Below are 45,731 nucleotides of genomic sequence, written 5' to 3'. Positions count from 1 at the left end.
CTACTGGATGCCTGTTGTATTCGGATTATAAAACATAAAAACGAGACCCGAGCGGGTCTCGTTTTTGTTGTATGAGGGGATTTTTGCGGATTTACATGTAAATCTGGCATGAAACCCTCATAAAAGACTTTACGTGGGGTTTCATGCCTTTCATGTGGGGATTTTCATGTTAATCATTCATTTTTAATATCTAAATCCCCACATAGGACTCTCTACGGGGGACAGCTTGAACATGAAGGTCTCACGATGCAAACGTAAGGTGCGCCAAAGGTTCGTTTGGTTTCTTTGCACAAACCTAATTGGAATATATGAGGGGTCGGCGATATGGATCTCACCTTCGCCAAAAATTCAGCGACCCCACGGCTCTGTACAAGACCTGCTATTCAATCATTTGTACCCGCTCATTGAAAAGTGTCGGGTAGGAGAAGTAGCCGAGCATGATGCTCGTAATGACCGCTGTTGTGAGGAGTAAGAAGAGCACAAGAAGTTGGAATAAAACGGCTTGTACAGGGTCGGCGCCGGCAATGATTTGACCGCTCATCATGCCTGGTAATTGCACGAGACCGATCGTTTTCTGTGTTTCAATTGTTGGAATGACACTCGCTTTAATTGACGTCATTAATGGCCGGTGCACCGCCTGCTTGGCTGAACCGCCTAATGAGAGAATCAATTCTGTTTCATCGCGCCTAGACGACATTTCTGCAGTAAAGCGATTTAGAAATAAAATACTAAGCACCATCGAGTTTCCGATTACCATGCCACTAATGGGAATAATGTATTGGGCGGTCGGTGGAATAATTCCGAGACCGAGTAAGATGCCTTGTGTTAACACTTCGACAAAAACAAATGTCACGACCAATTTCCACGTAATGCCCGGTATGTTCTTTCCTTTTTTTCGCGCATTTTCCGTAGCTGCCGCGATCATGAGAATAATCATGAGCACCATATAAACAACATTTTCTGCATCAAACACGAACTGCAAAACAAAGCCAACAAGTAATAATTGAATGATTGAGCGCACCGTCGCAATAATTGTGTCTCGTTCTAACCCAAGTTTTAACGTTTTGGAAAGCACGAGAGGAATGGCAACGAAGATGAGTGCAATTGCTAATGCAGTATAACTCATTCCACTTCTCCTTTAATGAATTGCCGTACACGCTCATCGGTTGGATTTTTTAATACTTCGGTCGTTCCAGACTCAATTAACGTTCCATCCATCATGACCCAAGCGTGTGTGCCTATACGCATCGCTTGTTCTAAATGATGGGTAATCCAAATGACGGTCGTTTCGTACTTGCGATTAATATGTACAATTAATTCCTCGATCTCTTGTGTGGAGATGCGGTCTAAAGATGACGTTATTTCATCAAGCAACAAGATTTTCGGTCGATTGACGAGCGTTCGCGCGATCGATAACTTCTGTTTTTGCCCACCGGACAAGTCTTTACTGTCACGATCCAAATATTCTTTCCCCAACCCAACAACGTCAATATACTCTTCCGCCTCTTCTTGAGTTAGGTGCATATTTCGTAATGTTCGAGGTAATTCAAGGTTCTCCCGTACAGAACCTGTAATCATCGTTGCCTGCTGCAACGCAATTCCTACGATCCTTCTTAATTCAATCGGCGCGTAGTCACGGATGTGCATACCTTCAATAGTAATGTCTCCAGATGTTGCAGAACGAAGCCCGTTGCAAAGACGAAATGCCGTTGATTTCCCTGCACCTGACGGACCGACTACCGTCGTAATTCCACCTTTATGAAACGTCCCCGTCACGTCTTCAATAATATTACGTCCATCGACTTCATAGTTCACATTGCGAAAGGCAATCGCTCCATCCATTTGAATCACAATTTCACGTCCTTCTATTCTAACGAGCATTGTACGTTACCTATTTATTTTCATCCGTTATACGCTGGTTTATCCAGTGAAGATGTCCATTTTACCATGTTTTCACAGAGCCACACACACACAAGCAAAAAAAGCTGACACCCGAAAGTGCCAACTTCTCCGTTCGTTATGCTGTTTTTGATACGTTCACAGTAACATCGGTTAACGTCGCGTCGTTCGTATTGTTAAGCACAACGACTGATGGAACCGTCGTCACTGTAACGGTTGCAGAACCTGTTAATGTTGCTGGACTGGTTCCTGTTGTCGCGCTTCCAGGAATTAAGGTGGCATCTTGTAAAATTTGTAAACCAACCGCGTCACCAACAGTAAGGCCTGTTGCAACTGCAGTATACGTGATCGAGTACGTGCCAGGCTCGTTAAGCACGATCTCCGCGTCTCCAGGCGCATGGCTAATTGCTGTTCCTATTAGTGTTGTATTCGTATCGAGTGGTACATTAGCTCCTGCCGCTACCGTTGCTGTTACGGTGTTAAAAATACCAAAGCTAAGATCTCCTGGTGGTGTCGTCGGTACAGTAGGCGTCGTTGGAATCGTACCTGTGCCGACCACCCCTGGTCCATTAATGAGGTTGTTATTAATTTCGATGCCATCTTCACAATGTCTAAAATGACGAGAATTAAAATAGTTTCCCATCTCATTCACCTCCTGCGTGTTCTGTATATCTTACTCAGAACGCCAGCAGGTGACTTTACCAATGACCCGGTGTAAACGTGGAATTCTACACACATATTCTCAACTCTCACGGTCCATCATATCACCCTCATAAACATTATGATGTTTTGATTACATCAACAGTGACATCGGTCAATCTGGCGGCACTTGTCGTGTTCAGTACTATGATCGAAGGTGGTTCTGTCACGGTTACATTGGCTGTGGCTGTTAACGTTGCTGGCTAATGCCTGACGCAACGCTACCAGGAACGGTTACTCCGTCTTGAAGAATTTGCAATTGAACAGGATTGGTTGAAAGGGTACTCGACCCTGATGCTGTATACGTCACCGAATACGTGCCTGCTTCATTAAGCGTAACCTCTTCATCCCCAGGTGTATGGCTAATCGCTGTGCCGACGAGTGTTGCATTTGTGTCCAGAGGAACATTCAGACCTGTAGCAACAAAAGCTAAAGCGGTTGTAAAAGAGCCAAAGTTCAACTCCCCTGGCGGTGTCGTCGGTACAGTTGGTGTGGTTGGAACTGTGGGCGTGGTGGGTGTTGGCGGAATGGAACCTGTTCCAACAATTCCTGGCCCATTAATCAAGTTGTTATTCATTTCGATTCCATCCTCACAATCATTCCAAAAGCGAGCATGACAATCGTCTCCCATATGATTCACCTCCTGTTTGCTCTATATGAGGTACGCAAACAATACGATTATGAATTTACCAATCACCTAGTATTAATGCGGGTTAAAATTTTTCTGAATATTATTGACTTCCGAAAATATACTAGATATACTTTCGATATTAAATCGTTCTCTTGGAGGGATATGAATGTTTACTTCTGGCTTTACAATTTGGTATAACGTCACAAATGTGGAACAAACACTCAAGTTTTATACAGAAAGTCTAGGTTTTGAATTAGATTTTCATGATGCTGACAACGGTATGGCGAGTGTTCATACGAATACACCCGACTGCTTTATTGGCTTTTCAGAAGCCACCGACGTGATTCCGTCAAAAGCTTCTGCGGTTTTTGAAGTAACGAACATTGAAGAAACAGTCCTCAAGCTCAAAGAGACCGGCATTTCTTTCACGAGTGACGTGACAACAATCCCGGGGCTAGTTAAACTTGCTACGTTTAAAGATCCTGACGGTCATGACCTTGAATTGTCACAAACATTAAACGGAGCCGAATGAAACCCGAAGTCCGCATCGTCACAATTTCCAAACAACTTTCCGGTCGTTGGACGCTCCCGGTTCTCCTGCACATTCGTACCGAAGGCGATCGCTTTTCACCTTTACAAAAACGATTGCAAATCTCGCCATCTCGGTTAAGTAGCAATTTGCAGTCACTGATTAATGAGGGCGTTTTGCATCATATCCGAGCCGAAGACCGCCATCACCCGTTGTTCCCAGAATACACGTTGACGGATAAAGGGCGATTTTTGAAAGAAGCCGCACACATCCTCTCAGCCTCAGAGCAACAGCTTAACGTTGGCTCACTGTCACAAAAAGCATGGAATTGGCCCATTCTTATGGCCATCCATCATCATCGCTCTCGCTTTAACGAAATTCGCGGACTGCTCCATCCGGCAACACCGCGAATTCTTTCCACTCGCCTCCAAGAATTGAAACAAATGAACATCGTCTCTAAAACCGTCGTTCTCCACCCCACACCCGTATCTAGCTATACATTAAGTCAAGAAGCTGCGCCAATACTTCGCACCGCGAACGAAGACTTGTTATCGATTATTGATTAACCTACTTGCCTCCCTTTGCCCGTCCTCCGTCGATTTGGTACGATACAAGAAAAACGACGACGGGGGACGTGGAAATGTATTCCATTTACATAATTGAAGATGATGCGAAGATTGCTGGAATTTTGCATGACCATTTGAGCCGCTATGGGTACACGGTGTACCAGGCAACAGAGCTGGACAACATCAAGCAAGAGTTCGGGCAATTGGACCCTGACCTCGTGCTTTTGGATATTAATTTGCCGTATTTTGATGGGTTTCATTGGTGTAGGCAAATTCGCACGCAATCAAACGTACCTGTAATTTTCATTTCCGCACGTACCGATGAAATGAACCAAGTGATGGCCATTGAAAACGGTGGTGATGATTATATTGCGAAACCCTTTTCTTTGGATGTAGTGACAGCGAAGATTAAAAGCGCTTTGCGGCGCGCCTACGGAGAATATGCGACCCACCCTCAAGATGGGCACAAGAAAGAACTTCAAGGTCTAACGATTTTCATGGAGAAGAATGAAGTGAGTTTCCATGGGCAATGGATTGAATTGTCAAAAAAAGAATTCTATCTTTTATCACGGTTAGTTGAACAACATGACCGGATTGTGAGCCGAGATGATTTGCTTGAAGCACTTTGGGATGAGGTTGATTTTGTGGACGACAACACACTGTCAGTCAATGTGAATCGTGTCCGTCGTCGGCTGCAAGAGATCGGTATTACTGATGCCATTCAAACGGTACGCGGCCAAGGCTACCGGTTGAATGTAAACTGGTAACGGGGGCGTGCGATGATACGAGATTATTTATATGACCGAATCCCTTTGATCCTGCTCTTTTACGGCAACAGCTTTCTTATTATTCTCGTCGCTGTTCTCACCATTTACTTTGCCGATACTGACAGTGTTGCAACGAATATGATTTACTTGCTCGTCCTCACGACATTTTTCTTGCTTATTGGATTGGTCATCGATTTTATGAGAAGAAGGGCACTGCTAAAAAGAATCGCGAAGATGAAAAACCAACCGTACATTTCAGATGAAGCGAGAAAGCTTTCTGTCACGCCAGCGCCTAATAATGAAACGGCCCACCTTCTCACGTTGATACAGCGTGCCGAGGATCACTTCGAGCAGCAGATTGAGACGTATGACGCCGAACGTCGGCAGCATGACGTCTTTATAAATCAGTGGGTACACCATATGAAAACACCGATGAGCGTCATTTCATTGCTCACACAAGAAGGAAAAAATCAGTTTAACGATGCTAGCGTGAAAGAATTATTAAATGACATCCACGATGAGAACGACCGGTTCCGGCACGGACTGGAACTGATGCTCCACCTCGCTCGCCTTGATCACTTTTCCCTCGACCTGCATGCGGAGCAAGTTGATTTGCACCTTATTGTGCGTGATGTGATCAACGAAGAGAAACGGCAATTTATTCGTAAAAAACTCTATCCTGAAGTCACGATCGTCGCTGATGAACCGACGGTGTACAGCGATTCAAAGTGGCTGCGCGTCATCTTACATCAGCTACTGCTCAACGCACTTCGGTACTCTCATGCAAACGAAGGAAACAAAATTCATTTTCACGTATCCAGAGCGGGCGAGAATACGACGCTGTTCGTTCAAGATCACGGGATTGGCATTCCCGCCCATGACACGCCTCGAATATTTGAACCTTTTTATACGGGAGACAACGGTCGAAAGAATCGGAGTCGACAGGTATGGGGCTCTATTTGGCACGGACGATCGCCTCCAAACTCGGGCACTCACTTACTGCCGAATCGACGGAAGGGGAAGGGACGACGATGCGTCTTGAGTTCCAAACAAAAACATTGTGACAAGTTTGTAAGATACGTTGCAAGAAGAATCGATGGGAGGCGGTGTGCTCCTCTCCTATACTACACATATGATCCCAGCTAAAGGAGAGGCTAGCATGCAGATTTTACAAGTGCAAGGACTCGGAAAGACGTATTATCCGAAAAAGGAAGGGTTATCGTATCGAGCGCTTAGCCATTTTGACCTGACGGTGAACAAGAGTGAATTCGTTGGTGTGATGGGCCCTTCAGGTAGCGGAAAAACGACGCTTTTGAACTTACTTGCCACCATCGATCAACCAACCGCCGGAACGATGTTGATTAGCGGTACAGACCCAACAAACTTAAGTGATAACAAACTGGCGATTTTTCGGAGAAAGCAACTTGGATTTGTGTTCCAAGACTTTAACCTTTTGGATACACTTACCGTTCGCGAGAACATACTGTTGCCCCTCGCACTTGATCGTGTTTCCAAACGTACGATGACCGAACGGTTGGAGAATGTCGCTTCACAACTTGGCATTACCGATATTCTCGATAAACGTGTGACTGAGATTTCAGGAGGACAACAGCAACGAACGGCTTGCGCTCGTGCGGTTATTCATGAGCCAACGCTCGTGCTTGCTGATGAACCGACGGGAAATCTCGACTCTAAAGCGGCAAGAAACGTGATGGATACACTATCCACGATGAATCAAAAACAAGAGGCGACAATCTTAATGGTGACCCACGATGCAACGGCTGCGAGCTATTGTGACCGCATCGTATTTATTAAGGATGGGCATTTCTTCACAGAAATTCGCAAAGGCGAACGTCAACAAACGTTCTATCAAAAAATCTTGGATACGCTCTCCGTACTTGGAGGTGACTTCCATGACCCTTCGCCTTCTCGCTCGTAGGAACATTACTGGTAATGCCCAACGGTACGCGGCGTATTTCCTCAGTTGTGTGTTCGCCGTATCGATCTTCTTTATATATGCACAATTCATCTTTCATCCGGATGTGATGAGTGGCGACATTCGTAGCGCTGACGCCGTTCGGACCGGGATGATAATGGCACAAGTCATTATCGTGTTGTTTTCCATCTTTTTTATCGCCTACTCGAATCGGGCGTTTTTACAAACCCGTTCTAAAGAGTTTGGCCTGTTATCATTATTTGGTACGAGCAAATCTCAGCTTAGAAAGCTCATTTATATTGAGCAAACGATCACGTCTGTGTTAGCCATCGGGGCAGGGCTTGCTCTTGGAACGTTATTTTCGTATCTATTCCTATTGCTCATGTCTTCGATGATGAACATGGATGTACCGATTGAGTTTCAACTCGTCCCATCGGCGTATGTTTTGACAGCCGTAGGCTTCTTCATTCTGTTCCAGACCCTTACACTTCTTTCTTTTCATAGAATTCGGAAGTTGTCTGTTCAAGACTTGTTACGAGATGCTCAAAAGCCGAAGGTGATGCCAAAATCTTCGATCGTTCTCTCGATTCTCGGGGTGTTGTCGCTCGTAGCAGGGTACGTGATCGCGGCGACGGCGACGATGATGACGGCTGTGTTTTTGATACCGATCATTTTGTTTTTTGTCGTTTTTGGTTCGTATTTGTTGTTCCGACAAGGAACTGTGGCAGTGTATAAACGGTTATACAAACGTCCTTCGCTATACCACGGCACAAACCTTGTGACGCGAACGAATATTTTATTTCGTCTGAAGGATTATGCGAACATGTTGTTTTTGACGTCAACGATTATCGCTGTCGTGTTAACGGCATCGGGAACGGTCTATTTAACGTATGATTTCTTTAATCGAATTGCTGTTGGCCAACTATCTACGTCCGTAGCATGGCTGGAATTCGACGATGATACTGAACCGATTCTTGACCAAGAGCGAGCAGAGCAGATTATTTCTGATTACGAAACCCCCGTCGTATATACGGTTGATATGGAACTGCTCACTGCACAATTTGCGGTAGACGATACAGAAACGTCATCAGTGATTCTCAAGGAAAGTGATTACAATTCGGTCGCAGAACATCGGGGTGAGGATGTTGTTTCACTCGCGGAAGACGAAGTGTTTATCATTTCACCGTTAATTGAAAATATGCCGGGGAACCCGTTAGGAACGGTCGAGGAGATTCAGCTGTTCGGAGAATCTTTTGACGTGACCGAGCGAGGGGCACAGCCGATCGTTGCTACTGTAGACGCTGGTTTCGTGCAAACGGTCGTATCAGACGCAGTGTATGAGCGTTTGTACGAAGCAGATGGGGTTGAGCGCGCGCACGCTTACGGTTATGAATTCGAAGATTGGCGAGATCAAGTTGACGTGAGCAACGCCCTTCGTGACGCCGGGAGCACGAATGTGAATCACTATTTCATCCAAGCGGCTGCCCCGGACTATCAAGGGACGCAACAAGCATTTTCCTTAACACTATTTATCGGCTTATTCGTCAGCTTGCTCTTCTTTATCGTGCAAGGCAGTATGCTTTACTTGAAACTATTTACCGAACTCGGCGAAACGAAGAAACAATTGCATTCTTTACATCGAATGGGCATAACTCGTAAAGAAGCCGGCAAGATACTTGGTTCCAAAATCCGTTTCTTGTTCTTTGTGCCCTACGCCGTCGGAACGCTGCACGCCTCGTTTGCGTTTCTCATGTTAAACAGCATCTTAGAAGGCATGGGTGGAACCGCATTGCTTTGGAACAGCTTGCTCGTCATCACACTAGGAGCCGCACTCCAATACGGCTATTACATCATAACGAAGCTGTATTATTTACGCGCAGCATTTCGAAGCGAATAAACCGGGACCTCAATTCCTTTGGAATTGAGGTCTTTTTCCATTAAACCCTCTTCTATTTTTTCATTTCTTTGATATATATGTACAAGAGGTGAGGCAGATGATTTCCTGGGTCGATCGTTTCGCACGGTTTGGTTACATGTGTCAAGGAACGGTGTTCATCCTTATTGGCATTCTTGCCTTCATGGCAGCAGCCGGCGTCGGCGGTGACACCGAAAACACAACGGGCGCCTTACATTCATTAGCAAAATTTCCATTTGGTCAATTTCTACTCTTCGCCATCGGCACTGGCCTAATTGGGTTCATCATGTTCATGTGTTTAAAAACGTTTAAAGATATCGACCGTAACGGCACCGCTGTAGGTGGGTTAGTACAGCGCGGGAGTCACCTATTAAGCGCAGGCATTTACACATTTGTCTCTGTGCAAGCTTTCCGCATCGCGATGAGCCAAAACACAAATAGCGAATATAGCGAGTCCACCGTGTCATCATACTTGCTCGCTCAGCCGTTTGGCGCTATCTTCGTCGTCATTATTGGCCTCATCATTATTGCCACGGGTCTATTTCAAGTCTATTCCGGGCTCAAAGAACGTCATATGGACGGCTTTAAAGTATACGAAATGACCCCAAAAGAACAACATTTCGCAGCCATCACAGGTAAAATCGGCTTCAGTGCTCGCGGCATCATTTTCGTCATTATCGGCTACTTCTTCACCATCACCGCCATCCGTTCTAACCCCGATGAAGCCCAAGGTTTCGATGACGCCCTCGCCACCTTACAAGACCAGCCCTTCGGCGGTCTCTGGCTCGGCATCGTCGCCGTCGGTGTCATCGCCTTTGGAATCTATGCGTTCGTACGCGCGCATTATGAGCATATTCGTCTGTAATAGGCGGGGGAGGGGGTATCGCTGAGGACAGGGCGGGGCGCGTCCCAAAGTACCCGCATCCTGTCGGCGCGAGTCGCGCCGAACCGAGACCGGTTCCGTTTCTGTCCCCGGCGGCGGGCGTATCATCATTTATGTGACCATCCATGCCAAAACTCCGGCTCGTATCGACCAGATTGTCACTGAAACGACTTTTTGTGACCAGTTGGATCCTTTATGTGACATTTGCCACTCTCAGCCGCCGGTATTTCTTCCTGAAATGTCACTTATCTCAGGATTTGTGACAGTTTGCGCCCCAAGCGCTGCGCTCTCATACAACTTCACTCCGGCTGTAGCGGGACGGGCGCTCCTCCCGCCCCAAAGTACGCGCATCCTGTCGGCGCGGGCCGCGCCGAACCGAGGCCGGTTTTGCTTCGGTCCCCGACGGGGACCGACAAGTCGCTGGATTTTAGGCTTGGATAAACCTGCGCTCAAGTTTCTCAAATTTAGCGGTAAAGTCACTTGAGCGCAGATTGGCAGACCAAAGCGCCCCACCACCGCAATTCTCCCATTTGCACTTCCTCACCCACCTGTTCTCCCCACCCATCGCGCATACGTCACCGCTTCTTTGGGCATAATTTGGAGAAATCACCAAAGGGAAGTGGAACGAATGACCGAGCACACGATGATTTGTGTGAAGCACGGGCAAAATGGCCTTGGCTTTATACAGGAGGCGCTTACTCATATTGAGGATGAGCACCGACTAACAATCTATTTGTTTGACAATATGGCATGTGAAGAGGACCATGAGCATCGAATAGTCGGTATGTCGCTATTTCAAAAATTGGCGGAGAAGCATTCTGCTGACCTCCTTATTAGCGATGGGCGGGCGCTGACGACAGCGAAACGCCTCGCAGAAACGGCAAAGGAAATCGGAGCCACGCACATTATTATTGGTGAGTATAGCGAAGGGTTGTGGCGGAAGTTTCTAGGCCGGTCCACTGCCGACCATTTAACCGATCACTTGCCATCAACCCAAGTGAAGATTATCCCGCCCGATCACGCCCACGAAGATGCCGAATGGACGTTTGAAAAAGGGATGGACGCATACCTATACCCGAACAATGACGGTACGTATTTGCTCGACTTCCATCACGACACCGACGCCTCGCATGAAGGGGTATTCTTTAAACATCGGCATACCGATTTCAACAACGGGCGTTTTGCATTTTACGACGAAAACGACATCTGCGAAGCGAATGTGAAGAAAGGAATTGTTCATGAACTTACCGACCATTTTGAGCACTTTGCCTAGAAAAGGAGTCATCGCTAATGGCTGAACGAATTCTCGTTTGCGTGAACTACGGACATCATGGCACACGCCTCATCGAGCGCGGCGCCGAACTGGCTCGGACGAGCGACGCCCGCCTCTATATTTTAATCTTTGACTCGCTACCTGAAGACGACTACAAAAACGACAAGCTCGTAGACATGAGTATCTTCCAAGAGCTTGCCGAACAGTGTGAAGCACAATTAATTATAGAGAACAGTCAAGCCCATAACATCACACGTGTGATTAAGAAGACAGCGGAGGACGTTGAAGCCACACAAGTCGTCATCGGTCAGCAAGTGGAGAATCTCTGGACGACGCTACTTGGTGGGTCGATCATTGACGTTCTTTTGCACGAGTTGCCGTCGGCTGACCTGCACGTCGTGCCGAAACCTCGCGCCGATGCAGAAGCCGACTGGAACTTCGAGCGTGGGGTGAACGCTACCTCATCAAGCAATCCGACGATTCTTACGTACTGAGCTTTAATCACGAGAAGAACACGGATTTTGAAGGCATCTTCTTCAAATACTTAGGCACTGACTTCAACAACGGCTTGTTCGCGTTTCATGAGGACAACCGTGTGTATGAAGTGCGTGTGCGTGATAGCGTCGTTCACTCGCTAGATGACGTTATATAACGTCGCGTTTTTTGAATACGATGTGCGCAACGGCTAAGAAGACGGCGATGTGCAATCCGAGAAAGCCAATCGAAGCCACATACTCTCAAACGGTGGCTCAAAGAAGCTCGCCGGGTGGTAATTCGTAAACACATCAATATGTCGGAATACGACCCACTGTGTCCACTCGTACTGATTGGCAATCATTAAAAAGATATCAGCAAAGAAATACGGCAAAATCGTAATGACGACCGTAACGGCTGTATTTCTTGTGATTACACCAACGAGCGTTGCGAATGATACGTAAAACACGAACGTAGGAGTGGCGTACAGCACGAACAACCCTGCATCAATGAGCGTATCGACGAGGGACTGCTGATGCGGAAAGAACAGGCCAAACAAAAAGATGACGAGCATCATCAAGGCGTACAACCCAATGCTTAATAATAAGCTTGCTACCCACTTCGACAACAAGATGCGGTGTCTAGATACGGGTCGAATCAATAATTGTTTGATCGTGCCCGAGGCAAATTCACCAGAGATGGCACCGGTGATGAGCACAAAACTGTACAGTATGACGAAGAAGCTCATCGCCGAGCCGACGGTAATGAAATCTTCGGTTGTAATCATCAAGTCGAAATTCATGTTCATTAAAAGCGCGACAAAAAATGTGAACGTTACCGCCACACCCATCACGATCATAAAAATCCATACTTTTCTTCCGTACCAAGCCTTCATCCACTCGTTAATTAGAAGATTCATCATCGTGGCTCACGACCTTTCGTTTCCGTTAGCGAGAAGTATCGTTCTTCTAAACGTTGCTGATACTTCACAGCAAACACTTCTACATCAGCAGCGGTGAGCGCGCGAACGATTGCAGGAATATCCTCATACTTGCACTCGGCTAAGTCGAGTGCTGTTGCCGTTTCTTGAGCACTACCAAATTCGCTTAACACCTGGATGGCTCGGTCTTTTGGTTGCACTTCAAAAGAGACGGTATACTCCGTACCCGAATGTCGATCTTGCATATTCAATTCATCGACAACTTTCCCGTCGTTAATCACAATCGCACGATCACATAGAACCTCAACTTCGTTTAACTGATGACTCGAGACGAAAACCGTTACATTGTCTTCTTCTGCAAGCTTACGCAAATAATGGCGAAGTTGGCGGATGCCTTTCGGATCGAGTCCATTCGTCGGTTCATCCAAAATGAGGATGGTCGGGGAGTGTAGAATGGAAACGGCAATGCCAATGCGTTGCTTCATCCCGAGCGAATATTTTTTGACGCGATCATCAATGCGGTTCTCTAACTCGACGAGGCGAATGACTTCTTCGATTCTCTCGTCCGAAATTGTCTCAGGGTACATGCTTGCAAAGTGTTGCAAGTTCTGGCGACCGGTTAAGTATCCGTACAAGTCCGGGTCCTCGACGATGGCCCCAATATGCCGAAGTGCCTGTTCTCTCTCCGTTCGTATACTCTTTCCTTCAATGTGAACATCCCCTGAATCCATGGAGATGAGGACGCAATCATGCGAATCGTCATCGTCTTCCCAGACCCGTTCGGGCCAAGAAATCCATACACTAACCCACGATCGAGTGAAAAGCTTAAGTCTTGAATAACTTCATGCTTTTTAAATCGTTTATTCAAGCGGCTAACGACTAATGGTTGCACCGGATCATTCCTTTCGTTTCTTAGATTAGCCGATGATGAGATGAGCGCTAATCATCGAGCCTGCAACAACGACCCCGATTGCAAATGAACCAATCACGAGCCATTGTGGCGGTTGTCTTTTCTTTTTCATCGTAAAATGTTCGACAAAACCGACGGTAAGGAAAATGCCCACACTTGGCAAAAGAAGGGTATCCAAAGTAATCGGACCATCGACGAAAATCATTCCTGATACAACGAGCATTCCATATACGATGACGCTCATGAACGCATGACTCATTCTTTCACCTCCGATGTTTTGTTCGCAATATGAACGACGGGAAGCGCCAATGCTAACAACACAAGAATAAAAATAACGACGCCGATCCATGCAAAGGACGTCCAAAAGAAGCCACCAATCGCTCCTGCGATGCTTGACCCTGCATAATACGCAAACAAGTATAGCGCCGACGCTTGAGAGCGCTGTTCCCCTGATCTTTGACTCACCCATGCGCTCGCCGTTGAGTGTGCACCAAAGAAACCGAACGTAAACACGATAATGCCAATAATTTTCACAGCTACGTAAGGAATTAATGTGACAAGAGCACCAACCGCCATTAACCCGACACCGACAAGAATGATGGCCGGTTTCCCGTAACGATCCGCTTTCCTGCCCATATAAACGGAGCTAAACGTGCCCGCAAGATACACAATATAAATGGCTCCGATAACGGTTTGACTTAGATTAAAAGGGGGCTCCATTAATAGGTAAGCAAAATAATTAAATAACGCAATGAACGCACCCATGAGAATAAACCCTAGAGAGATCATAGCAACAAGCCGTCCACTGCGGAGTACCGCGCCGTATTTGGCTAACGCCTCTTTTACGGACGACTTTTTGGGCACATAATTGCTTGATGCCGGTAAAAAGAAAGCAAAACAGATGCTCAAAATGAGACTCAATACACCGAGCACACCGAGGGCGGTTTGCCAGCTCCAAATGTCGGTGAGCACCCCTGACATTAACCGACCGCTCATTCCCCCAATACTCGACCCTGCAATGTACAAACCCATAATCCGCCCAAGACCGCGGGGGTCAAACTCTTCGACGATATACGTCATCGCGATTGCAGGCACGCCTGCAACGGTAATGCCAAGTAACGTTCGCAAGATGAGCATCGCACTAAACGTCGGGCTAAACGCAGTAAGCAGGCCCATAAAAGCGGTCAAAAACATCGACCAAACCATAATATTTTTTCTGCCAAACCGATCAGCCATCGGAGCGGCGACGAGGAGAATTAAAGCGAGCATCCCAGTTGTGACCGAAACTGTTAGACTTGCCGTTTGCGCAGGGACCCCGAATTCCGATGAAAAAATGGGAAGCATCGGCTGCGTTGCATAGATCGTCGCAAATGTAACAAAACCCGCCATAAATAAGGCGATTGAAGCATAATAATACGTTCTCGTTCCACTCTCGATATGTGTCACGTCTATTCCTTCTTTCCTACTTGTAAGTCTAATACTCATCGCTCTCATCGTCTACCTGGAAATGTTTGAAGATGGTGAATGAAAGGAATAGACTAGGAATTGAAGGAGGGATTTTTTGAGAAACGTGTTCCGTATTTTATATTCGGTCTTGTTATTTGCTGCAGGCACGTTGCATTTTACGAATGAACGTGTGTTCCGAAGCATCGTACCGAGATCACTACCTTTTCGTAAAGGGATTGTTCTAGTTTCTGGTGCGTTTGAGCTCTTTTTTTCATTCGCCATATGGGCGAAGAAGGGGCGAGCGGTCATCGGCAAACTACTCGCGGTGTTCATGGTTCTCGTATTTCCAGCGAACATATACATGGCGATGAGAAACAAAACATACATTAAAGGGAAGAAAATGCATCCTGCGCTGTTGTGGTTGCGTCTTCCACTGCAAATTCCCCTCTTCTTAGGTGCATTGTACGTAACGAAAGAAGACAAGCCCGAGGCTAGGAAGCTGCAAGCTGAAGACGTCTAGAAAATCAGCTGAGCCACACAGAACCGGATGCTCCGTAAAGAACATCCGGTTTTTATATGACAACTTAGCAACCGCCGGGCACTGTCGGCGGGGGCGCAATCTGTGCGCAAGTTGGAACCATCTGCGCTCTAGTTTTATGCATATGGCCGGTAATACAGGGAAATCCGCAAACTTGCGCGCTAATGTCGCCCGCACATACATAAAGAAAGGTGCGCATCGCGCACCTTTCTCCTTCGAACAACGATCAATTAACCTTTCGTCCCACCTTGGGCAAGTCCTGCGATTAAGTAACGTTGCAAGAACAAGTAGATGGCGGCGATCGGTACGGCAATGAGGATGGCACCGGCGGCAAAGGTTGTGAAGTTGTTGGCAAACTGATTGTTTACCATGTTAAACAGCCCGAGGCTAATGTGTAGTTCTCTGCGCTCCGCAAAACGATTCTCGGGAGCAAGAAGTCCATAAATGGCGCCATGAATTCGAACAGGGCCACGACGGCGAGAATTGGTTTGGCTAGTGGCAACATGATCGTAAAGAAGACGCGCAAGTGACCTGCGCCATCGATGCGGGCAGCATCATCCAAATCTTTAGAAATTGTATCAAAATACCCTTTGACGAGCCACGCTTGGAACGGGATGCTGCCGCCAATATAAATGAGCGTCAACCCGACAAGCGAATCGAGCATGTTGATGAAGTTAAGCAGGATGAAGAGTGCCACCATCCCCATGAGCACGGGAAACATTTGCAAGATGAGCAACACGTACAATCCGTTTTTCCGGCCGACAAAGCGGTACCTTGAGAAGGCGTACGCGACAAGCGCCGCGGTAAGTACCGAGAAAAATGAGTTTGCTACGGCGACCATAAGGCTGTTTTTGTACCACGTCACGTAGTTGCTTGCGGGATCAAAGAAGAGCCACTCGTAATGGGTGAAACTCCAATTGTCTGGAATCATCGTCGCCGAGTACATACTCGAGCCTGGATTTAATGACATGCCGAACGTCCAGAGTAAGGGATAGATAATGATGGTGAACATAACGAGAATGATGATGTATATGGTTGAGACTTCGATTCGATCCTTCCACCGTTTCAAAATACTTTCCCCTCCTCTTTATAAGACCTCGTTTGTCTAAACTGCCAAAACGCAACCGAACAGACAATTAAACCAATGATCAAGGAGATGACCGCAGCCATATTGTAGTTCTGGTTTTGGAACGTTAAGCTGTACACCCACGAGATGAGGATATCTGAACCACCGGCATTTTGCCCACGAATTGCAGGGCCCCCTTCATTAAATAAGTAGATGATATTAAAGTTGTTAAAGTTCATGGCGTATTGCATGATGAGCAGCGGTGCTGTTGCGTATAAAATGTGGGGCAACGTGATTTTCGTAAACTTCGAAAATCGCGAAGCGCCATCGACGTCTGCAGCCTCGTACCAATCTTTTGATACGCTTTGCAACACCCCTGTAAACAGCGCAAACACAAACGGGAACCCTAACCATGTTTGAATCATAATGAGCGCTGTGCGTGTCCAAAATGGATCCGACTGCCAAGGAATTTCCAACCCGAACAGTGGGATTAATAAATCGCGATTGATGCACCAAAGCCATCATTAAACATCGCAGAAAAGATAAGAATCGTCACAAACGCCGGCACGGCCCACGGCAGAATGAGCACGGTGCGAATCAGGCGCTTATACTTCACCCGTTTGTCGTTAACGAGTACGGCTAAAAATAAACCTAAACTCACTTGCAACGTCGTCGCTACAAGCGTCCACACGACCGTCCATGACAACACACTGAAAAATGTATTCTGCCAAATATCGACGGTAAATAACGCAATAAAGTTATCAAACCCAACCCAGTTTAATAGATTCGCTGGCGGCGCATTGTATAAGTGATAATCCGTAAACGCCAACAACACCATAAATATGAGCGGCAATATAACGATAAAGGACATGAGTACCATCGGAATGGATAACAACAAATACGGAAAACTTTTATCATATGTACTTCTGAAAGATTCTCTAATTGTAAATGAGCGATGACCATCTTGAATCCGAATGGCTTCTTTGTACGCATCGATAATGTTCACAACGTAGAAGACGAGAAAAGCAACGAGAATAAAAATGGAAATGAGCCCTTGGATAAGCAGCATGATGGAATGGTCGACACCTTCGAGTGTACCAAGCGTCGTAATGCCCCATAATCCAAGACCGATAAAATCGGCAAATACGATGATAAACGCCGTCATAAACAGAATCAGGGTCAACCCTTTGCCCCATCTGCGGTTATACAATTGACCAAGACCGGCGTATAGAATGGAAAGGACAAGTGCCAGTGCAGGCTTGTGTCGCGTATGCTTTGGCTTTGTTTCTGGCATCATAGACAAGCGTTCCACCCCCTTGAATGATAAGAAGAGGAGCATTTTGCCCCTCTCTCTTCTATTTAGTTACCCATCGTTGCAATGTTTTCATGGATCAAATCGACGGCTTCTTCTAACACTTCTTCAGGATCTTCCCCTTGTGCTGAGAATTGTAGCGCATCACCAATTGGCTCCCACACTTGATTCATTTCCGGAACGTTCGGCATCGGTGAACCGTTAAGAATTTGCTCAGCAAACCCTTGCATCAATTCATCATCCGCAATTTCTGGGTCCTCCAACAAGTGCGTTACCGCAGGCATCTCACCGGCGACACGGTAATACTCCATGTTGTTCTCATCTTCAGTCATAAAGATCATCAAATCTTGCGCCCAATATTTCTCTTCAGAAAATGGCGAAAGAATCCACGACTTGAACCCAATCAATGACGGCGCAACTTCACCGTTTGGTAATTCAGGTAACGGTGCAGACCTTAAGTTCTCTTCACCAATCGCACTTGAATACGACGGGATGTTCCACGGTCCGGTTAACGATACCCCAACATTTCCATCTGTAAAGAGACCATCTTGAATTTCTGGGTCGATCGATGGTGGAATCCAACCGTTCTCACTCCACGTTTGCATCCGCTCGACACCTTCAATCGCTCCTTCATTTGCGAGACCAATGTCAGACGTATCATAACCTCCGTCCGTTTCAGCGAAGATATAGCCGCCAAACCCAGTCAGGAATGGGTAAGCAAAATACATGTTGTTATGTTCCATCAAAAAGCCAAACTCATCTTGCGATGTATCGGTTAACTCTTCAGCAATCGCCTCAAGCTCATCAATCGTTGTTGGGGCTTCAGGAACGAGCTCCGTGTTGTACAGCAAACCGTACGTTTCAGATACGAGCGGTACACCGTAAACTTCGCCATCATACGTCATCCCTTGGATGCTTTCCTCAGTAAATCGATCTTCGTATTCCCCTAATTCTAGAGGTTCAGCCAAGTTTTGAACCGCTAAGTTCCCTGTATGATCATGTGGCGCAAAGTAGATGTCTGGTCCAGATCCTGCCGGTCCATCAAGCGCAATGTTCTCCACTTGATCGAACATATCCATAGACGTTAATTGCACTTCAATGCCTGTTTCTTCTTCATATCTTTCTACGATCGTTTGAACGGCTGCGATCTGATCGTCTTCTTCATTTACCCATACATGAAGGGAATCTGGCTTATCTGGCTCTTCCCCTTCTGATACTTCTCCACCTGCTTCGGTTTCTTCGTCTCTGTCTGGTGCACATGCTGCCAAGGTAGTCATGAGCACTGCACTCATAAATAAAAACCCGTACTTTTTAGACATTCAGTCATTCCCCCTAAAGTCATTTCTAAGCAAACGTTTGCACAAAATGAATGAGTAACCGCTTTCACAGTTATTTAATCATACATACGCCCGTTTGCCTAGTGTTTTTTTAAAAGATTCTTAAATTACATAAAAATTACTATTGAACCGTAATATAAAAAGGCATACAATGACGGTATGGTAGCGACTGTCAATTACGTAAGCGGTTTCATTATTTGGTGAAATGATGATGGTATCGATTGCACAAAAAATGAGGAGGGTGTGTATGCAACTCGCTGCAGTCTTGCACGAACCGAAGTCCCATATGGCCTACGCCATTGATGAAAGTACCGTTCATTTACGTGTACGAACGGCCAACAATGCACTAACTGCCATTCACGTCATTTACGGTGATAAATATGCGTGGGATGAAACCCGGACCGAGGAGAAGCTTGTGTGTCGTTCTTCAGATGAATGGCATGACCATTACGAAATTAAAATTCAGCCTCCGAACAAAAGGCTCACATACTGCTTTCGATTATCTGATGCGAATGAAGACGTTCTTTTTCACGAGAATGGTTTCACAAAGGGTTCTAAAGAAAACCTTGATGATTGCTTTCATTATCCTTTTTTAAATCAAATCGACATCATTCGACCACCTGAATGGGTGAAAGATGCGATCTTTTATCAAATCTTTCCGGAGCGATTTGCAAATGGCGATGACTCGTTAAGCCTACCAATAAAGAACGTTGGGGAGAGGTTGAGCCCCAGCCCGACAACTTTTTCGGCGGTGATTTGCAAGGTGTAATTGACCACCTTGATCATTTGGAAACGCTCGGCATTACTGCCATCTACTTCACACCTGTATTTAAAGCCACAACGAATCATAAATACGACACGATCGACTATATGAACGTTGACCCACATTTCGGCGATAACGCATTGCTGAAAAAGCTTGTTGATCGTTGTCACGAGCGCGGCATCCGTGTACTGCTTGATGCGGTATTCAATCATAGCGGTTACTACTTCCCACCGTTTCAAGACGTACTGGAAAGGCAGGAAAACTCAAAATATAAAGACTGGTTCCACCTCCCTCAGTTTCCTGTAACGAGTGATCCGCAGCCGAACTACCGGACATTTGCTTTTGAACCGAAAATGCCGAAGATCAATACTGAAAATCCTGAAGTGAGAGCATATTTCCTAGAAGTTGCCCGCTATTGGATTGAAGATATTGGCGTAGATGGATGGCGTCTTGATGTTGCCAATGAAGTGGACCATGCTTTCTGGCGTGAATTCAGACACGTTGTGAAAGATGTCAATCCGGACGCTTACATACTCGGCGAAGTGTGGCACGAATCAGGTCCTTGGCTTCAAGGCGATCAGTTTGATGCTGTCATGAACTATCCATTCACGAATGCGGTGTTGGATTACTTCTGCAAACAACGCATTGACCGAACCACATTCCAACAACGCATTGAGCGTTTGCTCGTCACCTACCCCGAGCAAACGACCAATGCTGCGTTTAACTTACTCGATTCACACGATACGGCCCGCCTCTTAACGCTGTGTGAGAACGATAAAGAGAAAATGAAGCAAGCTGTCTTATTTCAATTCACGTTCCCGGGCACGCCGTGCGTGTATTACGGCGATGAAGTTGGCTTAGACGGTGGTCACGACCCGGCTGCCGGAAAACGATGGAATGGGACGAGGAAAAACAAGACCACGACCTATTCGCGTTCTACAAGGCGATGACCGGGTTGCGACGTGAACACGCTGCGCTTCGCGACGGATCGTTTCAGTTCATTGACACCACTGACGGTGTCGCCTATGAACGTAGAAATGAGAAGGAAACACTCATCATACACATCGGTTCAACAACTGAAGAACTTACAGACTATAAAACGTTGCACGAAGGCAACGGATGGACGGTAAGACAAAAATAAAACTAGCAGGAGGCATTTATGACGACGTTTAAAGTAGGCATTGTCGGTTGCGGCAGCATTGCTGTTCATCGACATTTACCAGAGTATCACGCAAATAAGCACGCAGAAATCGCTGGGATTTTTGATCCAAATAAAGACCGGGCACAAGCAATGGCCGATCAATACGGGGCACGTGCGTACACGACCGTAGAAGAACTGCTCGAGAGTGATGTGGATATCATTAGCGTTTGTGCACCAAACGTACACCATGCGAGCATTTCCATTGCCGCATTGGATGCTGGCAAACATGTTCTTTGCGAAAAGCCGATGGCCGCTTCTGTCGAAGAAGCTGAGGCGATGATTGACGCGGAGAAGCGCTCCGGCAAAACGTTAATGATTGCCCATAACCAGCGATTTGTTCCTTCTCATGTGAAAGCACGCGAACTAATCAAAAACGGTGAAATTGGCGCAGTTTACAGCGTGCGCACAACGTTCGGTCATGGCGGTCCTGAAGGCTGGAGTGCCGACGGCAAAGACAGTTGGTTTTTTGATCAATCGAAAGCCATTGTTGGCGCACTCGGTGATCTCGGCGTACACAAAGCTGACCTCGTTCGCTTCCTTCTCGGAGAAGAGATTGCTGAAGTGTCTGCGTTTACGAGCAACCTATCGAAACCTCATGGCAACGTCGAAGACAACGCCTTGTGCATTTTACAATCAGAAACTGGCAAACTGATCTCACTTTCGGCCAGCTGGTCGTATCGTGCTGCAGAAGATAATTCGACGATCATTTACGGCGAAAAAGGCATGATCCGCTGCGAAGACGATCCCGAACACTCGCTCATTATTGATCGTGTAGAGGGTGAAACAGAAGCGCTTCAGCTCGGTGAAATTCAAACGAACGAATCTCAAGGAAACTCTGGTGTGATTGATGCGTTCATTCACAGCCTTGCCAATGGAGACGCACCACCTGTTACGGGCACCGATGGCCTCAGGTCGCTAGAAATCATCTTGGCGGCGTTGGAATCTTCCAATGAAAAACGTACAATCTCGATCACGAAAGAAAGGGTATGATCTACGATGAAACTAGGTGTATTTACTGTTTTATTCGCACAACAATCTTTTGAAACGATGCTTGATACTGTAAAAAGTGCCGGTCTTGAAACCGTTGAAATCGGCGCAGGCGGAAACCCAGGCAACGATCATTGCCCAACAGAAACATTGCTAGAAGATGCCGATGCAAGAAAAAGATACCTTCAAGAAGTGGAGAAACGCGAGCTGGAAATTAGCGCGCTCAGCTGCCACAACAACCCACTCAGCCCAGATAAAAACGAAGCGGAAACGGCACATCAGGAGCTTATGAATACGATCAAACTCGCGAGCCAACTTGACGTTCCCGTCGTCAACACATTTTCCGGTACGCCAGGTAGTGGGGAGAACAGTTCGGTCACCCATTGGCCTGTCGCTCCGTGGCCGACCCAATACTCCGACATTTATGACTGGCAATGGGAACAAAAAATCATCCTTATTGGAAGATGTTGCGAAAGTGGCTGAAGACCACGGCGTAAAAATCGGCATTGAGATGCACGGAGGATTTTCTGTCCACTCTCCACATACCATGCTAAAATTATCTCAAGAAACAGGGAATGTGATCGGAACGAACTTTGACCCTAGCCATATGTGGTGGCAAGGCATTGACCCGGTCGCAGCTATCCGAATCCTAGGCGAAGCTGGACTCATTCATCATTTTCATGCGAAAGATACGTACATGAACAAAGAAAATATGAACCGCCACGGCGTCCTTGACATGCAGCCTTATTCCGATGTCCCGAACCGCGCCTGGTCATTTAGATCTGTGGGATACGGACACCCGGTTTACGACTGGGCCGACATGATTAGCGCCCTACGTACGTACGGATATGACCATGCCATTAGCATTGAGCACGAAGATCCGATTATGTCCATAGAAGAAGGCTTTGCAGCAGCTGTAAGAAACTTACAGTCTGTCATCATAAAAGAACCAGCATCTGACATGTGGTGGGCGTAACGACCGAGGAGGAACCATGAACATGAGCGTAACGATCAAAGATGTTGCATCTGAAGCAAAAGTAGCCACATCAACCGTTTCTAGAGTGTTGGCAAACAGCCCGAAGATCAGTGCTGAAACGGCGAAACGTGTACGAAAAGCCATTGCCGACTTAAACTATCACCCAAACCATACCGCTCGCAGCCTTGCTAGCCAGTTAACGAAGACGATCGGACTTGTGATGCCAAGCTCCGCTCATGTTTCTTTTCAAAATCCGTTCTTCCCAGAAGTCATTCGCGGCATTAGCACCGAAGCGCACAAAAAGAACTACGGACTGTACTTGACGACAAGTCAGACGGACGAAGAAGTGTTCGAGGAAGTGCAGCGCATGGTTCAAGAGAAACGTGTCGATGCCATTATCCTGCTCTTCTCTTTGGAAAACGACCGTCTCGTACACTACTTGCTCGAACAAGACTTTCCGTTTGTTTTGCTCGGCAGACCCGCTGTCACGAACCCAAAAGACGTCTGGTATGTAAATAACGACAACGTGCGCACCGGGCGACTTGCCACCGAATATTTGACACTATTAAAACACGAACGCATTGGCCTCATCTTAAACCGCTCCGATGCCGTCGTATCTCAAGACCGGACATACGGCTACAAAGAAGCGCTCGCGCAAATGAACTTGCCCGTCCGCGACGACTATCTTGCCTATTATACAGACCAACATACTGGTAGCCAGGACGCCTTTATTAGTGTCATGAGCGTCCCTGAGCCACCGACGGCAATCATTGCCGAAGACATGGTCATTTTCGGCATTTTGCGGACTGTCCAAGAGCTAGCTAGGGCTACGTGTGCCCGACGACTTGTCACTCGTCGCGTTCAACAACTATATGATTTCCGAACTCGCCTCACCACCGGTCACAAGCATCGACATTCAAATCTTCGAGCTCGGTACACAAGCAATGAAACTGCTATTTAAGCAACTCGAAGACAGCACCTCTTCACCCGAGCAAGTGATTGTGCCCCACCAACTCATTCGCCGACAATCGTGCTCGAGATGGCAAAAATAAACGAAAGCGGTGATCCACACCGCTTTCGTTTATTTTCGTTTATCGACCATTTCTTCAACGAGCTTTCTTCGCAACACTTTGCGACAGTTGTTTTTGGCAATTCGCTACGAAATTCAATGATCTCTGGCACTTTGTACGCAGCCAAATGTTCAATGCACCATTTGATTAATTGTTCGGCTGTCGTGTCAGCCCCTTCGGTAAGGACGACCGATGCGGCAAGCGTTTCTCCGCGGTACGGGTCAGGAACGCCGTATACACTCACTTCAAGCACGTGTTCATGTGCATAGAGCAAGTCTTCCACTTCGTTAGGGTAAATGTTGTAGCCACTGCCAATGACCATTTCTTTTTTGCGACCGACGATATAAAAATAACCATCGGCATCGACAGTGGCGATGTCACCGGTCCGAAGCCAGCCGTCCTTGAGCTGTTGCTCCGTTGCTTCAGGCTCACCCCAATACCCTTTCATCACTTGCGGTCCTTTAATGAGCAACTCCCCTGCTTCACCGATGTGGGCATCCTTCCCTGTGTCAATGTCCACGATGCGGCACTCCGTACTCGGAAGCGGTACACCAATACTCCCTACTTTGCGCAAGCCGTGATACGGATTGCGATGAGTCGTTGGTGAAGCTTCAGACAAGCCGTACCCTTCCGATATCACCGCACCTGTGAGTTGTTCGACACCACGGATCACTTCAACAGGCATCGGTGCTCCCCCACCGGTCATCACTTTGAAATTGCCAAACGATACCGGATGTTTCTTCGCATAGTTCAACAAGCCAATGTACATCGTCGGGACAGCGGGAAAGTACGTCGGTTGGTGCTCGTTAATGAGCCGCACACCGTCTTGCACACGCCAACGCCTCATCGTCACGATTGTGGCTGCGGCATAAATTCCCTGATTCATGACGCTCGACATCCCAAGAACGTGAAAAAATGGAGATACCCCTAAAAATACTTCACCGGGCCGAACGAGCGTGCCTTTGGCAAATGCGAACGTTTGAATGACGTTCGCAACAAGATTGGCATGCGTCAGCATGGCGCCTTTCGGAACGCCTGTCGTTCCTCCTGTAAATTGAATGACTGCTACATCTTCGGCGGGTGTAATCTCGGTCGTTACGTTTCGATGGATGTCGGCGTTATGAATGATGGTCGCAAGGTCGTCGGTTTCTCCATCGATGTAGATGGATGGGAGGTTGTATTTTGATAGTTTTGTGCGCTGCTTGGTTTCGCCAATGAATAAGCGAGGATGCACGATGCTGATCATATGAGCGAGTTCTTGGGATTGATACATCGGATTGACTTGTACGACGATCGCCCCCATTCTGAGTATCGCATAGTACGATAGGATATACTCATGGCTGTTTGGCAACATGAGCAAAACCGGATCGCCTTTTTTTAAGCCACGTGCGTGCAGAGCGGCGGCGAATTGGTCGACTTGTTGATCTAGCTCGGCGTACGTCATCTTTCGCCCGTCATCGATGATGGCTGTATGTTCACCGAATTGGGTTGCCGATTGTTTTAACAATGCATCCACGGAAATGTCGGGAACGTCAACTCGTTCTGGGACACCGTCAGGGTAATGGGTGAGCCACGCTTTTGTAAGCATTTAGCTCATGACCTTTGCCTGCTGTTTGAGCATTTGTTTGGAGATGATGACGCGTTGAATTTCATTGGTCCCTTCATAGATTTTCGTAATGCGGGCATCCCGGTAATAGCGTTCCGCAGGGTATTCGGCCATGTAGCCCATCCCCCGTGAATTTGTACAGCCTTGTCAGCGACACGATTGTACACGTCGGTGGCATACAGCTTTGCCATCGCGCATTCTTGAATGGCTTTCTCTCCTTGGTCGAGCATCCACGCGCCCCGGTATGTGAGCGCTCTTGCTGCTTCTGTTTCGGTTTTCATATCAGCAAGCATAAATTGAACGGCTTGTTGATCTCCAATCGGTTTGCCGAACTGCTTTCGCTCTAATGCATACTCGGTTGACAGTTCAATCAGTTTGTCACACGAACCGATCGAGCGAGCACCGAGGCACACACGTCCTTCTCCTAATATCGTAAGGGCACTCACATACCCCATCCCAACTTCGCCAATGACGTTCTCAGCTGGCACTTCACAATTCTCAAACACGACTTGGGCGGTTTTCGATCCGCGCAGTCCCATTTTTTTATCCGGCTTCCCTACATGAATGCCGGGGAAGTTACGCTCAACGAGGAATGCGGTAATGCCGCCCTTTGCGCCTTTTTCACGATCGGTGAGGGCAAAAACGGTAAACACGTCAGCAAACGGAGCGTTCGTAATAAAATGCTTCGTCCCGTTTAATACCCAATGATCGCCACGTTTTTCTGCTGTTGTGGATAGGTTGGTTGCGTCTGACCCTGCACCTGGTTCAGATAAGGCAAAACAAGCGATTTTCTCACCAGACGCAATGTCAGGCAAGTACTTTTGTTTCAAATGCTCATCCGCGAGACGAACGAGTCCCATGCTGCCAATTCCCGTATGCGCCCCGATCATCGATACGTATGCATTGTGTGTGCGGCCGAGTTGTTCTAATACGTTGCATTTTCCGACCGTATCCAGGCCGATGCTCCGTACTCCTCAGGAATGCTCAATCCGAACAATCCCAACTCCTTCGCTTTATCAATGAGGTGTTTTGGAATCTCTTCTGTTTCTTCGATTTCATTTGCGTACAAATCGACCTCTTTATCTACGAAATTCCTTACCATCGTTTTCATTTGCTCATTTTCTTCACTTAATTTAAAATTCATGCTCGTTCCTCCTAAATGTCTTGTTCTCCCTACAAGTAATTGCAAAGTTCATGCCAGTGCGTATCGGCGAGTTTATTGCGGTCCAGCACGGTTATTGATTCAATTTTGTATCAGTCGATTCATTTTTGTATGAATTAGGTTTTCTCCATTGATATAGGAAAATAGCAACGATCATGGCGATGCCTAAAAGATCGGTATACAGTTCTTGGTACACGAGTAGGACGGCGGCGATTAGGAGGGCAGCGCGCTCCATGACGTTTGTTTTCTTCAACATACACCCTTCAACAAAGGCGGCAAAAGCAATCAATCCAAGCAGTGCGGTAACAAGCCCGAATATGACGCTGCCAACATTTCCTTCAAGCGAGAGAGCAGAATTGTAGACGAGCATATACGGCAGAATAAACCCAGCCATGCCTATGCGTAGCGAGTAGACCGACGTTCGGAGCGGATTGCTTCCAGCAATGCCCGCAGTAATAAATGACGTAATCGCCACTGGCGGCGTGATGCCTGAGAAAATACCAAAGTAGAAAACAAAAAAGTGGGCGACGATGACTGGAACGTCTAATTGTACGAGCGCACCGGCTGCCACTGTCGCGAGAATAACGTACGCTGATACTGTCGGCATGCCCATCCCGAGAATGATACACGCGACCATGATCATGAGTAGCATCGGGAGAAGCTGTCCCCCTGAAAGTTCAATCGCAAATCGGGAGAAACTCATCCCTAACCCGGTCATAATGACCGACCCAGCAATAATCCCTGCACCTGCACACGCCATCACCGTTGGGATGGCATTTTTAATGCCAGCTTCTAATGCCGACAGCACCCCAATTACGTTCAAACGACTTTCTTTACGCAGTAGACTAAGCACGAGTACAGCTCCAAGTGCGAAAAGCCCCGCTCTCATCGGACTTGTCCCTTGCACCATCAACACGATAATGATGACAAGCGGCAAGATGAGGTACCCTTTTTTCAAAATAATTTCTTTCAAGCTCGGCAACTGTCTTCTCGGAATTCCTTCTAAACCAAGCTTTCTTGCTTGAAAGTAAATGACAGCTCCGACGACGATGAAAAACAGTAGCGCAGGAATGAGCGCATACGCGGCAATTTCGATGTACGGAATGCCTGTAAACTCTGCCATAACAAATGCTGCGGCGCCCATAATGGGTGGCATAATTTGCCCACCTTGAGATGAAACAGCTTCCACTCCTCCGGCGAACGTTTTGCTATAGCCAACTCTCTTCATGAGAGGAATCGTAAACGGCCCTGTCATGGACGCGTTTGCCGCGCCGTTCCCGGTAATCGTAGCGAGTAAGCCACTCGACAACACGGACGCCAGTGCAGGGCCTCCACGAATCCTGCCCGTTAACGCAAACGCAAATTCAATAAAGAACTGCCCGACACCGGTGCGCATCATAAAAGCGGCAAAAATGAGAAAGATGATGAGCACTGTCGATGCCACATAAATCGGGTCGCTGAAAATACCATTGGTCGTAATGAACAACGCATCCGTCATTCGTCCATAACTAAAGCCTTGGTGACCGAGAATGCCAGGAAACATCGGCCCGATAAAAATATACAGCCAGAAGAACAGCGCCAAGATGGCCATCGCATGACCGATCGTTCGCCTTACCCCTTCAATAATAAGAAAGATCATTACCGTCGCGACAACCTGATCAAACACACTCGAAGCGCCTTGCCGTAAAGCGATCTCTGGGTAAGCGAAAAACCCATGAAGCAAAAGCCCAATAGAAAGGACGAGTGGCAACACATCAAAAATCGGGTGTCCTTGCTGCTTCCCTTTTTTATATGGGAAACAACTAAAACACAATACGAGCCCAATTGACGTAAACATCATTCGATGTTGCCACGCCGGAAACCCTCCGAATGCCGCATAGTACAGGACATAAACGGCAAGACCAATCGCAATACAAGCAATAACAAGCATTCGTAAGCGCTTCCAAAAATGTTCTTGTTTCGGATTGTAATACGCCCGTTCAATATCTGTATTCATCTTCTCTTCAGCAATCGTCAAATCAATTTTTCCGTCAGCTTTTACGTTTAATCCCGAAGTCATTCCCCTCCACCCCCATCATACGCCCCAATCTCCTCATAGTAGCGAAGCGCACCAGGGTGAATGTTCTCTTCTGGATTTTCGATCACATCAAATGTATGCTCGGGGTCAAACCATGCCCCTCGGCTCGGTTGTTCTTCTTGGACACGATCGACACTCTCCCAGATTTGTTTCGTCATCTCGTACACAAGGTGGTCATTCACAGCTTCGTTCATGATCATCATCGCCCAGCTTGCGAGCGCGTCAACGTCTTCTGTCTGATTGGAATATGTGCCTGCAGGAATCGTCATTCCCGTTGAATAGCCGTAACCTGCTTCATCCATTTCGTTCATGACATCTTCAGGTACTTCAAGCAATCGGAGCGTCCGTGTTGAATCGACCTCAGTTAGCGCCGGTACACCCGGCCCACCGCCTTGCACAGTAATATCAATGATCCCGTCCCGCAACTGATTGGCCGCATCACCATATCCGCCGAAATTGAGCGAAACATCTGCTTCTTCTAACCCTTTCTCATCGTAGCCCATCGTTTCAAAAATCTCCGAAAGGTCGCCTCACTCGCATCTCCAGGGTTCCCATTGATCGCATCTGCACCGTGCAGAACGACGTCCTCCAGCGTTTCATATGGACTATCCTCCAACACAGCAATGTTCCACATCGTCGGGTAAAACGCAGCAATCGCCTTCACATTTTCCTGCGGTTCGCCCGCAAATGCGCCTGCACCTTGGATGCTGTCCATGAAATCCGAAGCAAACACAAGTCCTGATTGCACATCCCTCGCCGTATTCACCTCACGAATGTTGCCGATTGCACCGCCTTCCACCACCGTCACATCAAGCTCTTCAATCTCATCTAGCCAAATGTCTGAAAGTAATGTAGACAACGGATACCACCCCGAGCCTGTCGGGCCTGAAATGTGCGCGTGCTGATTGTCCCCGCGATCCTCACCTATAGTACATGCACTCACTCCGAGTAAACACGCCACCGCACTAACGCCGATCCATCTTCTTCTCATGCGTACCCTCCTCTTGCACTTTGAACTTGCCTTACGTTATGCAAGATCCATACCATAATGTAAGCGCTTTAAAACAGAAGATGTCACCTTGATTCAATTCAAAATTGAGTTAAAAATACATAATTGTATTAAAAAGGGAACTGTAGGACGTATCGGAAAGGTGCCGACGGTCGCCGGGTCGTCGTCCCTTCTGCCTGGCGTGCGATCTGCGCTCTAGTTCTTCAATTCTGCGATCCAGTTGACGATTTCTACTCCCTTTTCCTGCATATCCACCAAATTTGCGCGCAGTTGGCTCTAACTTGAGCGCAGATTTCTCGATCACCGGCCGGTCACCTCGCTCATTGCGTCTCGCTTCGGCACCAGCGGTGTCGAAGGTCGCCAGCTTTCCCGCATTCCGCCATCACCCGCCCCACTCTCTACGGGATTCCCCCACCCTAAACAAAAAACGCCGCCTTTCGGCGACGTTTTTTTTATGAGAAGATTTTATCAATGGCTGTGATTTCTTCTTGGGTGAGGCTGATCTCTGCGGCACGAATGCTGCTTTTCACTTGATCTGCCCGCTTTGCTCCGGGAATGATCACGTCGACAGAGGGCCGGGTCAAGTACCACGCTAATACGATGTGCGCGACCTCTTCGCCCTTTGCATCAGCGATTTCTCGCACACGCTCAACCTTGGCCAAGTTCGCTTTAAATGCTTCGCCTTGGAACGATGGCTTCTTCGCTCGCAAGTCGTTGAACGTCGTGGATTCGTCGTATTTACCGGCGAGTAGCCCCGACTCGAGCGGAAAGTACGGGATGAACGTGATGTTCTCTTTTTCCGTATATGGGAAAAACTCCGTCTCAGCACCGCGGTTTAACAAATTATATTCCGCTTGCAACACATCAACGTAGCCGTCTGCGTTCGCCTCTTTTAACTGGGCGGGTGAGAAGTTCGACACCCCAATTGAACGGATCTTGCCCGCGTCCTTGAGCTCCTTCAACGCCCCGACCGCTTCAGCCTTCGGCGTGTCCTCATCCGGAAAATGAATGTAAAACAAATCAATATAATCTGTCTGCATCCGCTTTAAACTGTCATCCACTGCTTTTTTTAAGAAGGCAGGGGAGTTATCGAACACCATGTTCTCTCCTTGAAAACGGTGTGCCGCCTTCGACGCAATGATCACTTTCTCGCGGTCATACTCCTTCACGACCTCTCCAACGAGTTCTTCTGACCGTTCCGGCCCGTAAATGTATGCTGTGTCGAGCATCGTAATGCCATTGTCAATGGCCGTTCGCACGACATTGCGTCCTTCTTCTTCATCAAGCATATCAGGATAAATGTTATGCCCGCCAACAGCATTCGTGCCGAGCCCAACCGGATGCGCCTTTACGTTAGACTTACCAAGTTGCACGTGGTTTGCCATGCTTATCACTCCTTGTCTATTCTTTATTACACGAAATGAGAGGTATTAAACCATTTCACGCAAATAGACTTTTTGAATCTTTCCACTTGCCGTTTTCGGCAATTCATCTAAAAAAGTGACGTGACGTGGGCATTTGAAATGCGCGAGGTGCTCTCTCACAAAGCCGATCATCTCCTCCTCCGTTGCCTCATGTCCTTCGCGCAACACAAGAATCGCATGTGGCGTCTCTCCCCACTTCTCATCGGGCTTCGCCACGATTGCTGCTTCTTTTACTGCTGGATGACGATAGAAAACATCCTCCACTTCGAGAGACGAGATGTTCTCTCCGCCGCTAATAATAATATCTTTCTTCCGGTCAACGATTTGAACACGATTTCTTTCGTCAATCGTCGCCATATCGCCGGTGTGTAGCCAGCCATCGCGAATCGTGGTCTTCGTCTCCTCATCGTTCTTCCAATATCCCTTCATCACGCCGTGACCCCGAACGACAAGCTCGCCAACAGTTTCTCCGTCTGCCGGAACGTCTTCTCCGTGCTCGTCGAACACGCGTACTTTCGTGCCAATCATCTCGTAGCCTTGCTTGGCTTTCGCAGCATAGTAGGCATCTCCGATTTGGTCCCCGTCTTCAGATGACATGTATGAGGCGAGTGTGAGCGGTGTTGACTCGGTCATGCCGTACACTTGATAGAAATGCCAGCCCACATCTTCTTCTAGTGTTTTGACGAATGCTTGTGGAGGCGCTGCCCCGGCAATGACGACGCGCACGTCTTGGTTCATGTTCAGCTCTTTTTCAAGGTACGTATCCATCAAACTTCCGAGCACGGTCGGTGCCATGTGCATGACGGAGACATTATACTTCTCCATTCTTTCGAGAATTTGTGCAGGGTCAATTTTCTTTTGCATCACTTGCGTTGCCCCGTTCGCTGTATAGTAAAATGGCGAGCCCCAACCATTCACATGGAACATTGGCAAAATATGAATCAACGTATCTTCGTCGTTCACACGTAGATGGTGCATAGACGAAAGTGCGTGCAAGTAGTTGTTCCGGTGAGTGAGCATGACCTTTTGGTTTGCCTGTTGTTCCGCTCGTATACAGAAGCGAACACATGTCATTTTCGCTCACTTCTGCCCGTTGGAATGGCTCTTTCGGTTGTGTTGCCAACCAGTCGTCGTAACTGTAATATGCCCCAGACGAACGCTCAGCACCATGAACGACAATCGTTTGCACATGTTCCAATTTCGGAATAATCGGTTCGACGAGCGAGTATAACTCGTGGTCAACAAACAACACCCGGCTCTCGCTATGATTGAGAATGTATAAATAATCATCAGATTTCAATCTCGTATTTAAAGAAACCATGACCGCACCTAACTGAAAAATACCATAAAAACCTTCATACATTTCCAGCGTATTTGGTGCAAGGTACGCGACCCGATCTCCCTTTTGTACACCAAACGAGTGCAGACCGTGAGATAATTGATTGACGCGGTCGTTCACGTCTTTATATGTGTAAACGTTATCATTTTGATCAATAATTGCTCGCTTGTCACCGTAAATTTGTACCGCTCGATCCAAAAAATCCGTCAATACCATCTCCGTCATCGAAACCCCTCCGCTATGTTGTCTAAATAGTTACACTTTTCACGTTACAGGAAAACCATCCAATCGACAAGGTCTAGCATTTACGGCTCCAGTTTATAGTTTCTATATATAATAAAATTCTCCCATACTCATGTATGGGAGAAGCAAAAATGGCTACCAACCAATTATATCTTAGCATAAATCATTATTTGAATAAAATAATCCATTCGTTGGAAATTAGTCTGTATATTTTGGACTAGAAGAATAGAATTGAGGTAAATATGCCTATGCGCCTCAAGCATCTCATCAACAATTTGCTTGGCAACCGTATCAGATGGCGTGAGCGGGTTGATCGCCAAAGCGAGTACAGCTTTCTCATAATCCCCGTTCACCGCGGCCTCGACTGTTAATCGTTCAAACGATTTGATCTGCTGGACGAGCCCATTAACAGCAACTGGCAACTCCCCAATCGTGAGCGGAACCGGGCCGTCTTTCGTAATGATGCAACTCACTTCTACTGCTGATTCATACGGAATGCCGTGTATTGCGCCCCGGTTCATCGTGTTCACCGCTTGGATGTCTCTTTTATCATTGTAGATCGATGTCATCAAACGAATCGCTGCATCTGAATAATACGCACCGCCCCGCTCCTCCAATTCCGGTGGCTTCACAGATAAATCTGGGTCTTTGTAGCGTTGGAACAGCTCCTCCTCCAAACGCTGCACCACTTCCGCCCGCGTCTCACTCTCCATCGCCTTCTTTACCATCTCTTTTGATTTGTAATAGTACAAATGATACGAACACGGCAGCACGCCGAGCGCTCGGATGAAATCCGGTTCCCAGTCTTGACCTTTAATGTTCTTCACTGTACTGCTCTCGCCCAAACGGCGGATCGCTTCTTCTTTAATACTTACCCCATCCACAAACACATCCAGTCCATAGACGAGGTGGTTTAAGCCGGCAAACTGAATTCGAACACGCTCATGGTCCACATCAAACCGCTTCGCCACATTCATCTCCATCCCAATTGGCACGTTGCATAGCCCAACCACTTTTTCAATATTCGAATATCTGAGCACCGCCTCAGTCACCATGCCCGCTGGATTCGTAAAGTTAATGAGCCACGCATCTGGACAGAGTGTTTCCATCTGTTCGCATATTTGTAAAATGACGGGGATTGTGCGCAACGCTTTAAACAACCCGCCTGGACCGTTCGTCTCCTGGCCGAGCACCTCGTACTTCAACGGAATACGCTCATCCTTCGCTCTTGCCTCGAGCAAACCAACCCGAAATTGTGTGGTCACAAAATCCGCCCCACGTAGCGCCTCCTCCCGGTTCAACGTCAAAAACACTCGGATTGGCACTCCCGCCCGCTCAATCATCCGCTTCGCAAGATTGCCGACAATGTTCAACTTCTCTTCCCCCTCATCAATATCGACAAGCCACAGCTCCTCAACGGGGAATTCCTCATACCGATCAATTAACCCCTCGACCAATTCCGGCGTATAGCTTGAACCACCACCAATCGTCGCTACCTTCACACCATCAGCCTTTGCCTGTTTACGCTCATTATAGCAGGACGGGCAGACGAGCGTGTGTCGAATCATACTAGAAAACGGTGGATGTTAGCGGAGGAATTAGGTAATATATTACGGTGCGTGAAATTACGGGATTATCTTACCCTATTAAAGAAAGACTCAAAGGATACATCCCTCAATAACACTTCTATCCGTATTCCTCTCAAAAAAAGTGACCGTACCCTTTTTTTACAAAGGTACGGTCACTGCTGTATCTATAGTTAATACGCCGAGACGCTTCCGTCGGTTCGCGATTCTGAACCCCCAATTAACGTTCCAGTCTTAGAATCTCTCCAAATGATTTGCCCTCGTCCAAAATCACCGATGGAGTTCGCAGAAATCTCAATATTATGTCCTCGCTTTTGCAATGCGTGAACAAGATGTGTGGGAAACGTCTTTTCCACAGAGATTGTGTTCCCGTCTCTCCATCTCCACCTCGGCGCATCCAACGCTGCTTGTGGATTTAAGTTGAAATCAACCGTGTTCATGATCATTTGCACGTGGCCTTGTGGCTGCATCATCCCCCCCATAACACCGAAGGGACCTACAGCTGTGCCATCCTTCGTCAAAAATCCTGGGATGATTGTATGATACGTTTTCTTGCCGGGCTGCAAAGCATTGTCATGGCTTTTATCCATTGAGAAATCATACCCACGGTTGTGAAGGCTAATCCCTGTTCCCGGTACGACAAGACCTGATCCAAATCCCATATAATTACTTTGAATAAAAGAAACCATATTGCCCTCATTGTCCGCAGTTGCAAGATACACCGTTCCGCCCATCTTAGGGTTGCCCGCTTCTCGCTCAAGCGCCGTTTCCCCAATTAGACCGCGGCGGCTTTCCAAATACTCATCAGACAATAATTGCTCAACCGATACGTCCATATACCTCTGATCCGTCACATATTTCATGGCATCAGCAAAGCTTAACTTAATCGCTTCCATTTGCTTATGGTGTGTATCCACTGTGTCTCGCTCAGCAAATTCAAACCCATCCAGCATGCGGAGTGCTTGCAGTCCGACAATTCCATGACCGTTAGGCGGGATTTGCCACACCTTATGACCCCGATAGTCCACAGAGATCGGCTCAACCCACTCCGGACGATAAGAAGCCAAATCATCAGCGGTCAAATAGGCATCGTATCGCTGGGCAAAACGCTCAATTTCTTCTGCAAGTTCTCCGCGATAAAATGATTCTGCGTTCGTACTCGCAATCTCGCGTAGCGTTCTCGCCTGTTCCGGCAAACGAAATGTTTCTCCTGCTCGAGGTGCTCGTCCACAAGGAGCAAATGCGTCGAACCAGCTTCTGAATTCCGTCCCTTCCAATTCAGAAAAAGTGTCATAAGCCTCACCCCATAAACGTGCAACGACTGGGGAAACCGGGAAACCTTTTTCCGCATAGTCAATAGCTGGCTTGAGCACTTCTGTTAACGGAAGCTTGCCGAACTGCTTACTCAGTTCCGCCCATCCTGCCGGCGCCCCAGGCACAGTCACTGGAATCCACCCTCGTTCAGGAATTTCTTCATATCCAGCGCTTTGTAGCGCATCAATGGATAGTGACCTGGGTGCAGGACCGCTAGCATTTAAACCATGTAGTTTATCTTTCGTCCATACTAGCGCAAAAGCATCACCACCAACCCCATTTCCTGTCGGTTCTACGACAGTCAAACATGCAGCAGTCGCGATGGCTGCATCAATGGCATTACCACCTTTTTTCAAAATATCCAAACCAGCTTGCGAAGCCAATGGTTGGGAAGTTGCTACCATTCCTTTTTCAGCATACACAGACTTTCGAGACAATGGATACGGCTCGTATAGAGGGTCCAACAAAATCACTCCTTCCACATTCTAGTTGTATGGAACCGCCTTTGCGATCCTCTAATACGTAAAGAGAAGATGGAGCGATCATTACAACACGGATTTCAAAAAAGTTTTTGAATGGCTATACATTATCGTCATCCGAAAGGATCGAAGGAGAAATTTAAATATGGCTGATGATGTTATCGAGTCAGATACATACCGTAACCTCTTCCCATAATTTCACCGATGAAAATATAAAGATTCCCATCCTCGCTAGTTAAACGCGCTTATCAACTATTGACTCGTCGTAGCCGTGTTATCCAATACTCTTTTACTTGCGACACTTTACCATCAATCCCCAAAGTACGCGCGCACCCAGCGAATCCATTCCTCAGCAGCAGGGGATTGGTAGCTGTTTTTTCGGCGAATAAGAGCGAGGTTCCAATGGATCGACGGGTGGTGAACGTCAATCGTTTTGATTCCGCTCGTCGCGGCATCTGCAAGAACGGTTTCCGGCAGAAAAGTGATGCCCATGTTTTCCCGCGCGAGTTTAAGCAAGAAGTCCCATTGGGTGCTTTCGTTAACAATCTTCGGTTCAAAACCGGCATCAATGCATGCTTCACGCACGCGGTCGTACAAAGAGAACCCACGCATGAATAGCAAGAAATTTTCGTCGCGAAGCGCTGTGAGCGGAACGTGCTCACGTTCGGCGAGTGGGTGGCTTTCCGAGACGACGAGCAGCAGTTTTCGCTCGACGAGAGGCACGACGTCGAAGGCCGCTTCATTAATGGGCAAAATGCCGACGCCAACGTCGATGCTGCCTTCGAGTAAGGAACGTTCCATATCTTTTGCGCCTTCTTCAACGATGCGCAAGTCGGCGTCAGGATAGGCGCCTTTAAAGGTGGAGATGATGTGCGGAAAGAAGCTCGAGCCGATGACAGGCGGCAGACCAAAGGTGAAGCGCCCTTTTCGGTGCAGACGAATATCGTCGGCGGCTCGTTTCATGTCTTCAGCTTCGCGCATCACTTTTTGGGCATACGTATACATCGTTTCTCCCTCATGAGTAACACGAAGTTGTCGGGAGGAGCGATCAAACAATTGCACGTGCAACTCGTCTTCGAGTTGAGCGATGATTTTGCTGAGCGCGGGTTGGGAGATGCCTAGCTCTCACTCGCTCGGGAAAAACTCATTTGTTGGTACACTTCTATAAAGTATCGAAGTTGTTTCATTCTCATTGGCTTCCACTCATTCCTTTTTGGAATACTAAAATGTTATTTATTTATTTTACTTATGTAAGCGCTTATAGTAAAGTGGGGGTAACACACTTTTTTCATAGAAAGGGAGAGTTGAGATGTCGAAAGTATCTTCTTCTTTTTCGGAAAGCATTAAAAAAATCAAAGACGGTGACACCGTAATCGTTGGCGGGTTCGGTCTTTGTGGAATTCCTGAAAACGCAATTGTAGAGCTCGCGAATCAAGGTACGAAAAACCTCACCATCGTAAGCAACAATTGCGGGGTGGACGATTGGGGACTCGGTCTTCTTCTCCAAAACAAGCAAATTGATAAAATGATGGCGTCTTACGTTGGGGAGAATAAAGTGTTCGAACAGCAATTTCTAAGTGGCGAGCTCGAAGTGGAGCTCGTTCCTCAAGGAACACTCGCTGAACGCATTCGTGCAGGCGGTGCAGGCATTGGCGGTTTCTACACCCCTGCAGGCGTCGGCACACCGATTGCAGAAGGGAAAGAACACAAAGAAATTGACGGGAAAATGTACATTCTTGAAACCGGCATTCGCGGAGATGCCGCCCTCGTTAAAGCTTGGAAAGGTGACCCATACGGGAACTTGATTTACCGGAAAACGTCTCGAAACTTCAACCCGCTCGCTGCAGCAGCCGGCACGTTTACGATTGCCGAAGTGGAAGAACTTGTTGACGTGGGCGACTTGGACCCGGATTACATCCACACTCCGAGCATTTACGTTCAAGATCTATTGCTCGGACAAAACTATGAAAAAAGAATTGAAAAGCGGACCGTCCGTAAAGCCCACGCATAAGAAGAGGAGGAACGTACGATGAGCGATACACGTGAAATTATTATCAATCGAGCGGTAAAAGAAATCGAAGAAGGAATGATCGTCAACTTAGGCATTGGAATGCCAACGATGATCGCCGACAAAATTCCTGCTGACAAAAACATCTTCTTACATTCTGAAAATGGGATGTTAGGCATTGGCAACTACCCGATTGAAGGCGAAGAGGATCCTGATTTGATTAACGCGGGCAAGGAGACGGTGACGGCCAAGGCTGGGGCTGCGTTTTTTGATAATGCGGAGTCGTTTGCGATGATTCGTGGCGGCCATGTTGACTTGACGATTCTCGGGGGCATGGAAGTGTCGGAGTCTGGCGATCTGGCGAACTGGATGATTCCTGGCAAGATGGTGAAAGGCATGGGCGGAGCGATGGACATCGTCCAAGGGGCCCGCAAAGTGGTCATCATTATGAGTCATACGAACAAACACGGCGAAGCCAAAATTAAAAAGCAGTGCGACCTGCCGCTCACTGGGCAAGGTGTCGTGAATCGCGTGATTACCGATATGGCGGTTTTCGATTTCACCGATGAGGTATGTCCTACGTGAAGTGTTGAACGGACATGACATCCAAGCGGTTCGAGCGAGCACCGAAGCGTCGTTCACACTCGATGAATCTCTAAAAGAGGGGAGCTCTTCATAAATGAGTGATAACGTAGTGATCGTAAGCGCCGTGCGCACGGCCATCGGCGGCTTTCAAGGCAGCCTGAAAGATGTATCCGCACCCGACCTCGGCAAAACCGTCATTGAAGATGTGTTAAAGAGAGCAGGTGTGTCTGGCGACCAAGTCGATGAGGTGATCATGGGCAACGTCTTGCAAGCAGGCATTGGTCAAAACCCAGCAAGAATTGCAGCCATCCGTGCTGGATTACCAGAATCTGTGCCGAGCATGACGATCAACAAAGTGTGCGGTTCTGGGCTGAAATCAGTCCATTTGGCCGTGCAGTCGATTCTCGCCGGAGATTCAGAGATTGTCGTTGCGGGCGGAATGGAGAACATGAGCCAAGCACCGTACCTTACGATGAATGCCCGAAGCGGTTTCGGCATGGGCGACCAGAAATTCGTCGATAGCATGGTGGCAGACGGGCTAACGTGTGCGATGGAAAACTACCATATGGCATTACCGCCGAGAACATTAACGATGAGTATGGCTTCTCGCGTGAAGAACAAGACGAGTTCGCCGCGTGGAGTCACCAAAAAGCCGAGCAAGCTCAAGTAGCTGGATCGTTTGAAGACGAAATTGTGCCGGTTGAAATTCCGCAAAGAAAAGGCGACCCGAAACGCTTTTTGCAAGATGAACACATCCGCGCCGGTACAACCGCCGAAAAGCTTGGCAAACTGCGCCCTGCCTTCAAGAAAGACGGCAGCGTTTCCGCAGGAAACGCCTCCGGTATAAACGATGCCGCCGCCGCTGTGCTCGTCATGAGTCAACAAAAAGCTAACGAGCTTGGCCTCCAGCCCTCGTGCGCATTCGTGCCAATGCAAGCGCCGGCGTGAGCCCGCGTATGATGGGCATCGGTCCGGTACCGTCCACGAAAAAAGCGCTGGAGAAAGCAGGTCTATCTGTTGGCGACATCGACTTGTTCGAGATGAACGAAGCGTTCGCCGCCCAGTCCCTTGCCGTCCAACGCGACTTAGACCTCCCGCGTGAGAAAATTAACGTGAATGGTGGCGCAATCAGCCTCGGACACCCGATCGGTGCGAGCGGGACTCGCGTGCTCGTCACGCTCATTCATGAGATGAAACGAAGAGGCGCAAAAACCGGCGTCGCCTCCCTCTGCATCGGTGGCGGCCAAGGTGTTGCCACGATCGTAGAATCAGTATAAATTGTGCAACCCCTGCGGGCGTAAAATCGTCCCTCATTTTAGATATATAAAATCCCACATAGACAGGTCTATGTGGGATTTTAATGATTGATATACCGATATTTAGCAGGAATCCCCACCACTTGTGGCACTACTTTCTCTATGACCACTTCTAGCGGTGGCGGCATGTTCTACTAATCTATGAAATGCAGATGCGTGGGGTGGGACAGTCGGATGTCCATATCTCTTTTTATGTTTTCTTTTCTAGCGTCTACGAGCAGCTCAAGTTGTCCGATTTGGACGGAGCATCTCGTGTAGCTACCATGATAGACGGTTTTTGTAATTCTGCCATGGATCGGTCCGTCTTCCGTCACTTCAAAGTGTTCTGGACGAATGACGAGTTTGGATTTGGCATCCAACCCATTGACGTTTAATTGAAACCCTTCTTCTTCTATTGCCTTGAATACACCGGCTTCGACCGTACCTTCAATAATGTTCGCATAGCCGACGAAGTTGGCGACGAATTCGTTGGCCGGTTGTTGATAGACCGTGCTCGGGTCATCGAGTTGTTGCACGAGACCTCCGTCGAGAACGAGCACACGATCCGAAATGCTTAACGCTTCATCTTGGTCGTGGGTGACAAAGATGATGGTAAGGTTCAGTTCTTCTTTTAATCGACGAATCTCATCTCGCATGTACGCACGTAAGTTGGCGTCCAAGTTGGAAAGCGGCTCGTCCAATAGGAGCACTTTCGGCTTAAGAACGAGGCAACGGGCGATTGCCACACGTTGTTGTTGCCCACCGCTCAGTTCGCTCGGCTTGCGATCGGCGTACTCGTGCAAATGAACTTGCTGGAGCGCTTCTTCAATTCTCGTGCGGCGCTCTTCTTTCGTGACTTTTGCAATCTTTAACCCGTATTCGACGTTTTGGTAAACCGTCATGTGCGGAAAGAGGGCATAGTTTTGAAACACCATGCCGGTCTCCCGTTTTTCTGGGGGCACTCCATTCATAGACGTCCCACTTATGACAATCTCCCTGACGATTGATCGTGAAATCCACCGACGATACGGAGCAATGTCGTTTTCCCGCTACCACTCGGGCCAATAAACGTAATGAGTTCGCCTTGTGCGACGTCTATTGAAATGTCTTTGAGCACTGTCGTGTCGCCAAAAGACTTTTCGATATTTTCAATGCGAAGCAACGTGTTCGTTTGATCTGCCATATTCGCTCTCCTTATGCTGACGTATTCGCTCGACGTTCAATGAATTTAATTAAGCCCATGCACAAAATAACAATCACTATCAAAATGAAAGACATGGCGGACGCGCGCCCGATCGCGGCTTGATCGGCCAAGTTTAAAATATAGACGGCCGCAAGGTTTGTCCCTGGCGCAATTAAGAAGATGACGGAACTAACACTCACCATGGCGGTCATAAACGTGTACACAAACCCGGACATAAATGCTGGCGTGAGGAGCGGCAGTACGACTTTTCTAAACGTACCAACCGGGCCAGAACCGAGATCAGCCGACGCTTCTTCCATCGAAGAATCGAGCTGTTGCAGCTGACTAATCCCCGACTCTAAACCGACACCAATCTTTCTAAACGCCATGTTCATGACGAGCAGCAACACGGTACCTGTTAAGAAAAACGGCGGTCCGTTGAAAATTAGTACATAACCAATCCCCATAACAGTTCCTGGAACGGCAAGTCCGAACAGCGCAATAAATTCCATTAATTTTTTTGCTGCCATATTTTTACGAACAGTGAAGTACCCTTGCAAAATCCCGAGTCCTGCAGCAATGAGCGCCGCGAAGAACGAGACAATCACACTGTTCCAAATGTATCCCCAGCCGGTTGTGTCAGAGAAGTGGTCTAGCGTGAACGTGTTGTTCACACCGATGATTTGCACAAACGCACTTAGCACGACCATCGTAAACATAACGACGATAAAAATAGCCATCAGCGTACTAATAAACACAACAACCGCTTTGACGACTGGATTCAGCGGGTTATTCTCTGTAGAGTTATTGATTGAAGCCGTTTCATGATCTTTAAGTATATACGTCTGGAATAAAAACACGAGCAAGCTCGGAATAATTAGAAACACACCGAGTACCGCGGCCATCTCCAAGTTTTGTTGACCGATCACTTGAAGGTATGCGGATGACGCAAGGAACGGGGTTCCCCCACCGATGATGAGCGGATTCGAGAAATCAGCGAGTGCCATCACGAAGACGAGCAACCCAGCTTTTAAAATCGCCGTCCCGGCAATCGGAAGTGTGATGGAGAAAATCGTTCTTCCTTGGGTTGCACCCAAATCTTGCGACGCATGCTCTAAGCTCGGGTTCACGGAGCGGAGCGAACTTTCAATCATCATGTAAGCAATCGGAAAATAGCCGAGCACTTGAGCAATGACGACGCCCCAAAATCCGTAAATGCTTAGTTCTAGCCCGAACCAATCGTTCATCACATTGGACACAACACCGTTACGACCAAAAAGAATGATGAGCGAGAGAGCGAAGATGAACGGTGGCGCAACAAGTGGGAGAAGCCCAATTCCTCTATATACTCTTGAGATTGGACTTCTCGGTGTTCTCGTGACATACAGAGCAAACGGAATGCTGATCATTAAAATGACTGATGTTGAGATCAGACCTGCCGAAACACTGTTCGTTAAGGCTTCAATATGATTGCTCGTTGTAAAGAAACGTGTATAGAATTCTAGCGTCAACCCTTGTCCTGATCCGATTCCGAAACTGCGCAGAAACACTGCCAGTACAGGAATCAGTATAAAAAGAAGCAGGCAGGCAGCAATGATGAATGCTGCCACTTTAAAGCCCGCTCCCATTTTTGACACAGAGTTCACGGTCGATGTCTGCTGTTTACCAGCCATTTATTCCGCTCCTCTCTTTAATACCTTTCCTGCCATTCTTCCATAATGCGGTCGCGGTTTTCTGCTGCCCAAACGGCATCATAGTCAATGAAATCAAATTCTTGGTCGTCTTCACCGATGCCAGGTTTTGTTACCATTGAGCGATGTTCTGCTGCAACTTCCATGCCTTCGTCAGAACCGATAAAATCAATGATTTTTTCAGCTGCTTCTTGGTTTTCTGTACCTTCAAACATGAAGACAACGTCCAAATCATAGCCAACACCCTCTTCTGGGATGATGTAGTCAATCGGATACCCTTCATCAATTCGGTCTAACACCGCTTGGTCCCATGAGATGCCGATTGCATATTCACCTTGGGCAACCATTTGCACTGGCGCTGAATGCGACTGCACATACTGGGCAACATTGTCATGAAGCTGATCGAAATACTCCCAACCTTCTTCTTCGCCAAGCAGTTGGAACATGGTCGATACGAAAAGGAACGCTGTTCCTGACGTACCTGGGTCAGGCATGACAATCTCCCCTGCATATTGTGGGTCCAATAGATCTGCCCAGCTTTCTGGACGATCCAGCCCTTCAGATTCTAAGAGATCTTCATTGACCGCGACCATGTTGAACCAATACGACCATCCGTACCATTGACCGTTAGGGTCTTTGAATTCATCTGGCACATCGTCCCACGCTGGCGAATCATATGAAACGAGCATATCTTGTTCTTCAGCAATTAAAGCGAAGCTGTGCAACGTTCCCCATTGCAAATCCGCACCCACATGTGGATACTCCGCATCAACACGACTCCAGCCCTCTTCACTAGACATGCGCAACACGTCTGAAGACACACCTGTCGCTTCTTCTGCCGCTGCAACAAATGCGTTCATTTCCTCTTCATCATTGTGTGTATACACCGTTACTGACTCACTGTCTCCACCACAAGCTGCTAGCGTCATCGCTGCAACGGGTGCGATCAACCACCGTTTTTTATTTTTCATTGTTTTCATCTCCTCCAAATAGTGCTTCCTTCATAGCTGGATACGTAGTATAAATCTCATCAGCTCGACGCAAATGATGAGTTTGCGGATAAGCATATGTAACAAGACCCAATGCTCGAGCCATATCCGCATTTTTTGCCACACCCATATCTGCGTCGGTGTCCCCAATCATAATTGCACGACTCAAATCAAAATCATGCGCTTTCGCCGCTTTCACAGCAATATCCGGAAACGGTTTTGAGCGTTCGACTTGATCACTGCCCATGACAAAATCAAAATGATGATACAAATCAAGCTGCTCAAGGTGCAAAATGGCTTGATCTTCATCATCAGCGGTAAGTACACCGATTTTCTTTCCCGCTGCTTTACATTCAAGAATAAAATTCTCAACCCCGTCGATGGCTTGCATTTGAGTCGTATAACTTTTTTGAACATTAATGTGTTCAACCGCTTCCATGACGGCATAAAGCGCCTCACTCCAAGGTGTATGGTTGAGGTTGTACAAACAATACGCAAGAATCGTATATGTATCCTGCATGCTGCCAATTGCAAGCGGACTTTCGGGATCTAGACGTTTGCCATTCTCAATGCCTACAGCATGAAACGCTTGCTTCTTCCAAGAAGTTGTATCCAAAATATCCACCGTGCGACACACCTCTTCGACAACTTCATGGAGCCAAGGCATCCATATCGATGAAAAATCAATAATCGTTCCATCTTTATCAAATAAAACGGTATCGAATGACGTTGAATTCAACTGAAGGTCACTCCTTCCACTTTATTAAATTTTAATTGTTTAATATATATTATATGTTATGTAATAGACACATTTCTGTCAAAACTGAAATTATACTGTAATAGAGTTTAAAAAAGCGTATTTCCAACTCAAGAGCTTGTTACCTCCCTATAAGTGCCTTATCATCGCAGATAAGCAATATTACTCACCTGAAAGCACTGCAAGGATGATAGATCTATATAATAAATATATTTAGATTTATTAGAATTTGTTTACCTTAAGGCATTTACACGATTGCTTTCTGAAGTATTACGCGCGGAAAATCATCAACGCGACGGGGGTAGTGTAATCGAGAGACAACCCTAATTGCGATCGCCGCGCGGACGCAAACCTGCGCAATTCTTGTACACTTGCGCGCAGTTTCCTAGTAAAAGGCAACCCTTATACCGCTCTCAGCAATCGTCGCGCGGAAATCAAATAGGCACGCCGGGTGCGGGCAAAAAGAAGTGCACGGTGGTCACCACTTGGCGCAAGGACCGTTGCGACTCCCACTTTTCTATGTGACAATCCAGCCTTAAACCGGGCACTTCAGGCGCTCAACTGTCACATATATCACGATTTGTGACAGTTGACTCCGTTTATGTGCGCATCCACGTTTAAAATGATGTTTTTTCTTTCCCAAGTGTCACATAAATGAAGATTTGGGGCATTTGGGCATCTTTCCACACACCTTGGTCAATAGTCAGAAACACGAACCGATGTCGAGGGTGGAGGTGCGCCCTCGGACTCCGTACTGTAAAGAAAACACGGGGGCTGTACTTTAGACACCGATGTTGCACTTGTAGTCTGGACTATATAGAAAACACGGTGGCTGTACTTCGGACACCGATGTTGCACTTATGCTC

At 47.4% G+C, this 45,731-nt stretch carries 38 protein-coding genes and 11 pseudogenes; 22 read left to right on the top strand and 27 right to left on the bottom strand.

Translation table 11 applies throughout. The features are described 5' to 3' along the window. Positions 1-379: 379 nt before the first annotated feature. From fetB to JCM19037_RS17680, 4 genes are all read right to left on the bottom strand, one after another. Positions 380-1,126 (bottom strand): iron export ABC transporter permease subunit FetB, encoded by a 747-nt coding sequence (gene fetB, locus JCM19037_RS17695; protein WP_042403396.1) that lies wholly within the window; start codon positions 1,124-1,126, stop codon positions 380-382. Then, positions 1,123-1,842 (bottom strand): ATP-binding cassette domain-containing protein, encoded by a 720-nt coding sequence (locus JCM19037_RS17690; protein ID WP_152549131.1) that lies wholly within the window; start codon positions 1,840-1,842, stop codon positions 1,123-1,125. Before JCM19037_RS17690 ends, fetB begins: the two co-directional genes overlap by 4 nt. Positions 1,843-2,017: 175 nt before the next feature. Next, positions 2,018-2,542, bottom strand: a complete 525-nt coding sequence (locus tag JCM19037_RS23350) for a hypothetical protein (RefSeq protein ID WP_052364019.1) — start codon at positions 2,540-2,542, stop codon at positions 2,018-2,020. A 246-nt stretch (positions 2,543-2,788) separates the two neighbouring features. Further along, on the bottom strand, positions 2,789-3,229 hold the full coding sequence (locus tag JCM19037_RS17680; protein WP_042403395.1) for a hypothetical protein: 441 nt from the start codon (positions 3,227-3,229) through the stop codon (positions 2,789-2,791). Positions 3,230-3,395: 166 nt separating this feature from the next. Between JCM19037_RS17680 and JCM19037_RS17675 the strand changes: the two genes are divergently transcribed. From JCM19037_RS17675 to JCM19037_RS17630, 10 genes and pseudogenes are all read left to right on the top strand, one after another. Next, the gene (locus tag JCM19037_RS17675) at positions 3,396-3,761 is read left to right on the top strand and encodes a VOC family protein (protein ID WP_042403393.1); all 366 of its coding nucleotides are present in this window, start codon (positions 3,396-3,398) and stop codon (positions 3,759-3,761) included. After that, positions 3,758-4,324, top strand: coding sequence for a helix-turn-helix domain-containing protein (locus JCM19037_RS17670; protein ID WP_042403390.1), 567 nt, complete (start codon positions 3,758-3,760; stop codon positions 4,322-4,324). Before JCM19037_RS17675 ends, JCM19037_RS17670 begins: the two co-directional genes overlap by 4 nt. 74 nt (positions 4,325-4,398) lie before the next feature. Continuing rightward, positions 4,399-5,091 carry a response regulator transcription factor gene (locus JCM19037_RS17665; RefSeq protein WP_042403389.1) on the top strand — a complete coding sequence of 231 codons (693 nt, stop codon included), beginning with the start codon at positions 4,399-4,401 and terminating at the stop codon, positions 5,089-5,091. Between the two features lie 12 nt (positions 5,092-5,103). Beyond that, positions 5,104-6,009: pseudogene (locus JCM19037_RS17660) on the top strand (sensor histidine kinase); the annotation flags it as partial. Positions 6,010-6,038: 29 nt separating this feature from the next. Then, positions 6,039-6,155: a hypothetical protein gene (locus JCM19037_RS30305; RefSeq protein ID WP_373901182.1), complete on the top strand. Its 117-nt coding sequence runs from the start codon at positions 6,039-6,041 to the stop codon at positions 6,153-6,155. Between the two features lie 95 nt (positions 6,156-6,250). After that, a complete protein-coding gene (locus JCM19037_RS17655) occupies positions 6,251-7,030 on the top strand; it encodes an ABC transporter ATP-binding protein (protein ID WP_042403388.1) in 780 nt (259 codons plus the stop codon). After that, positions 7,005-8,924 (top strand): FtsX-like permease family protein, encoded by a 1,920-nt coding sequence (locus JCM19037_RS17650; protein ID WP_042403387.1) that lies wholly within the window; start codon positions 7,005-7,007, stop codon positions 8,922-8,924. Before JCM19037_RS17655 ends, JCM19037_RS17650 begins: the two co-directional genes overlap by 26 nt. A gap of 97 nt (positions 8,925-9,021) precedes the next feature. Continuing rightward, positions 9,022-9,807: a DUF1206 domain-containing protein gene (locus tag JCM19037_RS17645; protein WP_042403385.1), complete on the top strand. Its 786-nt coding sequence runs from the start codon at positions 9,022-9,024 to the stop codon at positions 9,805-9,807. Between the two features lie 646 nt (positions 9,808-10,453). Further along, positions 10,454-11,098 carry a hypothetical protein gene (locus tag JCM19037_RS17635; RefSeq protein WP_042403382.1) on the top strand — a complete coding sequence of 215 codons (645 nt, stop codon included), beginning with the start codon at positions 10,454-10,456 and terminating at the stop codon, positions 11,096-11,098. 17 nt (positions 11,099-11,115) lie between these two features. Beyond that, complete coding sequence (locus tag JCM19037_RS17630; protein WP_052364017.1) at positions 11,116-11,592, top strand: universal stress protein; 477 nt, start codon at positions 11,116-11,118, stop codon at positions 11,590-11,592. A 191-nt stretch (positions 11,593-11,783) separates the two neighbouring features. Here the strand turns inward: JCM19037_RS17630 and JCM19037_RS17625 are convergent, their stop codons facing one another. From JCM19037_RS17625 to JCM19037_RS17610, 4 genes and pseudogenes are all read right to left on the bottom strand, one after another. Then, the gene (locus tag JCM19037_RS17625) at positions 11,784-12,494 is read right to left on the bottom strand and encodes an ABC transporter permease (RefSeq protein ID WP_042403381.1); all 711 of its coding nucleotides are present in this window, start codon (positions 12,492-12,494) and stop codon (positions 11,784-11,786) included. Further along, positions 12,491-13,404 (bottom strand): annotated as a pseudogene (locus JCM19037_RS17620) (ABC transporter ATP-binding protein). Before JCM19037_RS17620 ends, JCM19037_RS17625 begins: the two are co-directional and overlap by 4 nt. 25 nt (positions 13,405-13,429) lie before the next feature. Next, positions 13,430-13,681, bottom strand: a complete 252-nt coding sequence (locus JCM19037_RS17615; protein ID WP_052364016.1) for a hypothetical protein — start codon at positions 13,679-13,681, stop codon at positions 13,430-13,432. Next, positions 13,678-14,868 carry an MFS transporter gene (locus JCM19037_RS17610; RefSeq protein ID WP_042403379.1) on the bottom strand — a complete coding sequence of 397 codons (1,191 nt, stop codon included), beginning with the start codon at positions 14,866-14,868 and terminating at the stop codon, positions 13,678-13,680. The genes JCM19037_RS17615 and JCM19037_RS17610 overlap by 4 nt, the downstream gene beginning before the upstream one ends. Positions 14,869-14,992: 124 nt before the next feature. On the opposite strand from JCM19037_RS17610, the gene JCM19037_RS17605 reads away from it, so the two are divergent. Next, the gene (locus tag JCM19037_RS17605; RefSeq protein ID WP_081829410.1) at positions 14,993-15,388 is read left to right on the top strand and encodes a hypothetical protein; all 396 of its coding nucleotides are present in this window, start codon (positions 14,993-14,995) and stop codon (positions 15,386-15,388) included. A 248-nt stretch (positions 15,389-15,636) separates the two neighbouring features. Here the strand turns inward: JCM19037_RS17605 and JCM19037_RS17600 are convergent. From JCM19037_RS17600 to JCM19037_RS17590, 3 genes and pseudogenes are all read right to left on the bottom strand, one after another. Continuing rightward, positions 15,637-16,418: pseudogene (locus tag JCM19037_RS17600) on the bottom strand (sugar ABC transporter permease). Between the two features lie 53 nt (positions 16,419-16,471). Next, positions 16,472-17,766 (bottom strand): annotated as a pseudogene (locus JCM19037_RS17595) (carbohydrate ABC transporter permease). Positions 17,767-17,831: 65 nt separating this feature from the next. Next, a complete protein-coding gene (locus tag JCM19037_RS17590; RefSeq protein WP_042403375.1) occupies positions 17,832-19,103 on the bottom strand; it encodes an extracellular solute-binding protein in 1,272 nt (423 codons plus the stop codon). 265 nt (positions 19,104-19,368) lie between these two features. Here JCM19037_RS17590 and JCM19037_RS29605 point away from each other — a divergent pair, with 265 nt between their 5' ends. From JCM19037_RS29605 to JCM19037_RS27665, 7 genes and pseudogenes are all read left to right on the top strand, one after another. Then, positions 19,369-19,890, top strand: a complete 522-nt coding sequence (locus JCM19037_RS29605) for an alpha amylase N-terminal ig-like domain-containing protein (protein ID WP_052364015.1) — start codon at positions 19,369-19,371, stop codon at positions 19,888-19,890. After that, positions 19,878-20,834 (top strand): glycoside hydrolase family 13 protein, encoded by a 957-nt coding sequence (locus JCM19037_RS29600; protein WP_052364014.1) that lies wholly within the window; start codon positions 19,878-19,880, stop codon positions 20,832-20,834. The genes JCM19037_RS29605 and JCM19037_RS29600 overlap by 13 nt, the downstream gene beginning before the upstream one ends. 5 nt (positions 20,835-20,839) lie before the next feature. Beyond that, on the top strand, positions 20,840-21,025 hold the full coding sequence (locus tag JCM19037_RS29595; protein WP_307189869.1) for a hypothetical protein: 186 nt from the start codon (positions 20,840-20,842) through the stop codon (positions 21,023-21,025). Between the two features lie 18 nt (positions 21,026-21,043). After that, complete coding sequence (locus JCM19037_RS17580) at positions 21,044-22,075, top strand: Gfo/Idh/MocA family protein (RefSeq protein ID WP_042403373.1); 1,032 nt, start codon at positions 21,044-21,046, stop codon at positions 22,073-22,075. Between the two features lie 6 nt (positions 22,076-22,081). Further along, positions 22,082-23,048: pseudogene (locus tag JCM19037_RS17575) on the top strand (sugar phosphate isomerase/epimerase family protein). Positions 23,049-23,070: 22 nt separating this feature from the next. Beyond that, positions 23,071-24,009 (top strand): LacI family DNA-binding transcriptional regulator, encoded by a 939-nt coding sequence (locus tag JCM19037_RS17570; protein ID WP_238544792.1) that lies wholly within the window; start codon positions 23,071-23,073, stop codon positions 24,007-24,009. Next, positions 23,924-24,100 carry a substrate-binding domain-containing protein gene (locus tag JCM19037_RS27665; protein WP_238544794.1) on the top strand — a complete coding sequence of 59 codons (177 nt, stop codon included), beginning with the start codon at positions 23,924-23,926 and terminating at the stop codon, positions 24,098-24,100. The genes JCM19037_RS17570 and JCM19037_RS27665 overlap by 86 nt, the downstream gene beginning before the upstream one ends. Here the strand turns inward: JCM19037_RS27665 and JCM19037_RS17565 are convergent. The 11 genes and pseudogenes from JCM19037_RS17565 to JCM19037_RS17515 all read right to left on the bottom strand — a co-directional run bounded on the left by JCM19037_RS17565 (position 24,063) and on the right by JCM19037_RS17515 (position 37,362). Further along, entirely contained in the window at positions 24,063-25,706 is a 1,644-nt protein-coding gene (locus JCM19037_RS17565; RefSeq protein WP_081829409.1) for a long-chain fatty acid--CoA ligase, read from the bottom strand. The genes JCM19037_RS27665 and JCM19037_RS17565 overlap by 38 nt on opposite strands. Then, positions 25,707-26,868 (bottom strand): annotated as a pseudogene (locus JCM19037_RS17560) (acyl-CoA dehydrogenase family protein). Between the two features lie 91 nt (positions 26,869-26,959). Then, entirely contained in the window at positions 26,960-28,945 is a 1,986-nt protein-coding gene (locus tag JCM19037_RS17555) for a TRAP transporter permease (RefSeq protein WP_042403372.1), read from the bottom strand. Beyond that, positions 28,942-29,466 carry a TAXI family TRAP transporter solute-binding subunit gene (locus tag JCM19037_RS28770; RefSeq protein ID WP_042403370.1) on the bottom strand — a complete coding sequence of 175 codons (525 nt, stop codon included), beginning with the start codon at positions 29,464-29,466 and terminating at the stop codon, positions 28,942-28,944. The genes JCM19037_RS17555 and JCM19037_RS28770 overlap by 4 nt, the downstream gene beginning before the upstream one ends. Further along, on the bottom strand, positions 29,442-29,954 hold the full coding sequence (locus tag JCM19037_RS28765) for a TAXI family TRAP transporter solute-binding subunit (protein ID WP_042403368.1): 513 nt from the start codon (positions 29,952-29,954) through the stop codon (positions 29,442-29,444). The genes JCM19037_RS28770 and JCM19037_RS28765 overlap by 25 nt, the downstream gene beginning before the upstream one ends. Positions 29,955-30,063: 109 nt before the next feature. After that, a complete protein-coding gene (locus tag JCM19037_RS17540; RefSeq protein WP_042403365.1) occupies positions 30,064-30,276 on the bottom strand; it encodes a hypothetical protein in 213 nt (70 codons plus the stop codon). A 148-nt stretch (positions 30,277-30,424) separates the two neighbouring features. Further along, positions 30,425-31,357, bottom strand: a complete 933-nt coding sequence (locus JCM19037_RS17535; RefSeq protein ID WP_042403364.1) for an aldo/keto reductase — start codon at positions 31,355-31,357, stop codon at positions 30,425-30,427. 45 nt (positions 31,358-31,402) lie between these two features. Then, positions 31,403-32,960 (bottom strand): annotated as a pseudogene (locus JCM19037_RS17530) (long-chain-fatty-acid--CoA ligase). Between the two features lie 216 nt (positions 32,961-33,176). Then, positions 33,177-34,546: pseudogene (locus JCM19037_RS17525) on the bottom strand (6-phospho-beta-glucosidase). 191 nt (positions 34,547-34,737) lie between these two features. Next, a complete protein-coding gene (gene ggt / locus JCM19037_RS17520; protein ID WP_042403400.1) occupies positions 34,738-36,351 on the bottom strand; it encodes a gamma-glutamyltransferase in 1,614 nt (537 codons plus the stop codon). Between the two features lie 315 nt (positions 36,352-36,666). Then, entirely contained in the window at positions 36,667-37,362 is a 696-nt protein-coding gene (locus tag JCM19037_RS17515) for a LysR substrate-binding domain-containing protein (RefSeq protein ID WP_052364012.1), read from the bottom strand. A gap of 304 nt (positions 37,363-37,666) precedes the next feature. On the opposite strand from JCM19037_RS17515, the gene JCM19037_RS17510 reads away from it, so the two are divergent. The 4 genes and pseudogenes from JCM19037_RS17510 (at position 37,667) to JCM19037_RS30300 (ending at position 40,227) form a co-directional block, all read left to right on the top strand. Beyond that, positions 37,667-38,368, top strand: coding sequence for a CoA transferase subunit A (locus JCM19037_RS17510; protein ID WP_042403362.1), 702 nt, complete (start codon positions 37,667-37,669; stop codon positions 38,366-38,368). A gap of 18 nt (positions 38,369-38,386) precedes the next feature. Continuing rightward, positions 38,387-39,044: pseudogene (locus JCM19037_RS17505) on the top strand (3-oxoacid CoA-transferase subunit B). Beyond that, a pseudogene (locus tag JCM19037_RS17500) lies at positions 39,045-39,898 on the top strand (acetyl-CoA C-acyltransferase). Positions 39,899-39,906: 8 nt separating this feature from the next. Next, the gene (locus tag JCM19037_RS30300) at positions 39,907-40,227 is read left to right on the top strand and encodes a hypothetical protein (protein WP_373901171.1); all 321 of its coding nucleotides are present in this window, start codon (positions 39,907-39,909) and stop codon (positions 40,225-40,227) included. 173 nt (positions 40,228-40,400) lie between these two features. On the opposite strand, the gene JCM19037_RS30295 is transcribed toward JCM19037_RS30300, so the two are convergent. The 5 genes and pseudogenes from JCM19037_RS30295 to JCM19037_RS17480 form a co-directional block, all read right to left on the bottom strand. Then, the gene (locus JCM19037_RS30295; RefSeq protein WP_238544793.1) at positions 40,401-40,901 is read right to left on the bottom strand and encodes a TOBE domain-containing protein; all 501 of its coding nucleotides are present in this window, start codon (positions 40,899-40,901) and stop codon (positions 40,401-40,403) included. Positions 40,902-40,991: 90 nt separating this feature from the next. Then, positions 40,992-41,428: pseudogene (locus JCM19037_RS30290) on the bottom strand (ABC transporter ATP-binding protein); the annotation flags it as partial. 11 nt (positions 41,429-41,439) lie between these two features. Then, entirely contained in the window at positions 41,440-43,101 is a 1,662-nt protein-coding gene (locus JCM19037_RS17490; protein WP_042403360.1) for an iron ABC transporter permease, read from the bottom strand. Positions 43,102-43,118: 17 nt separating this feature from the next. Further along, positions 43,119-44,090 (bottom strand): ABC transporter substrate-binding protein, encoded by a 972-nt coding sequence (locus JCM19037_RS17485; protein ID WP_238544791.1) that lies wholly within the window; start codon positions 44,088-44,090, stop codon positions 43,119-43,121. Beyond that, a complete protein-coding gene (locus JCM19037_RS17480; protein WP_052364009.1) occupies positions 44,080-44,847 on the bottom strand; it encodes an HAD family hydrolase in 768 nt (255 codons plus the stop codon). Before JCM19037_RS17480 ends, JCM19037_RS17485 begins: the two co-directional genes overlap by 11 nt. Positions 44,848-45,731 lie beyond the last annotated feature (884 nt).

It is taken from the genome of Geomicrobium sp. JCM 19037 (genome assembly GCF_000698105.1).
In the GTDB taxonomy this organism is placed as follows: Bacteria; Bacillota; Bacilli; order Bacillales; family Marinococcaceae; genus Geomicrobium_A.
The sequence above is the reverse complement of the archived record's forward strand: the minus strand, read 5'-3'. Positions and strand labels throughout refer to the sequence as shown.

Excerpts from the sequence above, each read along its gene's own strand:
- JCM19037_RS17665 (WP_042403389.1), top strand. The coding sequence starts at position 4,399 with ATGTATTCCATTTACATAATTGAAGATGATGCGAAGATTGCTGGAATT.
- JCM19037_RS17490 (WP_042403360.1), bottom strand. The coding sequence starts at position 43,101 with ATGGCTGGTAAACAGCAGACATCGACCGTGAACTCTGTGTCAAAAATG.
- JCM19037_RS17565 (WP_081829409.1), bottom strand. The coding sequence starts at position 25,706 with ATGCTTACAAAAGCGTGGCTCACCCATTACCCTGACGGTGTCCCAGAA.
- JCM19037_RS17615 (WP_052364016.1), bottom strand. The coding sequence starts at position 13,681 with ATGAGTCATGCGTTCATGAGCGTCATCGTATATGGAATGCTCGTTGTA.
- JCM19037_RS29605 (WP_052364015.1), top strand. The coding sequence starts at position 19,369 with ATGCAACTCGCTGCAGTCTTGCACGAACCGAAGTCCCATATGGCCTAC.
- JCM19037_RS17680 (WP_042403395.1), bottom strand. The coding sequence starts at position 3,229 with ATGGGAGACGATTGTCATGCTCGCTTTTGGAATGATTGTGAGGATGGA.
- JCM19037_RS17535 (WP_042403364.1), bottom strand. The coding sequence starts at position 31,357 with ATGGCAAACCACGTGCAACTTGGTAAGTCTAACGTAAAGGCGCATCCG.
- JCM19037_RS17625 (WP_042403381.1), bottom strand. The coding sequence starts at position 12,494 with ATGATGAATCTTCTAATTAACGAGTGGATGAAGGCTTGGTACGGAAGA.
- JCM19037_RS17670 (WP_042403390.1), top strand. The coding sequence starts at position 3,758 with ATGAAACCCGAAGTCCGCATCGTCACAATTTCCAAACAACTTTCCGGT.
- JCM19037_RS17485 (WP_238544791.1), bottom strand. The coding sequence starts at position 44,090 with ATGAAAAATAAAAAACGGTGGTTGATCGCACCCGTTGCAGCGATGACG.
- JCM19037_RS17645 (WP_042403385.1), top strand. The coding sequence starts at position 9,022 with ATGATTTCCTGGGTCGATCGTTTCGCACGGTTTGGTTACATGTGTCAA.
- JCM19037_RS28770 (WP_042403370.1), bottom strand. The coding sequence starts at position 29,466 with ATGGGCTACGATGAGAAAGGGTTAGAAGAAGCAGATGTTTCGCTCAAT.
- JCM19037_RS17570 (WP_238544792.1), top strand. The coding sequence starts at position 23,071 with ATGAGCGTAACGATCAAAGATGTTGCATCTGAAGCAAAAGTAGCCACA.
- JCM19037_RS30295 (WP_238544793.1), bottom strand. The coding sequence starts at position 40,901 with ATGCGAGATGAGATTCGTCGATTAAAAGAAGAACTGAACCTTACCATC.
- JCM19037_RS30305 (WP_373901182.1), top strand. The coding sequence starts at position 6,039 with ATGGGGCTCTATTTGGCACGGACGATCGCCTCCAAACTCGGGCACTCA.
- JCM19037_RS17580 (WP_042403373.1), top strand. The coding sequence starts at position 21,044 with ATGACGACGTTTAAAGTAGGCATTGTCGGTTGCGGCAGCATTGCTGTT.
- JCM19037_RS17675 (WP_042403393.1), top strand. The coding sequence starts at position 3,396 with ATGTTTACTTCTGGCTTTACAATTTGGTATAACGTCACAAATGTGGAA.
- JCM19037_RS30300 (WP_373901171.1), top strand. The coding sequence starts at position 39,907 with ATGATGGGCATCGGTCCGGTACCGTCCACGAAAAAAGCGCTGGAGAAA.
- JCM19037_RS17650 (WP_042403387.1), top strand. The coding sequence starts at position 7,005 with ATGACCCTTCGCCTTCTCGCTCGTAGGAACATTACTGGTAATGCCCAA.
- JCM19037_RS17510 (WP_042403362.1), top strand. The coding sequence starts at position 37,667 with ATGTCGAAAGTATCTTCTTCTTTTTCGGAAAGCATTAAAAAAATCAAA.
- JCM19037_RS17655 (WP_042403388.1), top strand. The coding sequence starts at position 6,251 with ATGCAGATTTTACAAGTGCAAGGACTCGGAAAGACGTATTATCCGAAA.
- JCM19037_RS17590 (WP_042403375.1), bottom strand. The coding sequence starts at position 19,103 with ATGTCTAAAAAGTACGGGTTTTTATTTATGAGTGCAGTGCTCATGACT.
- JCM19037_RS28765 (WP_042403368.1), bottom strand. The coding sequence starts at position 29,954 with ATGAGAAGAAGATGGATCGGCGTTAGTGCGGTGGCGTGTTTACTCGGA.
- JCM19037_RS17630 (WP_052364017.1), top strand. The coding sequence starts at position 11,116 with ATGGCTGAACGAATTCTCGTTTGCGTGAACTACGGACATCATGGCACA.
- JCM19037_RS17635 (WP_042403382.1), top strand. The coding sequence starts at position 10,454 with ATGACCGAGCACACGATGATTTGTGTGAAGCACGGGCAAAATGGCCTT.
- JCM19037_RS23350 (WP_052364019.1), bottom strand. The coding sequence starts at position 2,542 with ATGGGAAACTATTTTAATTCTCGTCATTTTAGACATTGTGAAGATGGC.
- fetB (WP_042403396.1), bottom strand. The coding sequence starts at position 1,126 with ATGAGTTATACTGCATTAGCAATTGCACTCATCTTCGTTGCCATTCCT.
- JCM19037_RS17555 (WP_042403372.1), bottom strand. The coding sequence starts at position 28,945 with ATGACTTCGGGATTAAACGTAAAAGCTGACGGAAAAATTGATTTGACG.
- JCM19037_RS17690 (WP_152549131.1), bottom strand. The coding sequence starts at position 1,842 with ATGGATGGAGCGATTGCCTTTCGCAATGTGAACTATGAAGTCGATGGA.
- JCM19037_RS17515 (WP_052364012.1), bottom strand. The coding sequence starts at position 37,362 with ATGTATACGTATGCCCAAAAAGTGATGCGCGAAGCTGAAGACATGAAA.